This window comes from Pantoea sp. NPDC088449 (assembly GCF_044753225.1).
GTDB lineage: Bacteria > Pseudomonadota > Gammaproteobacteria > Enterobacterales > Enterobacteriaceae > Pantoea > Pantoea floridensis.
This window is the reverse complement of record NZ_JBIVMT010000003.1, coordinates 345233-402903: the sequence shown is the minus strand read 5'-3', so window position 1 is coordinate 402903 and position 57671 is coordinate 345233. Positions and strand designations below refer to the sequence as shown.

General features: G+C 54.7%; 52 protein-coding genes and 2 tRNA genes (2 of these 54 running past the window's edge). 28 read left to right on the top strand and 26 right to left on the bottom strand.

Features of this window, described 5'->3' with window-relative positions; genetic code table 11:
- A protein-coding gene (locus ACIP6T_RS16350; protein WP_400458117.1) for a glutamate synthase-related protein crosses the window boundary here: on the bottom strand, positions 1-5287 show its 5' portion. It extends 245 nt beyond the left edge of the window; only the first 5287 of its 5532 coding nucleotides appear in the window; its start codon is at positions 5285-5287; its stop codon lies beyond the left edge, outside the window.
- Between the two features lie 890 nt (positions 5288-6177).
- Between ACIP6T_RS16350 and arcB the strand changes: the two genes are divergently transcribed.
- Together arcB and mtgA are read left to right on the top strand one after the other, a co-directional pair.
- Positions 6178-8532: an aerobic respiration two-component sensor histidine kinase ArcB gene (gene arcB, locus ACIP6T_RS16345; RefSeq protein WP_345827375.1), complete on the top strand. Its 2355-nt coding sequence runs from the start codon at positions 6178-6180 to the stop codon at positions 8530-8532.
- Positions 8533-9410: 878 nt separating this feature from the next.
- Positions 9411-10133 carry a monofunctional biosynthetic peptidoglycan transglycosylase gene (gene mtgA, locus ACIP6T_RS16340; protein WP_097095119.1) on the top strand — a complete coding sequence of 241 codons (723 nt, stop codon included), beginning with the start codon at positions 9411-9413 and terminating at the stop codon, positions 10131-10133.
- A gap of 4 nt (positions 10134-10137) precedes the next feature.
- On the opposite strand, the gene npr is transcribed toward mtgA, so the two are convergent.
- The 11 genes from npr to ACIP6T_RS16285 form a co-directional block, all read right to left on the bottom strand.
- Positions 10138-10410, bottom strand: a complete 273-nt coding sequence (gene npr, locus ACIP6T_RS16335; RefSeq protein ID WP_008104379.1) for a PTS phosphocarrier protein NPr — start codon at positions 10408-10410, stop codon at positions 10138-10140.
- Positions 10407-11261: an RNase adapter RapZ gene (gene rapZ, locus ACIP6T_RS16330; RefSeq protein ID WP_097095118.1), complete on the bottom strand. Its 855-nt coding sequence runs from the start codon at positions 11259-11261 to the stop codon at positions 10407-10409. Before rapZ ends, npr begins: the two co-directional genes overlap by 4 nt.
- Positions 11262-11313: 52 nt before the next feature.
- Positions 11314-11796 carry a PTS IIA-like nitrogen regulatory protein PtsN gene (gene ptsN, locus ACIP6T_RS16325; RefSeq protein ID WP_175501705.1) on the bottom strand — a complete coding sequence of 161 codons (483 nt, stop codon included), beginning with the start codon at positions 11794-11796 and terminating at the stop codon, positions 11314-11316.
- Positions 11797-11955: 159 nt separating this feature from the next.
- Positions 11956-12243 carry a ribosome hibernation promoting factor gene (gene hpf / locus ACIP6T_RS16320; protein WP_097095117.1) on the bottom strand — a complete coding sequence of 96 codons (288 nt, stop codon included), beginning with the start codon at positions 12241-12243 and terminating at the stop codon, positions 11956-11958.
- Positions 12244-12264: 21 nt separating this feature from the next.
- Positions 12265-13704 carry an RNA polymerase factor sigma-54 gene (gene rpoN / locus ACIP6T_RS16315; RefSeq protein WP_097095116.1) on the bottom strand — a complete coding sequence of 480 codons (1440 nt, stop codon included), beginning with the start codon at positions 13702-13704 and terminating at the stop codon, positions 12265-12267.
- 48 nt (positions 13705-13752) lie between these two features.
- Positions 13753-14478, bottom strand: coding sequence for an LPS export ABC transporter ATP-binding protein (lptB, locus tag ACIP6T_RS16310; RefSeq protein WP_007886624.1), 726 nt, complete (start codon positions 14476-14478; stop codon positions 13753-13755).
- Between the two features lie 5 nt (positions 14479-14483).
- The gene (gene lptA / locus ACIP6T_RS16305) at positions 14484-15038 is read right to left on the bottom strand and encodes a lipopolysaccharide ABC transporter substrate-binding protein LptA (protein WP_097095115.1); all 555 of its coding nucleotides are present in this window, start codon (positions 15036-15038) and stop codon (positions 14484-14486) included.
- Complete coding sequence (gene lptC, locus ACIP6T_RS16300; RefSeq protein ID WP_400458116.1) at positions 15007-15585, bottom strand: LPS export ABC transporter periplasmic protein LptC; 579 nt, start codon at positions 15583-15585, stop codon at positions 15007-15009. Before lptC ends, lptA begins: the two co-directional genes overlap by 32 nt.
- Positions 15582-16148: a 3-deoxy-manno-octulosonate-8-phosphatase KdsC gene (kdsC, locus tag ACIP6T_RS16295; RefSeq protein ID WP_400458115.1), complete on the bottom strand. Its 567-nt coding sequence runs from the start codon at positions 16146-16148 to the stop codon at positions 15582-15584. Before kdsC ends, lptC begins: the two co-directional genes overlap by 4 nt.
- Before the next feature lie 13 nt (positions 16149-16161).
- Entirely contained in the window at positions 16162-17142 is a 981-nt protein-coding gene (kdsD, locus tag ACIP6T_RS16290; RefSeq protein ID WP_400458114.1) for an arabinose-5-phosphate isomerase KdsD, read from the bottom strand.
- Between the two features lie 13 nt (positions 17143-17155).
- Positions 17156-18139 carry a calcium/sodium antiporter gene (locus tag ACIP6T_RS16285; RefSeq protein ID WP_097095111.1) on the bottom strand — a complete coding sequence of 328 codons (984 nt, stop codon included), beginning with the start codon at positions 18137-18139 and terminating at the stop codon, positions 17156-17158.
- A 226-nt stretch (positions 18140-18365) separates the two neighbouring features.
- Between ACIP6T_RS16285 and mlaF the strand changes: the two genes are divergently transcribed.
- The 7 genes from mlaF to murA all read left to right on the top strand — a co-directional run bounded on the left by mlaF (position 18366) and on the right by murA (position 23142).
- Positions 18366-19181: a phospholipid ABC transporter ATP-binding protein MlaF gene (gene mlaF / locus ACIP6T_RS16280; protein WP_007886632.1), complete on the top strand. Its 816-nt coding sequence runs from the start codon at positions 18366-18368 to the stop codon at positions 19179-19181.
- Between the two features lie 4 nt (positions 19182-19185).
- Positions 19186-19968 carry a lipid asymmetry maintenance ABC transporter permease subunit MlaE gene (mlaE, locus tag ACIP6T_RS16275; RefSeq protein WP_007886633.1) on the top strand — a complete coding sequence of 261 codons (783 nt, stop codon included), beginning with the start codon at positions 19186-19188 and terminating at the stop codon, positions 19966-19968.
- A 4-nt stretch (positions 19969-19972) separates the two neighbouring features.
- Positions 19973-20509: an outer membrane lipid asymmetry maintenance protein MlaD gene (gene mlaD / locus ACIP6T_RS16270; RefSeq protein WP_097095110.1), complete on the top strand. Its 537-nt coding sequence runs from the start codon at positions 19973-19975 to the stop codon at positions 20507-20509.
- A gap of 17 nt (positions 20510-20526) precedes the next feature.
- Complete coding sequence (mlaC, locus tag ACIP6T_RS16265) at positions 20527-21159, top strand: phospholipid-binding protein MlaC (protein WP_097095109.1); 633 nt, start codon at positions 20527-20529, stop codon at positions 21157-21159.
- On the top strand, positions 21159-21464 hold the full coding sequence (gene mlaB, locus ACIP6T_RS16260) for a lipid asymmetry maintenance protein MlaB (RefSeq protein ID WP_097095108.1): 306 nt from the start codon (positions 21159-21161) through the stop codon (positions 21462-21464). The genes mlaC and mlaB overlap by 1 nt, the downstream gene beginning before the upstream one ends.
- Before the next feature lie 114 nt (positions 21465-21578).
- Complete coding sequence (gene ibaG / locus ACIP6T_RS16255; protein WP_008104351.1) at positions 21579-21836, top strand: BolA family iron metabolism protein IbaG; 258 nt, start codon at positions 21579-21581, stop codon at positions 21834-21836.
- 46 nt (positions 21837-21882) lie between these two features.
- Positions 21883-23142, top strand: a complete 1260-nt coding sequence (gene murA / locus ACIP6T_RS16250) for a UDP-N-acetylglucosamine 1-carboxyvinyltransferase (RefSeq protein WP_097095107.1) — start codon at positions 21883-21885, stop codon at positions 23140-23142.
- Between the two features lie 67 nt (positions 23143-23209).
- Here murA and ACIP6T_RS16245 read toward each other — a convergent pair whose 3' ends face one another.
- On the bottom strand, positions 23210-23491 hold the full coding sequence (locus ACIP6T_RS16245) for a helix-turn-helix transcriptional regulator (protein WP_097095106.1): 282 nt from the start codon (positions 23489-23491) through the stop codon (positions 23210-23212).
- Between the two features lie 230 nt (positions 23492-23721).
- The gene (ispB, locus tag ACIP6T_RS16240) at positions 23722-24693 is read right to left on the bottom strand and encodes an octaprenyl diphosphate synthase (RefSeq protein ID WP_097095105.1); all 972 of its coding nucleotides are present in this window, start codon (positions 24691-24693) and stop codon (positions 23722-23724) included.
- A 252-nt stretch (positions 24694-24945) separates the two neighbouring features.
- On the opposite strand from ispB, the gene rplU reads away from it, so the two are divergent.
- The 3 genes from rplU to cgtA all read left to right on the top strand — a co-directional run bounded on the left by rplU (position 24946) and on the right by cgtA (position 26953).
- Positions 24946-25257 (top strand): 50S ribosomal protein L21, encoded by a 312-nt coding sequence (rplU, locus tag ACIP6T_RS16235; protein ID WP_007886644.1) that lies wholly within the window; start codon positions 24946-24948, stop codon positions 25255-25257.
- Between the two features lie 15 nt (positions 25258-25272).
- A complete protein-coding gene (gene rpmA / locus ACIP6T_RS16230; protein ID WP_007886647.1) occupies positions 25273-25530 on the top strand; it encodes a 50S ribosomal protein L27 in 258 nt (85 codons plus the stop codon).
- 247 nt (positions 25531-25777) lie between these two features.
- The gene (gene cgtA, locus ACIP6T_RS16225) at positions 25778-26953 is read left to right on the top strand and encodes an Obg family GTPase CgtA (protein WP_007886648.1); all 1176 of its coding nucleotides are present in this window, start codon (positions 25778-25780) and stop codon (positions 26951-26953) included.
- A gap of 175 nt (positions 26954-27128) precedes the next feature.
- Here the strand turns inward: cgtA and ACIP6T_RS16220 are convergent, their stop codons facing one another.
- From ACIP6T_RS16220 to ACIP6T_RS16200, 5 genes are read right to left on the bottom strand one after another with little or no spacing between them, the layout of a single operon-like run.
- Complete coding sequence (locus ACIP6T_RS16220) at positions 27129-27545, bottom strand: hotdog fold thioesterase (protein ID WP_400458113.1); 417 nt, start codon at positions 27543-27545, stop codon at positions 27129-27131.
- A gap of 3 nt (positions 27546-27548) precedes the next feature.
- Positions 27549-28304: a 2,3-dihydro-2,3-dihydroxybenzoate dehydrogenase gene (gene dhbA, locus ACIP6T_RS16215; protein WP_400458112.1), complete on the bottom strand. Its 756-nt coding sequence runs from the start codon at positions 28302-28304 to the stop codon at positions 27549-27551.
- Positions 28301-29155, bottom strand: a complete 855-nt coding sequence (locus tag ACIP6T_RS16210; protein ID WP_400458111.1) for an isochorismatase family protein — start codon at positions 29153-29155, stop codon at positions 28301-28303. The genes dhbA and ACIP6T_RS16210 overlap by 4 nt, the downstream gene beginning before the upstream one ends.
- A gap of 18 nt (positions 29156-29173) precedes the next feature.
- Positions 29174-30790: a (2,3-dihydroxybenzoyl)adenylate synthase gene (locus tag ACIP6T_RS16205; RefSeq protein ID WP_400458110.1), complete on the bottom strand. Its 1617-nt coding sequence runs from the start codon at positions 30788-30790 to the stop codon at positions 29174-29176.
- Between the two features lie 10 nt (positions 30791-30800).
- Positions 30801-31982, bottom strand: coding sequence for an isochorismate synthase (locus tag ACIP6T_RS16200; RefSeq protein WP_400458109.1), 1182 nt, complete (start codon positions 31980-31982; stop codon positions 30801-30803).
- A 176-nt stretch (positions 31983-32158) separates the two neighbouring features.
- Between ACIP6T_RS16200 and fepB the strand changes: the two genes are divergently transcribed.
- Positions 32159-33124: a Fe2+-enterobactin ABC transporter substrate-binding protein gene (gene fepB, locus ACIP6T_RS16195; protein ID WP_400458108.1), complete on the top strand. Its 966-nt coding sequence runs from the start codon at positions 32159-32161 to the stop codon at positions 33122-33124.
- Here the strand turns inward: fepB and entS are convergent.
- Positions 33119-34369 carry an enterobactin transporter EntS gene (gene entS, locus ACIP6T_RS16190; RefSeq protein ID WP_400458107.1) on the bottom strand — a complete coding sequence of 417 codons (1251 nt, stop codon included), beginning with the start codon at positions 34367-34369 and terminating at the stop codon, positions 33119-33121. The two genes, fepB and entS, sit on opposite strands and share 6 nt — an antisense overlap.
- 141 nt (positions 34370-34510) lie before the next feature.
- Between entS and fepD the strand changes: the two genes are divergently transcribed.
- From fepD to ACIP6T_RS16175, 3 genes are read left to right on the top strand one after another with little or no spacing between them, the layout of a single operon-like run.
- Positions 34511-35500: a Fe(3+)-siderophore ABC transporter permease gene (gene fepD / locus ACIP6T_RS16185; protein WP_097095097.1), complete on the top strand. Its 990-nt coding sequence runs from the start codon at positions 34511-34513 to the stop codon at positions 35498-35500.
- The gene (gene fepG, locus ACIP6T_RS16180) at positions 35497-36480 is read left to right on the top strand and encodes an iron-enterobactin ABC transporter permease (RefSeq protein WP_400458106.1); all 984 of its coding nucleotides are present in this window, start codon (positions 35497-35499) and stop codon (positions 36478-36480) included. Before fepD ends, fepG begins: the two co-directional genes overlap by 4 nt.
- Positions 36477-37274 (top strand): ATP-binding cassette domain-containing protein, encoded by a 798-nt coding sequence (locus ACIP6T_RS16175; protein ID WP_400458105.1) that lies wholly within the window; start codon positions 36477-36479, stop codon positions 37272-37274. Before fepG ends, ACIP6T_RS16175 begins: the two co-directional genes overlap by 4 nt.
- A gap of 70 nt (positions 37275-37344) precedes the next feature.
- Here the strand turns inward: ACIP6T_RS16175 and ACIP6T_RS16170 are convergent, their stop codons facing one another.
- Positions 37345-41256, bottom strand: a complete 3912-nt coding sequence (locus ACIP6T_RS16170) for an enterobactin synthase subunit F (RefSeq protein ID WP_400458104.1) — start codon at positions 41254-41256, stop codon at positions 37345-37347.
- Positions 41241-42470, bottom strand: a complete 1230-nt coding sequence (gene fes / locus ACIP6T_RS16165; RefSeq protein WP_400458103.1) for an enterochelin esterase — start codon at positions 42468-42470, stop codon at positions 41241-41243. The genes ACIP6T_RS16170 and fes overlap by 16 nt, the downstream gene beginning before the upstream one ends.
- 256 nt (positions 42471-42726) lie before the next feature.
- Here fes and ACIP6T_RS16160 point away from each other — a divergent pair, with 256 nt between their 5' ends.
- Positions 42727-44997, top strand: coding sequence for a TonB-dependent siderophore receptor (locus ACIP6T_RS16160; RefSeq protein ID WP_097095092.1), 2271 nt, complete (start codon positions 42727-42729; stop codon positions 44995-44997).
- 6 nt (positions 44998-45003) lie between these two features.
- On the opposite strand, the gene pmrB is transcribed toward ACIP6T_RS16160, so the two are convergent.
- Genes pmrB through dacB form a run of 3 tightly spaced genes read right to left on the bottom strand, consistent with a single transcriptional unit; the run spans position 45004 to position 48157 of the window.
- Positions 45004-46065, bottom strand: coding sequence for a two-component system sensor histidine kinase PmrB (pmrB, locus tag ACIP6T_RS16155; protein WP_400458102.1), 1062 nt, complete (start codon positions 46063-46065; stop codon positions 45004-45006).
- Positions 46062-46724 (bottom strand): two-component system response regulator PmrA, encoded by a 663-nt coding sequence (pmrA, locus tag ACIP6T_RS16150; RefSeq protein ID WP_400458101.1) that lies wholly within the window; start codon positions 46722-46724, stop codon positions 46062-46064. The genes pmrB and pmrA overlap by 4 nt, the downstream gene beginning before the upstream one ends.
- Positions 46724-48157: a serine-type D-Ala-D-Ala carboxypeptidase gene (dacB, locus tag ACIP6T_RS16145; protein ID WP_097097602.1), complete on the bottom strand. Its 1434-nt coding sequence runs from the start codon at positions 48155-48157 to the stop codon at positions 46724-46726. The genes pmrA and dacB overlap by 1 nt, the downstream gene beginning before the upstream one ends.
- A 246-nt stretch (positions 48158-48403) precedes the next feature.
- Between dacB and greA the strand changes: the two genes are divergently transcribed.
- Complete coding sequence (greA, locus tag ACIP6T_RS16140) at positions 48404-48880, top strand: transcription elongation factor GreA (RefSeq protein WP_008104312.1); 477 nt, start codon at positions 48404-48406, stop codon at positions 48878-48880.
- Between the two features lie 126 nt (positions 48881-49006).
- On the opposite strand, the gene yhbY is transcribed toward greA, so the two are convergent.
- Positions 49007-49300, bottom strand: a complete 294-nt coding sequence (gene yhbY / locus ACIP6T_RS16135; RefSeq protein WP_007886683.1) for a ribosome assembly RNA-binding protein YhbY — start codon at positions 49298-49300, stop codon at positions 49007-49009.
- Between the two features lie 125 nt (positions 49301-49425).
- On the opposite strand from yhbY, the gene rlmE reads away from it, so the two are divergent.
- The 10 genes from rlmE to infB all read left to right on the top strand — a co-directional run.
- The gene (rlmE, locus tag ACIP6T_RS16130; RefSeq protein WP_007886684.1) at positions 49426-50055 is read left to right on the top strand and encodes a 23S rRNA (uridine(2552)-2'-O)-methyltransferase RlmE; all 630 of its coding nucleotides are present in this window, start codon (positions 49426-49428) and stop codon (positions 50053-50055) included.
- A 175-nt stretch (positions 50056-50230) separates the two neighbouring features.
- Entirely contained in the window at positions 50231-52138 is a 1908-nt protein-coding gene (ftsH, locus tag ACIP6T_RS16125; RefSeq protein WP_400458100.1) for an ATP-dependent zinc metalloprotease FtsH, read from the top strand.
- A 130-nt stretch (positions 52139-52268) separates the two neighbouring features.
- Positions 52269-53102 (top strand): dihydropteroate synthase, encoded by an 834-nt coding sequence (gene folP / locus ACIP6T_RS16120; RefSeq protein ID WP_345827360.1) that lies wholly within the window; start codon positions 52269-52271, stop codon positions 53100-53102.
- 4 nt (positions 53103-53106) lie between these two features.
- The gene (gene glmM / locus ACIP6T_RS16115) at positions 53107-54441 is read left to right on the top strand and encodes a phosphoglucosamine mutase (protein ID WP_400458099.1); all 1335 of its coding nucleotides are present in this window, start codon (positions 53107-53109) and stop codon (positions 54439-54441) included.
- A 217-nt stretch (positions 54442-54658) separates the two neighbouring features.
- Entirely contained in the window at positions 54659-54994 is a 336-nt protein-coding gene (secG, locus tag ACIP6T_RS16110; protein ID WP_007886689.1) for a preprotein translocase subunit SecG, read from the top strand.
- A gap of 49 nt (positions 54995-55043) precedes the next feature.
- Positions 55044-55130 (top strand) — tRNA-Leu (locus tag ACIP6T_RS16105).
- Between the two features lie 59 nt (positions 55131-55189).
- Positions 55190-55266 (top strand) — tRNA-Met (locus ACIP6T_RS16100).
- 212 nt (positions 55267-55478) lie between these two features.
- Positions 55479-55931: a ribosome maturation factor RimP gene (rimP, locus tag ACIP6T_RS16095; RefSeq protein ID WP_036620302.1), complete on the top strand. Its 453-nt coding sequence runs from the start codon at positions 55479-55481 to the stop codon at positions 55929-55931.
- A 24-nt stretch (positions 55932-55955) separates the two neighbouring features.
- A complete protein-coding gene (gene nusA / locus ACIP6T_RS16090) occupies positions 55956-57443 on the top strand; it encodes a transcription termination factor NusA (protein ID WP_345827359.1) in 1488 nt (495 codons plus the stop codon).
- Positions 57444-57460: 17 nt separating this feature from the next.
- On the top strand, positions 57461-57671 hold the start of the coding sequence (gene infB / locus ACIP6T_RS16085) for a translation initiation factor IF-2 (protein WP_097095084.1). It continues 2480 nt past the right edge of the window; only the first 211 of its 2691 coding nucleotides appear in the window; it begins with the start codon at positions 57461-57463; its stop codon lies beyond the right edge, outside the window.

The window sequence follows — 57671 nt, the reverse complement described above, 5'->3', positions numbered from 1 at the left end:
AGCGCGCATGACGTTGTAGCTTGCTTATCAGCGCGAAATCTTCGGTCATCAGCAGATTACGCACGGCTTTCTCAACGGCCGGATCTTCCACCGCCGTGCCTTTTGGCAGTTTGCCCAACGCCAGCTGCTGCGCGAGGCTCAGCACGGTGTAGTTATTCAGCAGCACAAACATCTCAAGCGTATCGGTCGCGCCGTAGGCCGGTACGGCACCGTTGGCGATGGTTTTACCGTCACGCCACGCCGATTTGAATTTAGCGACCTGATGCGCAGCCAGCGACGTCGACAGCTCTTCGAGCAGATCTTTACGCGATTTTGCTTTCAGGATTTCGGTGCCATCCTGATACAGCAGCAGCGAACGTGGCATCACGTAAACAAAGTGGTGGCACTCGGTTTCCCAGTTCTCCAGCAGCCAGGCAGCGCGCGGTGACTGGGTCGCTTCCAGATGCCAGTTCAGCATGGTTAGCACCGCTTGCTTATGCACCTGCGCCATTTCATCTTCATCGGCGATGGAGCCAAACAGGACTGAATCACCGGCTGCATGTGCCGCCAGCGATCCATAAGGATCGTACTGGTAGGCGAAACCGCCGCTCATGCCGTTGCCAAAGCCTTTACCGAAGGTGCCAAGGTTAAGGATGGCGCCGTTGGTCATGTATTCACAGCAGAAGTCGCCGACGCCTTCAACCACGGCGGTGGCACCAGAGTTACGCACCGCGAAGCGGTCACCCGCCTGGCCCTGTACGAACAGACGACCACCGGTGGCACCAAACAGGGCGAAGTTACCGATCAAGACGTTGCCATCGCTATCCTGTGCGCCGCCGCCCGGTGACATCACCACCAGCTCTCCGCCACACTGACCTTTGCCCACGCCATCGTTACAGGTGCCGTAATGTTTCAGCTGCATGCCGTCGTTGCAGAATGCGCCGAACGACTGGCCGGCAGAACCACTGGTGTTAATCAGCACGGTGGCTGGCGCCAGATAGTGACGACCGCGGTCATCTTTCAGCACCGCAGGCAGCGCTGCCAGCTGCTCTTTAGTGAGCTCGTGGTTCAGCATGCGCTCGATATCAATTGCCAGCTGTCCACCCACGCTCTTGTTACGGTTGTTCAGCGTGATGCCCGCGCCCAGCGCGATTTCACGGCTTGCCTCGCCAACCAGCTGGGTTTTCAGCTCATTGACCCAGCCATCATCCAGCTCAAAATCTTTTTCCAGATAGACCGGCTTAGCAATTTTTTGCTCTGGCACCACGGTTAACATGGCGCGCAGATCCAGTTTGCCGACTTCCAGCGGGTGATCCATCAAATGCAGCAGATCAGAACGGCCACGTGCTTCGCGCAGTGAACGCAGACCGAGGCGAGCAAGGAACTCACGCACTTCCTGCGCCACGTTGATGAAGTACTGCGCCAGCTGACGCGGATCGCCATCAAAAGCTTCGGCGTTGGTGGTTAAACCGGCCGGGCATTTAACGTTACAGTTTTTCGCCATCACGCATTTCAGCATCATCAGCGCGGTGGTACCGAACTCGAAGCTGTCGCCGCCGAGCAGGGCAGATTTGATCACATCACTGCCGGTCTGCTGTGCGCCGGAGCAGCGCAGCTGCACTTTGTCGCGCAGGCCATTGGCACACAGCGCCTGGTGTACTTCAGCGATGCCGATTTCCGCTACGCGACCGGTATATTTCAGGCTGGTAACCGATGCTGCACCGGTACCGCCGGTGTTACCCGCGACGTTAATCACATCGGCGCCGGCTTTTGCCACGCCGACGGCGATGGTGCCGATACCTTCCGATGAAACCAGTTTTACAATGACGCGCACGCGTGCGGCTTTGCAGTCGTGGATCAGCTGAGCCAAATCCTCGATAGAGTAAGTGTCGTGGTGCGGCGGTGGTGAAACCAGCTCAACGCCTGGTGTACCACCACGGGCTGCCGCGATCTCAACGGTCACTTTTGGTGCTGGCAGCTGGCCGCCTTCACCTGGCTTCGCGCCCTGGCCGATTTTGATCTCCAGCTCTTCCAGCATTGGGTCGGCCAGATAAGCTGCCCACACGCCGAAACGTCCAGACGCCAGCTGTTTAATGCGTGAGGCGCGGATGGTGCCGTGGCGTGAATAGTGTTCGCCACCTTCGCCGCAGTTACTCATGCCGCCCACCATGTTGGTACCGTGCGCCACCGCTTCGTGCGCAGGCGCTACCAACGCACCGTGGCTCATGGCACCGGAAGCAAAGGTACGGGTAATTTCGTGTGCCGGTTGAATCTCTTCCAGCGGCAGCGAGGGCAGCGCAGTGAAGATCAGCGACAGATAATCCGCAGCTTTGCCGTAAGCGGTGATGTGCAGAACGCCATCTGCCACATTGCTGCTTTCGATATCGTCGCTGAAGCGCGTTTTCAACGCACGCGACAGTGCTTCGAGGCGCTCATTCTCTGGCTTCAGGCCAGCAATCGCATCGATCAGGCGCAGCTCGAACTGATTCAGGCTGCCATTTACCGCTTCACACTTCAGGCCGCGCGTCGCGAAGCCGTTGTTAACCAGCGAGTAGCGGCCCAGCTTACGGCCGAATTCCGCTTCGCTATCCACGTGCGTCAAATCGCAAGGCAGCGCGAGGATGTCCCGCAGCGCCGCAGGACGACGTTTACGCTCGGCATGCATCAGGCTGGAGAACTGACGGTAATCGGGCGTGATGGCAAAGTTATCGATAACATCATTCGGGATGCGCTCGAAGCTGCTGTCTTTAAAGGCTTCCGCTTTGATATTGAAAGCGTTATCCAGTTTAGCCAGCGTCATCAGGCGAATAAAGTTGTCCTCTTCGCGCTCTTTGTTAGCAAAGCGAATCGGCTGCTCCGTCATATCAATGAAGGTGCGTACCGCAATGGTGCCGTAAGAATGGCCAGCACCTTCAGCACGCTCTTTGAACAGGCCGAGCAAGGGGACTTCCGCTTCGCCCTGAATTTTCAGCGCACTTTGATGCCAGTCGACCGCCATTTGGGCGATAGCCGGGAAGCCGGCGCCGCCAACGGGGGTTTTGATATTCGGGAAATACTTTTTCAATACCGGATCGTCGGTATTCAGGAAGTTAGGCTCGAAGAACTCGCCGCAGCTGTAGCTCTCAACGGTACACAGGCCCACTTTGCCCATGGTTTTCATTAGCGCTTTTTCTGCTGCTTTGGCATAGCGTTTAAAGGCTTTGTTACCTTCTTCGCCTTCACCGAATTTCTCTTCCGCACGCATCTGCACGCCGAGTGGGTAAACGGCAGAAGCGCCGAAGCCCAGCGTTGCCGCGATATGGTGCGAAGAGATGCTCTGGCCGCTTTCTACTACCAGCGATACATCCAGACGCAGACCTTCCTGCACCAAACGTTGGTTAATCGCCGATACCATCAGCAGCATCGGGATCGCCGCGTGGGTTGAGGAGATGTGGCGGTCGGTAATTACCGCGATGCCACCTTGCTGGCGTGCGAAATCAACAACCTGCTGCGCTAAGTCATCAATGGCTTTTTCCAGCGCGTTGGCGTTAGCTGCGCGGCTGACGATATCTTTGCCGACGACTGGCTCGTACAGCATCTCGAAGCGCGCATAAGGCGCGACGGTTTGTTCGCGCAGGCGCAGCATGTCGAGGTGCGTCAAAATTGGTGTTGGTACGATGATTTGCTGGCCCTTGCTGCGACCCAGGTGCGGTTTCGCACCCAGGGCAACGCGCAGCGTCATGCCGTCCGCTTCACGGATGGAGTCAAGCGGCGGGTTAGTGACCTGGGCAAAGCGTTGCGAGAAGTAGTGCGCCATGCCGCCTTCGTGGTCGGACAGGCCGTTGATGGCGTTGCCGTAACCCATCGCTGAGATCTTCTCAGCGCCGGTTTGCAGCATCGGGTCCATCATGAATTTGAAGCTTTCCTGGTTGTAGTAGTAGGCCACAAAACGCTGATAGGTTTGCAGGTCACCACGATAACGCAGCGGAGAGCCGAGCTGCTCAGCCTGAATTTCTGGCAGATCGGCGAGGTCGACACGCGCTTTACTCAGCAGCGACAGGTAATCCTTCTCCGCCGCCAGTTTTTCCAGCGCTTCCACGGTGGTGTAAGAGCGTTTCTCTTTGTGATCGTAATAGAGCATACCGCCCGCTTCGATACGGCCGCGACGCAGCACGCTTTCCGGTGGGAAGGCGATCTGGCCCGCTTCCGACATGGCTCCGATATATTCCGCCGTTTCAACGGAACGCAGCGGACGTAGACCGAGACGGTCAAGACGGGCACCAATCACTTCGCCATTACCAAAGATCAGCGCGGCTGGACCATCGTTTTTCTCTTCGTATAAAGAGAAGTACTCCAGCATGGCGCGCACTTCGTTAGAGAGCGAGGTATCGTTCTCCCAGGCCGGTGGCATCATGGAAACAACGGCGTTAATCAGGTCGAGGTTGTCTTCCATCAAACGGCTGTGAATGCTCTGGTCCAGACGTGAGCTGTCGGACTGACCTTTAGGGCGCACAATTTTCTTTCCGCGCGCCAACATCAGTGCCGCTTCGGCAATACGGTTTTTGCGATCGGTATTCAGTTCGCCGTTGTGCGCCATCAAGCGGAACGGTTGCGCCATGGTGGTATGCGGATCGGTGTTGGTGGAGAAGCGGGTATGGAAGAACAGCCCGCGCACCTGGTGGTCGGCATCGGTTAAATCTTTGAAGTAAGGAATCACTTCGTTGGAGTTCAGGCGGGCTTTAAATACCTGGGTGCGCGAGGAGAGCGACAGCGGATAAAGGCCGCCGAATTCGCTTTCGGTAAAGGCGCGCGCTTCGATATCCAGCAGCGCGCGATAAATCTGGCGCTCGAATTCCAGTTGGTCAGTCACTTCCTGCGGCGCAGCAAAAATCCATTGTACAATCGGCAGCTGGAATTGCAGGGCAGCCGGGCGCGTCACACTGCCGTCCAGCGGCATATCGCGTTTCACTAATACCGGGAAGTTGTGTGCCGCCAGCGTTTCTTCTACCAGACGTTCAGCGTTAGCGCGCAGTTCCGCGTCTTTGGGCACAAAGAAGTTACCCACGCCAAAACGGCCAGCTTCCAGCGCCAGACCTGTGACCTTGCGGAAGAAGTTCAGGGAGAGATCGACGTTAACGCCAGCGCCATCGCCCACGCCTTCGGCGGACATGCCGCCACGGTGCGGTACCGTGCACAGCGCGCTATGGGCCATCTGCAGGATCTCATGGGTCTGCTCGCCGTCCTTACGGGTAATGAAACCTACACCACAGCTATCACTTCCGGCTGATGGATCATACAAACCATAGGGATTCGGTTTTTGCGTGGACATTGAGAGTCTCCTTAAACTTCTTTTGACATTACCTGCATTTTTTCGCGTACCGCAGCGTGACTGAAGCTGCAAAGGCTGCGGTATCAATTCTTGTGCCGCTCCGTAAAGAGCGGGCGTCGCAACACCGAGCAAAGGCTCTTAAGACACTGTTGTCACGTCCTTAATGAGCTGCTCTTTAATCCGGTCTCTTTCGGGAGATAGCTTGCATCTAGAGGGAGTCTTCTTGCTGCATAGATATGCCGAGACACAGCCCCACCAGGAAAGCTCCCAGTGGAATTCCAACTTATCGGGAAAGCGAACTCAGGTCAAATAGCCAGCTTTGTTGAGGGTAATCTGCTTTTTTAATGATTAACATGATGATTTATAAGTTTTTTACTCGTAAATTTATGTCAATCTTCCCCTTCCCATTCCCCCAGTAACTGTGAGCCGTCTCACTGTGACCTGTGCCTCTAATATCTAAACAATGCTGGCATCGATGCTTATGGCAGCATTAAATTCTGTTGGGTGCGGCTGATGCACAGCATGTATCTGTTTTTCTTATGGCGTCATATTTGAATCAAAATCACGCTGGCATTAGTAAAATTAATCACGCTACACGTGATTAAAAAATCGTTTAAGTTGAATGGGTATGCAATAAAGGCATGCAGCCATGAGACGACATGACTGCCAGGGTGCTGATTAGCACAGGATGTAGAGAAAAGCGCGACAAAAGTGCGGCCTTTCAGATTATTCAGTTGGCAGAATTAGTCAAGCGCTTTACGCATATAGACGGGAACGTCGGCGAAATCCTGCGGTGGTGCACCATTACAGAGCAAAACTCCTGCGGTGAAGCGGCGCGGCGTAGCGATATTTACGCTATCATGGGCCAGATTTCGTTCAGGGAGCTTGTAATGAAGCAGATTCGCCTTTTAGCGCAGTACTACGTTGATTTGATGGTCAAACTGGGGCTGGTGCGCTTTTCACTGCTATTAGCGTCGGCGCTGGTGGTGCTGGCAATGGTGGTGCAGATGGCGGTCACCATGGTGCTGCGCGGCCACGTTGAGAGCATTGACGTAGTGCGATCGATATTCTTCGGCCTGTTAATTACGCCCTGGGCGGTTTATTTCCTCTCGGTGGTGGTCGATCAACTGGAAGAGTCGCGCCAGCGCCTGACGAAACTGGTGGATAAGCTGGAAGAGATGCGCACACGCGACCTTGAGCTTAACCAGCAGATGAAAGAAACCATCACGCAGCTGAATCAGGAAATTAACGACCGCATCAAAGCCGAACAGGCGCGTGAGCAGGTGATGGACAAGCTGCGCGAAGAGATGGCGCGGCGCGAGCAGGCGCAAATTGAGCTGGAACAGCAATCCTCCTTCCTGCGCTCTTTCCTTGATGCGTCGCCCGATCTGGTGTTCTACCGCAACATTGATAAGCAGTTCTCCGGCTGCAATCGCGCCATGGAACTGTTGACCGGCATGAGCGAAAAACAGCTGATTGGTATGACGCCGCGCGATATTTATGATGATGAGGCGGCGACTAAAGTGCTGGAAACCGATGAGAAGGTGTTCCGTCATAATGTATCGCTGACTTACGAACAGTGGCTGCAATATCCCGATGGGCGCAAAGCCTGCTTTGAGATCCGCAAAGTGCCATATTACGACCGCGTGGGGAAACGCAGTGGTTTGATGGGCTTTGGCCGCGATATTACCGAACGTAAGCGCTACCAAGACGCGCTGGAGAACGCCAGTCGTGAGAAGACGACCTTTATCTCAACTATCAGCCACGAGCTGCGTACGCCGCTTAACGGCATCGTCGGGCTGAGTCGCATTCTGCTCGATACCGATCTGAATCAGGAACAGCTGAAGTACCTTAAAACTATCCACGTTTCTGCCATCACGCTCGGCAACATCTTTAACGATGTTATTGAAGTGGACAAAATCGAACGCCGAAAAGTGCAGCTGGATAATCAGCCGCTGGATTTCACCGGCTTCCTCGCCGATCTGGAAAACCTCTCTGGACTGTTGGCGCAGCCGAAAGGGCTGAAGTTTGTTATGGCGCCAGAGCTGCCGCTGCCGCATAAAATCTCAGCAGATGGTACACGTCTACGTCAGATTCTGTGGAACCTGATTGGTAACGCGGTGAAATTTACTCAGCAGGGCGAAATCGTGGTGCGCGTTGCCTATCTTCAGGATGAAACACTGCGCTTTGAAGTGCAGGATTCAGGTATGGGCATTCCTCAGGAGGAGCAGGACAAGATTTTCGCTATGTATTATCAGGTGAAAGATCAGCACGGCGGAAAGCCAGCAACGGGCACTGGTATTGGCCTGGCGGTATCACGGCGTCTGGCACAAGCGATGGGTGGCGATATCCGCGTCAGCAGCGTCGCGGGGCAGGGTTCTTGCTTTACCGTTGAGATCAACGCGCCACGTGTTGCTGAAGAGGTTGAGGACGACAATCTGGATGACAGCATGCCGTTACCGGCGCTGCACGTCCTGCTGGTGGAAGATATCGAGCTAAACGTGATTGTCGCGCGTTCAGTGCTGGAGAAATTGGGCTGCAGCGTGGAAGTTGCCATGACTGGCACGGACGCGCTGGCGATGTTTGATCCACAGGAGTTCGATCTGGTCTTGCTCGATATTCAACTGCCCGATATGACGGGCCTTGATGTATCGCGCGCCATCCATCAGCGCCATGCTGGCACAACGTTGCCGCCGCTGGTGGCCCTGACAGCAAACGTGTTGAAGGACAAAAAAGAGTATCTCGATGCGGGCATGGATGATGTGCTGAGCAAACCGCTGGCCGTACCGGCGCTGACCGCCATGATCAAAAAGTTTTGGGATTACCAGCCGGAGCAGGAAGAGATCGTCAGCGAGTCGTCGGCCGAGCAATCACGCATGCTGTTGGATGTCCCAATGCTGGAACAATATATTGAATTGGTGGGTCCAGGATTGATTACGCAGAGCTTAACGATGTTTGAGCAGATGATGCCCGGATACCTTGATGTGCTGGATTCGAACATGATGGCGCGCGATCAGAAGGGCATTGCCGAAGAAGGCCACAAGATTAAAGGCGCGGCGGGTTCGGTTGGCTTACTGCATTTGCAACAGCTGGCGAAGCAGATTCAGTCGCCGGAATTGCCAGCGTGGTGGGACAATGTCCAGGAGTGGATCGACGAATTAAAACAGGAATGGTTGCAGGACGTGAACGTGTTACGTGAATGGGTTGCTGAGCGAGAGAAATTACAGGACGTCAGAAAAAAATGACCCCAGTCGAAACTGGGGTGCGCGAATACTGCGCCAACACCAGGGAAATGGGTACTGCTGCTATTATGAGAGATCGAATAAAAAAGCAACAGTGTGGTATTGGTTAACGCTTCCAAATCACCTTAACAAATTCGCTAACGCTTGCGATAAGATTCATTAAATTGTGTGATGTTGAGCAGCGATTAAATACAGAAAACATTAATTTGCTGACACAGTCAAGCAAGGAATTAATTTCTTTGCCAAATTGCACTCTTTTTGACCAATTGTTCTGCTTTTTGCCTGGTTTTGCTTCAGCGTTTCGTTAGAAAGCCCTGTAAGGAGCATGGAAAAACTCAAACTGACGATAAATTGCAGTTGAGTAAGGTTAACGCTCTGAAAATTATCAAAAAAAGCTTTTTTTCGGTCAGGTTATCCAAAACGTTTTGGAAACCCTCTGTTGAAAGTTCCAGTTTAAGGTTTAGCGTGCAATGTAAACCATTTGTGCGGTAAATCGCTTTACCTCTTCCACGTGCTAATCGATGGATGACAGGGCGAATTCCGCCATGATTTTAAGAATGGTCTTGGATATCAATGAGCATCTTCGAAGACTACTAAAAGTTATAGTTAAGCATTACGAAAGGTTTTGCGTGATCGACATCACATTCAGTTAAGTATCCAGTGAGACTGCATTGGATCGATTTCTGTTTATGGAACCGATTCCTTTTTTACTGGAAGTGCTTGATGTATTTGGCTCTAATACAGAAGCATTGTGCATGCTGAACGTTAATTAACCTCGTTACTCAACGGGTATAGGGTTAAAATTTAGCGTTGAGACATTGCTGTTTGATATCGTGACTTGAGTGATTAATTAATACAGGGAACAGGTAAGAGAAAATTGCATGAGCAAGAGTAAAGGGAAGCTGGGAAAACGTATTAAGGTACTGATTGCTAAAGTTCTGCTGGCCTGGTTGGGTATGTGGTTAGCGGGCATTCTGCTGTTTGCGTTCTTACCTGTGCCGTTTTCTGCAGTGATGGTAGAGCGACAAATCGGCGCCTGGTTTACCGGGCATTTTGATTATGTGGCGCACTCAGACTGGGTCAGCATGGACGAGATTTCTCCCTGGATGGCCCTGGCGGTGATCGCATCAGAAGATCAAAAATTTCCTGAGCATTGGGGTTTTGATGTTGATGCCATTCAGTCAGTACTGGATAACGAGGGTAATGAGCGCATGCGCGGTGCCTCAACCTTATCCCAGCAAACGGCAAAAAATCTCTTCTTATGGGATGGGCGGAGTTGGATGCGCAAAGGGCTGGAAGCAGGATTGACGGTGGGAATTGAAACCGTGTGGACGAAGCGCCGCATCCTGACGGTATATCTGAATATTGCAGAATTTGGTAACGGGGTATTCGGGGTGGAGGAAGCGTCGCAGCGCTACTTTAATAAGCCCGCTAGTCGCCTCACAATGTCAGAGGCGGCGCTGCTGGCGGCAGTGCTACCTAATCCGATTCGCTTCCGTGCCGATGCGCCTTCTGGCTACACGCGTCAGCGTCAGCAGTGGATTATGCGCCAGATGCGGCAGCTGGGCGGCGAAGGTTTCCTCAATCGCTACAAACTGCACTAAAAGCTTAGTCTTCGTCAAAGCCCGCTTCAAACAGTTCGATAACCGCCGCCAGCGCCTGTTCTTCCTGCGGGCCGCTGGCTTCAATTTCGATATGACCGCCTTTCGCCGAGTCGAGCATGAGCAGCGCAATGACGCTGCTAGCTTCGGCTTCGGTACCTGATTCATTGCGCAACAGCACTTCAGCATCAAAGCTTTGTACCAGCTCAAACAGCTTCATCGCTGGACGCGCATGCATGCCCAGCTTATTTCGAATCTCAACGGTTTGTTTCACGGTCATGATTTGCGTTTTTCCAAAGTGCGATGGCGAGACTGCACATTTTTACCGCGCGATCGGAAATAATCCGCCAGTTGTTCAGCAATATACACTGAACGGTGCTTGCCGCCGGTGCAGCCGATGGCAACAGTAAGATAGCTGCGGTTATTGGTTTCCAGCATCGGCAGCCACAATTCCAGATAGCTACGCGTTTGATAGATAAAGTTATGCACTTCAGTATGACGATCGAGGAATGCCGCTACTGGCCGATCGAGGCCCGTCATCGGACGCAACTTAGGATCCCAATGCGGGTTCGGCAGAAAACGCACATCGAACACATAATCTGCATCGATCGGAATACCGTGTTTGAAGCCAAATGACTCAAACACCATGGTTAATTCACGCTCGCGTTTACCCAGCAGACGGGTACGCAGCATCTCCGCCAGCTCATGAACCGACATCTCAGACGTATCGATAATCAGATCGGCACGTGAACGCAAGGGTTCCAGCAGATCGTTCTCTTCATCGATGGCGCTCTCCAGCGACAAATTTTTGCTGGAAAGCGGATGCAGGCGACGCGTATCGCTATAACGACGGATCAATGTGTTGCGATCGGCATCGAGAAACAGCAACTGCGGCGAGAAAGAGTCGGGCAGATTGTTGAGCGCGGCTTCAAACACTTCCGGCGATTCAGGCATATTACGCACGTCAATGCTGACCGCAGCAGAGATGTTGCGTTCGGTTAAGGTATTCGCCAGCTCCGGCAATAGCACAACCGGAAGGTTATCGACACAGTAAAAGCCCATGTCTTCAAGAGCACGGAGCGCAACCGATTTTCCTGAGCCTGACCGACCGCTAACGATCATCAGCACCATCACATTTCTCCCGTTTTAAACCGGCGAACTGGCCGGTAAAAGTGTTTTACGCTTAAGAGTGTGCTTCCTGAGCTTCTGTGATAATGGCGTAGAGCTCTTCATCGCTCTGTGCTGCACGTAAACGGCGGCAGACCGTTTTGTCCGCCAGGCGTTTAGCAACAAGCGAAAGCGTGTGCAAGTGGGTTTTACACTGGTCCGCGGGTACCAGAAGGGCAAACAGCAGGTCAACCGGCTGGTTATCAACCGCATCGAAAGCGATGGGCTGATCAAGGCTGATAAACACCCCTACGGCGCGCAATGTATCTTCTTCCAACTTGCCGTGTGGGATAGCAATGCCGTTGCCAATGCCGGTACTGCCCATGCGTTCGCGGGTCAGGATTGCTTCGAAAAGCGTCTGGTGCGGCAGATTGAGCTGCTTCGCTGCTAGCTCGCTGATAATTTCCAGCGCGCGTTTTTTACTCTGGCAGTGTACGCCGCTACGGGTACAGTCCAGTGAAAGGACCGAGCTCAATTCCAGTGTCAGATCGTTGTTCATCATCGTTTCACTTGCGAGTTCACATAGCCGCGGGGATCAGGCAATTAACTGCATTGCGGTTCGCCCGTTGGCGCTTGCGCAGATGACAAAACGGGGCGGTTAAACCCGCCCCATTTTGCTCTAAGTGCCGAATCAGTCAGCACTCTGCAAGCGTGAAGGTTAGTGTTTTTTCAGTTTGTCTTTATGTTTGGTCAGCTGACGGGAAAGCTTATCGATTAACCCGTCGATGGCCGCGTACATGTCTTCCGCTTCCGATGTGGCGTGCAGCTCTCCGCCGTTGACGTGCAGTGTTGCGTCCGCAACCTGCGTCACCTTCTCTACTTTTAGAACAATATAAACCTGATTGATATGATCAAAATAGTGTTCCAGTTTGGCAAATTTGGTATTTACAAATTCACGCAGAGGTTCGGTAATCTCAACGTTAAGTCCGGTCAGGTTTAGCTGCATAGGTCTTCCTTCTTCGTTCGGTCAAACCAATTGTTTGCGCTGGTTTGATGGCGGTATAGATAAAGACTCGCGATATTTAGCAACCGTACGTCGCGCTACCATGATGCCCTGTTCAGATAACATGGAGGTCAGTTTGCTGTCGCTCAAGGGTTTTGCGGGATTTTCCGCGGAGATCAATTTTTTCACCAGTGCGCGAATCGCCGTGGAGGAGGCTTCGCCGCCGCCCTCGGTGTTGACGTGGCTGGAGAAAAAATATTTCAACTCAAAGATGCCGCGCGGACTGTGCAAGTATTTCTGCGTGGTCACGCGTGAAATGGTGGACTCGTGCATATCAACGGCCTGGGCGATATCTGCCAGCACCATCGGGCGCATATACTCCTCGCCCTGCTCAAAAAATGCCTGCTGTTGCTCAACGATACAGCGTGTCACTTTGAGCAGCGTATCGTTGCGGCTCTCGAGGCTCTTAATCAGCCATTTGGCTTCCTGCAAATTACTGCGAATAAACTGATTATCGCTTTCGTTACGTCCGGCACCGCCCATCGCAGCATACTGCTGGTTGATTTTTAGGCGCGGCATGCTGTCTGAGTTGAGCTCAACTGTCCAGCGCTTGCTGATTTTGCGCACCAGAACATCAGGAATGACATATTCTGGTTCGCTGGTGTTGATCGATTGACCCGGACGCGGATCGAGCGACTGAATCAGCAGCATCGCGTCTTTCAGTATCTCTTCTTTGAGACGCGTCACGCGCATCAGACTGCGGAAATCATGGTTAGCCAACAGATCGAGATGCTCGCTGACAATCAAACGGGCTTCCGCCAGCATAGGTGTTTCGGACGAATATTGAGAGAGCTGTACTAACAGACAATCACGTAAGTCGCGCGCACCTACGCCAACGGGATCGAAACGTTGCACGCGCTTAAGCACGGCTTCGACTTCTTCCAGCGTCAACTCTTCATCACCAATACTGTCATAAATGTCTTGTATAGTGACGGTGAGATAACCGGTATCGTCAATGGCATCGACAATCGAGGTGGCAATCGCGCGGTCCGTATCGCTAAAAGGCGTTAACTCAACCTGCCACATCAGATAATCCTGCAGCGATTGGGTGGTTTCGCCCTGATAGATCGGCAGCTCATCGTCCTGGTAGTCGGTACCTGTGCCTGAAGGGGTTCCCGCGGTGTAGATTTCGTCCCAGGTGGCATCGAGCGGCAACTCTTCGGGCATATCTTTCTGTTCAAGTGCTTCACGCGTATCTAGTGAATCACTTTCCTGATCCTGAAATTCGCGCGCATCGACTTCTTCATGCAGATCGGTTTGTTCAAGCAGCGGATTGCTTTCCAGCGCCAGTTGGAGTTCTTGCTGGAGTTCAAGCGTAGAGAGTTGCAGCAAGCGGATAGCTTGCTGCAACTGTGGTGTCATCGCCAGCTGTTGGCTGAGCCTGAGTTGCAAACCTTGCTTCATAATTCGGTTAGAATTTCCTAAGCAAACGTAGGGTGTTACGACACCTTATCAGAGTCTGAACTCTTCGCCCAAATAAACACGCTTAACCTGCTCATCTACAAGAATTTCATCAGGTGTGCCATGGGCAATCAAATGCCCCTGGCTAACAATATAAGCGCGTTCACACACCGCGAGGGTTTCACGCACGTTGTGGTCGGTAATCAGCACGCCAAGGCCGCTGTCACGCAAATGCTCAATGATTTTCTTGATATCGATAACGGAGATGGGATCAACGCCGGCAAAAGGCTCATCCAGCAGGATAAACTTCGGATTAGCCGCCAGCGCGCGCGCAATCTCCACACGACGGCGCTCACCGCCCGATAACGCCTGGCCCATGCTGTCACGCAGATGCGCGATGTGGAACTCTTCCATCAGTTCGTTAGCACGATCCTGGCGCTGCTCTTCGGTCAGATCATCGCGAATCTGCAGCACCGCCATCAGATTGTCGTACACGCTCAAGCGGCGGAAAATCGAGGCTTCCTGAGGTAAATAGCCGATGCCGCGGCGTGCGCGTGCATGCAGCGGCAAAATGCTGATGTCTTCATCATCAATCACGATGCGGCCGGCATCGCGCGGCACAATGCCAACCACCATGTAAAACGTGGTGGTTTTACCGGCACCATTTGGGCCCAGCAGGCCGACAATCTCGCCGGATTTTACCTGCAGACTAACATCTTCCACCACGCGGCGGCCTTTGTAGGCTTTCGCCAGGTTTTCAGCGATCAGTGTGGCCATAGCAATCAATTACTCTTTTTAGGGCTCGCGGACGAGCCGTTTTTATCCTGCAGCTGCGACGGTACCAGAACGGTGGTCACACGCTTACTTTCACCCTGGCTAAATGCCTGCATTTTCTGCTCTTTCACCAGGTAAGTGATACGATCGCCTTTGATATTGCTGTCCTGCTGCTGAATAAAGGCATTGCCCGTCAGCTCAACAAAGTCGTTCGCCAATTCGTAGTGCAGTTTACTGGCATGGCCCTGAACCGGCTTGCCGCTGTCCTGCATTTGGTAAAAGGTGGCAGGATTACCATAGGCATCAACGATGGTTTTCTTGCTGTCGCCGCCAGGACGTGTGACCACGACTTTATCGGCGGTAATCTTGATCGAACCCTGGGTAACAATCACGTTGCCGGTGAAGGTCGCGACGTTGCCTTGCAGGTCCAGCGCCTGATTAACGGAGTCAATATTAACGGGCTTGTCTGAGTCGCCGGTCAGCGCCAGGGCGGGCAAACTCGTTGCCAGCAGGGCACTCACCAGCAATAACTTAAGGCTGTTTTGGTTCATTTTGGATTTCATAGGAAGTTTTGACCTTTTCAAGCAGCTCAGCATTTTTCGTCCGTAAATTGCCGCGCATTTTCATGCCAGTGGAATTAAAACTGCGGCCAAAAAGGGTGACTTTATCGTCAGACGTCACGTCCTGGGTGACCAAATTTACCTGAGCGTTATCGGTAAGAATGCGCTCAAGCTGTGAATCCTGGGTCAACGTATTGACGACGACATTGCCGTAAAGGTAAAGCATACGATCTTTAGTCAGCTTTGCCTTGTCAGCACGCGCTGACCACGTCGGCACTTTGTTTTCGTCATAGGTGGTCATCACCGGATTATCGAACCAACTTACCTCATCGGCTGAAAAGTAGGTCACTTTATCTGACACCAGCTTATAACCCAGTGCGCCCGTGGGGTTATACACCACAGTATTGGATTTTTCGCTGGTATACGTTGGCTCTTGATTGTTCGTCGCCACCGGCGTTTTGTTGTCATCCTGGCTGGTGAGATTCCAGCCGATCAGCACCAACGCGATCAGGGCCAGAATCAGCGTCATCCAACGCCTGCTCTTACTCATATTGATTGCCCTATGGCATCCTCAAATTTGTTCTGCGCAATCAAAATCAGATCGCACAACTCGCGTACTGCGCCGCGGCCACCGGCAACGCGGGTAACATAATGCGCGCGCGGCAGCAAAATCGGGTGGGCATCCGCCACGGCTACGCTCAAACCCGCCTGCGCCATTACTGGCCAGTCGATCAGATCGTCACCGATGTACGCCACCTGTTCGGCAGATAACGACAGTTTATCCAGGAGTTCACGCCAGGCCAAAAGCTTATCCGATTGTCCCTGGTAAAGATGCGTAATGCCGAGCGTTTTACAGCGATCTTCCAGCAGTTTTGCTTTGCGGCCGGTAATAATAGCCACTTCGACGCCGGAGGTCAGCAGGCAACGCACGCCATAGCCATCGCGTACGTTAAAAGCTTTTAGCTCTTCACCGCTGTTCCCCATATAAATCACGCCATCGGACATCACGCCGTCGACATCACAAATTAGCAGGCGAATCTGCGCGGCACGTGCCATCACCGCTGCGCTCACTGGACCGTAGCAAGTCTCGACCATCGCCGTTTCAGTACTCATGAGTATTTCCTGTTCAGACTACGCCAGCGCGCAGCATGTCATGCATATGTACCACACCAAGCAGGCGATCGTCATCGGCGACCAGCAGGGCGGTAATGTTTTTGTTTTGCATCAGATTAAGTGCGTCAACCGCCAGCATATTTGGACGCACGCGAATGCCGCCGCTGGTCATCACATCCTGGATGCGGGCCGTCTGGAAATTGATGCCCATATCAAAAACGCGACGTAAGTCCCCATCGGTGAAGATGCCTTCAATTTTCATCAGATCATCGACGATGACCGTCAAGCCGAGATTCTTACGCGTAATTTCCAGTAATGCATCACGCATTGACGCGTCACGACTGACGTGGGGGATTTCATCGCCGCTGTGCATGATATCGCTGACGTGCAACAGCAGTTTACGCCCCAACGCGCCGCCGGGATGCGACAGCGCAAAATCTTCCTGCGTAAATCCACGCGCTTCCAGCAGAGCGACGGCAAGCGCATCGCCCATGACTAAGGTTGCGGTGGTGCTGGTGGTCGGTGCCAAGCCCAGCGGACAGGCTTCCTGCGGCACTTTCACACACAGGTGCACATCAGCTGCGCGGCTCATCGCGCTTTCCGGGCGGCCCGTGATACAAATCAGCTGGACTTTTTGGCGCTTTAGCACCGGAATCAGCGCAAGGATTTCACCTGACTCGCCGCTATTGGAAATGGCGATGACCACGTCATTGGTGCTTACCATACCGAGATCGCCGTGGCTGGCTTCTCCGGGGTGCACAAAGAATGATGGCGTACCGGTACTGGCAAAGGTCGCGGCCATTTTTTTACCAATGTGTCCCGATTTGCCCATGCCCATCACGACCACTTTGCCGCGACAGGCAAATATCATTGCGCAGGCGCGACTGAAATCGTCATTGATGTATTGATCAAGCTGCTCCAGCCCTTCACGTTCGATGCGCAGCACCGCTTTACCTGCCTGCTGAAAATCGAAATCCGGTTGCTGTTGTGACATGGTCAGTCCGTCCTTAATAGCTTGTGATAACCATGGGGCTGAGCCATAGCCACAGAACCCACGCGATAAATCCACCTAATAATAGAGTGCCTGCAATACGGCCAATCCGCCGCTTACGCAGCAGACAGAGCAGGGCGAACAGCACGCTAACGGCCAGCATTACCCAATAATCACGCGCAAAGGCGTGTGTATCTATACTGCCGGGATGAATCAGTGCGGGCAGGCCGAGCACAATCGCCAGGTTAAAAATATTGGCTCCGATAAGATTACCAATGGCAATATCATCTTCACCTTTTAGTGCGCCTGCTACCACCGTTGCCAGTTCAGGTAAGCTGGTGCCGACGGCAATCAGCGTCAAACCCATCACCAGTTCGCTCACACCGAAGTAGTCGGCAAAAACCGTCGCGTTGTCGATCACCATACGCGTCGACATCGGTAAAATAATCAGCGCGACGGCCAGCCACAGAAAAGCCACGGTATTACCCGCTTCATCGCGCGGCAGCTCGGCCAGCTGTTCGCGGGTTAGGGTGTCATTATTGTCACGTTCGGCACGGCGGGCAATGCGGATCACCACCAGCAGATAACCCAGCGCGATGAGCAGCAACGCCACACCATCGAGCCTGCTCAAGTAATTATCAAACAGCATGATGCCGCTGAGCAGTGAGACAAGCAGCAGTAATGGCAGTTCGCGCCGAATGAGATTGGAGTGTACTGTCAGAGGGTGGAGTAGCGCTGCGCCGCCAAGAATTAATAGAATATTCGTAATGTTAGAACCGAGAGCGGTTCCCACGGCTAAATCCATCTGTCCATGCTGTGCTGCTGAGAACGAGACAATTAATTCCGGTAAGGATGTACCAATGCTCACCACCGTCATGCCAATGATTAGCGGTGGAATGCCAAAGGATCGACACAGGATCGCGGCGCTAAACACCAGACGGTCGGCACCGTAAACCAGTAAAATCAATCCGATAAACAGCAAGGCAGAGGCTACGAACATTAAAAATCCTTGATGGATGAGGGGCCGGCAAACCTTGTCCGACAGGTAAAAGCATGCTGCACGCGTAAGCAGGCGCTGATTTTGACTGTCTGAGAGGCAAAAGTAAATTTTAAGGCCGTTTTCGCCACACCAAGTGGGTAAGTTTCTGTAAAACTATCGTGCATTAGAGGCTACCAGGCTACCATCGACAGCTTTGATAACGCCCGATCCGCATAAAGAGGTAAAGATGATCCAGCAGCAAACGAATCTGGTTGAGGTTCGTGGCGTCAGTTTCACGCGCGGAGATCGTACGATCTTCGACGATATCTCGTTAACGGTGCCCGCCGGAAAAGTTACCGCAATCATGGGGCCGTCCGGTATTGGTAAAACCACGCTGTTGCGTCTGATTGGCGGGCAGTTACAGCCTGATAAAGGGGAGATTTGGTTCCGCGATCAGAACATCCCGACGCTCTCGCGCACGAAATTATACGAAGCGCGTAAAAAAATGAGCATGCTGTTTCAATCGGGGGCGCTTTTTACCGATCTTAACGTTTATGAAAACGTCGCATGGCCCCTGCGTGAACATACGCGATTACCTCCTGAATTACTGCACAGTACGGTTTTAATGAAGCTGGAAGCCGTTGGCTTACGTGGGGCAGCTAAACTGATGCCAGCCGAGTTGTCTGGTGGTATGGCGCGCCGCGCCGCCCTGGCTCGCGCCATCGCGCTGGAGCCGGAGCTGATCATGTTTGATGAGCCCTTCGTCGGGCAGGACCCCATTACCATGGGTGTGTTAGTGAAATTGATTGATGAGCTTAATCATGCGTTGGGTCTGACCTGCATTGTGGTTTCACACGACGTGCCAGAGGTCTTGAGCATTGCCGATCATGCCTATATTGTTGCCGGACAAAAAATTATTGCTCAGGGGAGTGCGCCGGAGCTGCGGGAAAATCCCGATCCGCGTGTGCGCCAGTTTATTGAGGGTCATGCGGATGGCCCAGTGCCTTTCCGCTTTGCCGCTGGAGATTACCTCAGCGACTTGACTCGCTCAGGGAGAACATAAACTGATGTTGTTACAGGCGCTGGCGTCATTTGGACGTCAGGGAATTAATACCTGTGCCGCTTTTGGCCGTGCAGGCTTAATGTTATTTCATGCGCTGGTGGGTAAACCCGCGTTTCGTCGACACGCGCCGCTGCTGGTTAAGCAGCTGTACAGCGTGGGCGTGTTATCTTTGCTGATCATCGTCGTATCAGGCCTGTTTATTGGCATGGTGTTGGGCCTGCAGGGTTATCTGGTGCTCACCACGTACAATGCAGAAACCAGCCTCGGTATGCTGGTGGCGCTTTCGCTACTGCGCGAGCTGGGGCCGGTGGTGACGGCGTTGCTGTTTGCCGGACGTGCAGGCTCGGCATTGACAGCAGAAATCGGATTGATGAAAGCGACGGAACAGCTCTCCAGTATGGAGATGATGGCCGTCGATCCGCTGCGTCGCGTGGTTTCCCCGCGTTTCTGGGCCGGTTTTATCAGTATGCCGCTGCTGGCGCTGATCTTCACTGCGGTGGGGATTGCTGGTGGTGCGTTGGTTGGCGTGAGCTGGAAAGGTATCGACCCTGGTTTCTTCTGGTCAGCGATGCAGAATGCGGTTGATTTTCGTACGGATGTCGTCAACTGCATGATTAAAAGCGCGGTCTTTGCCGTTACGGTAACCTGGATTGCGTTATTTAATGGCTATGATGCCATTCCGACTTCGGAAGGGATTAGTCGGGCGACGACGCGTACCGTGGTGCATGCTTCACTGGCGGTACTCGGTTTGGATTTTGTGCTGACAGCACTGATGTTTGGGAATTGATGCAATGCAAAGCAAGAAAAACGAAATCTGGGTAGGCGTCTTCATGCTGGCTGCGCTGCTAGCGCTATTATTTCTTGGCCTGCGCGTTGCCGATCTCAAAACAATCGGCTCGGAGCCCACGTGGAAGATGTACGCCACCTTCGATAATATCGGCGGACTAAAAGTCAGTTCACCGGTGAAAATTGGCGGCGTGCTAATAGGCCGCGTGGCCGACATCTCGCTGGATGAGAAAACGCTTTCGCCGCGCATCACCATGGATATCAGCGACAAATATGCGAATAAAATTCCGGATACCAGCTCATTAGCGATTCGCACCCAAGGCCTGCTCGGCGAGCAGTTCCTGGCACTCAATTTAGGCTTTGACGATCCTGAACTGGGCTCGTCAATGCTGAAAGATGGCGGCACCATCCGCGATACCAAGTCGGCACTGGTACTGGAAGATCTTATCGGGCAATTCCTCTATAAGAGTGGCGATAACAAACCTGACGATAAATCCCAGGGTGCCGAGAGCGCACCGGCAGCGCCGGCAACAACGGAATAACCAAGAGGTAAAACATGATGTTTAAACGTTTACTGATGATTGCCATGTTGGCAATCGTACCGCTGGCTGCTACTGCAGCGGACCAAAGCAATCCCTATAAGTTGATGAACGAAGCGGCAGCTAAGACCTTTACGCGCCTGAAGAACGAGCAGCCAAAGATTAAGCAAGATCCGAATTATCTGCGTGAAGTGGTTCGCCAGGAACTGATGCCATACGTTCAGGTGAAATATGCCGGTGCGTTAGTACTGGGACGCTACTACCGCGACGCGACACCTGCACAGCGCGAAGCTTACTTCGCTGCTTTTGGTGATTATCTGGCGCAGGCTTATGGCCAGGCACTGGCGCTGTATAACGGTCAAACTTACCAAATCCAACCAGAGCAGCCGATTGGCGATGCGAATATCGTCGCGATACGCGTCACGATTATCGATCCGAACGGCCGTCCGCCGGTACGCCTTGATTTCCAATGGCGCAAGAATAGCCAAACCGGTAACTGGCAGGCTTACGACATGATCGCTGAAGGTATCAGCATGATTACCACTAAACAGAATGAATGGGGCGATCTGCTGCGTACCAAAGGTATTGATGGCCTGACTGCTCAGCTGAAAACCTATGCAGCACAGCCTATCACCCTGGATAAAAAGCAATAATGAGTGAACCGTTACGCTGGCAGCGCACTGCCAGCACCTTGGCCTTAAGCGGCAAATTAGATCGTGATACGTTGCTGACGTTGTGGCAGGAGCGTGACACTGCGGTCGCGGATATCACCACCATTGATGTTGCTGGGCTGGAAAGGGTTGACTCAGCTGGCTTGGCGCTGCTGGTGCATCTGCGTGAAATTGTGCGGGCACAGGGCAACGTACCGCTTTTTACCGGGATCTCCGATAAACTCCATTCATTAATTACGCTGTATAACCTGCAGCAGATTATTGTTTCTGCGGAAAAAATCGCCTGATTGCCGGATGTCGATGCTAAGCCCCTGATTTTTTCAGGGGCTTTTGCGTATTTAAGAGTCAGGCGCTTTCCTCTAAGATGTCTGCCTTATTATTATTAAGTGAAGTAACGAGCGATGGAAAATAGTGAAGTTCAGGCCGTGCTGATGCAGGCGCTGGCGTTAGAAGAAGTACACGTACTTAGCAACGATGGCAGTCACTTTCAGGTCATCGCGGTGGGCGAAATGTTCGGCGAACTGAGTCGCGTGAAGAAGCAGCAGGCTGTGTACGCGCCGCTGATGGAATATATTGCGGATAACCGCATTCATGCGGTTTCCATCAAAACTTATACCCCCGCCGAGTGGGCGCGCGACCGTAAACTCAACGGTTTTTAAGCATCCCGCCGGTTGTTTTATTGATAGATAATTGAGAGCCGTGTTAATGGACAAATTTCGTGTGCAAGGCCCCACCCGTTTAAGTGGTGAAGTGACCATTTCCGGGGCGAAGAATGCTGCGTTGCCAATTCTGTTTGCTGCTCTGCTGGCGGAAGAGCCGGTAGAGATTCAGAACGTGCCGAAGCTGCGTGATATCGATACCACCATGAAGCTGCTGAATCTGCTGGGAGCGCGCGTTGAGCGTAATGGTTCGGTCCACGTTGATGCTCGCGAAGTTAATGTTTTCAGTGCGCCATACGATTTGGTGAAAACCATGCGTGCCTCTATCTGGGCGCTCGGCCCGCTGGTAGCGCGCTTTGGTCAGGGCCAGGTGTCCCTGCCAGGCGGTTGCGCTATCGGTGCGCGCCCAGTTGATTTGCACATTACTGGTCTTGAACAGCTGGGTGCGGAGATTAAGCTGGAAGAGGGCTACGTTAAAGCTTCTGTTAACGGTCGTCTGAAAGGCGCACATATCGTGATGGATAAAGTGAGCGTAGGCGCAACCGTCACCATTATGAGCGCTGCGACGCTGGCGACCGGCACCACCATCATTGAAAACGCAGCCCGTGAGCCGGAGATTGTCGATACGGCAAACTTCCTCAACACCTTGGGCGCGAAAATTAGCGGTGCGGGCTCCGATAAAATCACCATTGAAGGCGTTGAACGCCTGGGTGGCGGCGTTTATCGTGTGCTTCCCGACCGCATCGAAACCGGCACCTTCCTGGTGGCGGCTGCGATTTCACGCGGTAAGGTGATCTGCCACAATACCAAACCGGACACGCTGGATGCCGTCCTGGCCAAGCTGCGTGATGCCGGTGCCGATATTGAAGTGGGCGAAGATTGGATTAGCCTTGATATGCATGGCAAGCGTCCTAAAGCGGTTAACATCCGCACGGCGCCGCACCCAGGTTTCCCAACCGATATGCAGGCGCAGTTCACGCTGCTCAACCTGGTGGCGGAAGGAACCGGTGTGATTACCGAAACGATCTTCGAAAATCGCTTTATGCATATCCCTGAGCTGATTCGTATGGGTGCGCACGCGGAAATCGAGAGCAATACGGCGATTTGTCACGGCGTTGAAACGCTGTCGGGTGCACAGGTAATGGCCACCGATTTACGAGCCTCGGCCAGTTTAGTGCTGGCGGGTTGTATTGCTGAAGGCACCACTTTCGTTGATCGCATTTATCACATCGATCGTGGTTATGAGCATATCGAAGATAAACTGAAAGCAATGGGTGCCAATATCGAGCGCGTAAGCGGCGAATAATTTTTGCTCATGGCGTTTAAAAAACCAGTCACGATCGCGCGACTGGTTTTTTTCATCTGCGCCACGGTCAGATCTTTTTACGATCCTTTGGCGATCGGATGCGTTTCTTGCGATCAAGCAGCCGGCAGGTGACAGGATCAAAATAGCGGCTCGGCCAGATCTCTGAGGGATGAACTTTGATCGCGTTGGCAATTAGCCACTCCCCTTTGGGCCAGGGACGCGACAGTGCATTAGCCAGGGTTGATGAGCTTAAACCTGATTCACGTGATAATGCCGCCAGTGACGTGCCTTTCTTGCGCAGTGCAGCGATGATGTCTGCCGGATGCCAATCCTCTTTCCTTGCATACATAACTTTTCTCTCCTTGTCCGTGTTGTGACTTCCTCTCTCTGCTGTCCAATGATTCCCCTCATCGCAGAGTTATCTGGAAAAACCAGCGTTTTATAGCAAATGTTTCCTATAAATTTCCAGTAATTGTTTGTCCGACGCGCAGAAACTGCGTTGCTTTACGCAAAAGCAATGCAAAGGATGTAACAGAGGGGGGAGAAAAGAAGCAGGGCCAGAGCTGGCCCTGTTGAAAATCAGAAGTCGCGCTGCACTGACATGTGCGCCAACGCTTCAAGCGCACTGCGCCACGGGCTTTCTGGTAACACCTGTAGCGCGGCGATAGCTTTATCCGCCTCGTCCTCGGCACGTTTACGCGTCCATTCCAGCGAACCGGTTTGTTGCATTGCCGCCAGTACAGGCTCCAGCAGGTGACGACCGTTGCCCTCTTCAATGGCTTTACGAATCATCTGAGCCTGCTCAGGCGTGCCGTTGTGCATCGCGTGCAGCAATGGCAGCGTTGGCTTACCTTCGCTGAGATCGTCACCGGTATTTTTACCCAGCGTTTCGCCATCTGCGCTGTAATCCAGCAAATCATCAATTAACTGGAAAGCGGTTCCCAGATAGCGGCCATAATCCTGCAACGCTTTTTCCTGCGCAGGCGTGGCGTCGGCCAAAATGGCAGAGGCCTGCGAAGCCGCTTCAAACAGACGTGCGGTTTTACTGTAAATCACCCGCATGTAGCTCTCTTCTGTGATATCCGGGTCGTTGCAGTTCATTAGCTGCAGCACTTCACCTTCGGCGATCACATTCACCGCTTCTGACATCAGCGCGAGGATCTTTAACGATCCCATGCTGGTCATCATCTGGAATGAACGCGTATAGATAAAATCACCCACTAACACGCTGGCCGCATTACCAAACGCAGCGTTGGCGGTGGCTTTGCCACGGCGCATATCGGATTCATCCACCACATCATCGTGCAGCAGCGTCGCCGTATGGATAAATTCGATCAGCGCCGCATTGGTGATGTGCAACGATCCTTGATAATTCAGCGCGCGTGCTGAAAGCACGGCGATCATCGGACGGATGCGTTTTCCCCCGCCGCTGATGATGTAATAGCCTAACTGGTTAATCAGTGAGACTTCTGAATTCAGCTGCTCGAGGATGGTCTGGTTGACGGCCGCCATGTCCTGCGCGGTTAATTCATTAATCTGTTCTAAGTTCATTCGTCTTTTCAGCTTTACTCGTTTTTTGCATGGTAAGCGCTTTACACAGCGTGAGTTCAGGTAATCTGTTACTGATTGTACTTGAAAAATCGGGTTGCGAAACGTTTGCATTCGCCTTGCGCTTTTTTTCTGCAAGAGAGTGCAAAGTGCTCTTGTCTTCTGCTGGAGTATTGCGTAGAATTCGCGCCCTATTGTGAATATTTATCGCGCCGCCTGATGAATAGAAAGGCACGCGCAGAAGCGGAGTTTTATATGTACGCGGTTTTCCAAAGTGGTGGTAAACAACACCGAGTAAGCGAAGGTCAGACCGTTCGCCTGGAAAAGCTGGACATCGCAACCGGTGAAACCATTGAGTTTGACCAGGTTCTGATGATCGCAAATGGCGAAGACGTGAAAATCGGCGCGCCACTGGTTTCAGGCGGTGTGATCAAGGCAGAAGTTGTTGCTCACGGTCGTGGCGAGAAAATTAAAATCGTTAAGTTTCGTCGTCGTAAACACTACCGTAAGCAGGCTGGTCACCGTCAGTGGTTCACAGATGTGAAAATCACTGTGATCGGCGCGTAAGAGGAGATCTGACAAATGGCACATAAGAAGGCTGGTGGCTCGACCCGTAACGGTCGCGACTCCAACGCAAAACGTCTGGGTGTTAAGCGTTTCGGTGGTGAATCTGTTCTGGCAGGTAGCATCATCGTTCGTCAGCGTGGCACCAAATTCCACGCAGGTAGCAACGTAGGTTGTGGTCGTGACCACACCCTGTTTGCCACCGCAGACGGCAAAGTTAAATTCGAGATTAAAGGCCCGAACAACCGTAAATATATCAGCATCGTTGCTGAGTAAGGTTGTCGTGCTGCAGACGTCTACCGTCTGAATACACGAATGAAAGGCCCCGCAGCTTTGCGGGGCTTTTTACATTCTGCTGAAGCTTGCTGGATAACAGTTACGCTTTAGCACAGTTGTTGTACAATTTATGTACTCTTGGCTTTGCCAATCTTGTATTATCCGCCGTCGGTCAGCGCAGAAGACCCTGGCGGACCCGTTTGCGGCCTGCAAGCTGCCGTAAACGACAGCGTGACGGAGAAATAAAATGAAGTTTGTAGATGAAGCGACGATCCTTGCGGTCGCGGGTGATGGCGGCAACGGTTGCGTAAGCTTCCGCCGTGAAAAATATATTCCAAGAGGCGGCCCGGATGGCGGCGACGGCGGCGACGGCGGCGACGTGTATCTGTTGGCGGATGAAAACCTCAACACCCTGATCGATTATCGCTTTGAAAAGTCTTTCCGTGCCGAACGTGGCCAGAATGGCCAGAGCCGTGATTGCACCGGTAAGCGTGGTAAAGACATCATCGTCAAAGTGCCCGTTGGTACTCGCGTGATTGACCAGGGTACGGGCGAAACGCTGGGCGACATGACGCGCCATGAGCAGAAGCTGATGGTCGCGAAGGGCGGCTGGCATGGTTTGGGCAATACCCGCTTTAAATCATCGGTTAACCGTTCTCCACGTCAGAAAACGATGGGTACGCCGGGCGAGAAGCGTGACCTGCAGCTGGAGCTGATGCTGCTGGCTGATGTCGGTATGCTGGGTCTGCCAAATGCCGGTAAATCGACCTTTATTCGCTCTGTCTCCGCAGCAAAACCCAAAGTGGCGGATTATCCGTTTACCACTCTGGTACCAAGCCTTGGTGTGGTCCGTATGGACAGCGAAAAGAGCTTTGTCGTGGCAGATATTCCTGGCCTGATTGAAGGGGCAGCGGATGGCGCGGGTCTGGGTATTCGCTTCCTGAAACACCTTGAGCGCTGTCGAGTTCTGTTACACCTCATCGACATTGCACCAATCGACGAATCTGATCCGGTCGAAAACGCCCGTATCATTCTTGGCGAACTGGAAAAATACAGCGATAAGCTGTTCCAGAAACCACGCTGGTTAGTGTTCAACAAAACTGACCTGCTGAGCCGCGAAGAAGCGGAAAGCCGTGCTAAGGCGATTGCAGAAGCGTTGGGTTGGGAAGATAAATACTACCTGATCTCTGCCGCAAGCCGCGATGGCGTAACTGATCTGTGCTGGGATGTGATGAGCTTTATCATCGACAATCCTAAAGAAGCCGAGCTGGAAGAGAAGCAGCCGGAGAAAGTGGCCTTCATGTGGGATGATTATCACCGCGAAGCTATGGAGACCGCGCAGGAAGTTGAAGAAGATGATGATTGGGATGACGACTGGGACGAAGAGGACGACGAAGGCGTCGAAATCATTTACCAGCGTTAATCGCACAAGAGAAAGCGGCCAGATGGCCGCTTTTTTTTTTGCCCTCACCCTAACCCTCTCCCGCAAGCGGGCGAGGGAATCGATAGAGCAAACTTTGAATCATTACTTACATGACGCAGCGTCTCCCTCTCCCAGTGGGAGAGGGCCGGGGTGAGGGCATCGGGCCGCAGAGGACCTAACCCAGCACCGCTACCGTTAAACGCGACGTGCAGCACAGCTGATCGCGAGCATTGCGGATCTCAATCTGCCAGCTCTGATTGCGCGCACCAAGGTGCAGCGGGCGGCAGATCCCGCGCACTTCACCGCTGCTCACCGCGCGATGGTGGCTGGCACTCACCTCAATCCCCACCACGCTTTTACCTTCTTCGATGCTGAGATAACCGGCGATCGATCCCATCGACTCCGCCAGCACCACCGAGGCGCCGCCGTGCAGCAGGCCAAATGGCTGCTGCGTGCGGACATCCACCGGCATGGTGGCTTCCAGATAATCTTCACCAATGACGGTAAACACAATACCGACATGTGCCACCAGCGAGTTTTCACCCAGCTTATTCAGCGTCTCAAGATCAATCGATCGTTTCCACATTGCCATCTGTTAGGATCCCAGCGTTGCGCCACCGTCGACCACAATATCCTGCAGTACCACGTGGCTGGCAAGATCCGAAGCGAGGAACATCACGTTTGCCACGATCTCCTGCGGCTTGGCGATCTTACGCAGCGGGATCCCCAGCTTATATTGATCCGGGAAACCATTGATCATCTCCTGTTCTGCTTCAGGCGTATGCCACAGGCTGCGTTGCATATCGGTATCGGTCGATCCCGGCGAGACGATATTACAGCGCACGCCGAACGGCGCCATCTCTAAACCAACGGTCAGGCACAGGCTGCGTAGCGCCGCCTTGGATGCACCATAAGCGGACATGCCGAGGCGCGGAGCGTGTGCGGCATTGGACGCGATGGTGACAATCGCGCCCGTGCGCTGCTGGCGAAACACCGGCAGGGTTTGCTGGAACATATTGAAAGCGCCACCGGCGTTAACCGCCAAACAAGCCTGCCAGTCCTCGAACGAAAGTTCATCGGTTGCGCCAATGCGCAAAATTCCGGCACCGTTAACCAACACATCTAAGCGCGGCTGATCCGCCAGTAAACGCTGGCAAACCGTTTTCACCTCGGCGGCGTTGGCCACGTCCAATACTTGGGTTGTAAACGGATAGTCGGCCTGATCGAAACGCAGATCGAAGCCGATCACCTGCGCGCCTGCCTGATGGAAGCTGAGCGCCGTGTGATAACCAATCCCTTTTCCCGCGCCGGTGACCCAGACGATTTTTCCATTGAAATCAAAAGTATTCATTTGGCTGGCACCCGTGATAACAGCGCCCACCAGCCATCAATGGTCGGATTTTTTGCCAGGCTGACAAAATCAATATCGCTATGCACCTGACGCCAGCGCGCCGCTAGCGCCATCACGCGCACCGAATCCAGACCGTAATCGATCAGGCTCTCGTCATCTGCCGGCACATCGTCATCTTCCAGCAGCGGCAAAATCAGCGCCCGCAGATCATCTTTACTCAGCGGTAGCGGCATCAGATCGGCGGTCATCACCACTTTCCCGCTGCGACCAGCGGTGTAAGTCAGCGCCATCATGTGCTCTTCACGTGTGAAGTCAGCCAGCGCATCGGCCACCATAAACGGCTGGATGTTGCGCATAAAGGCGTCTGTCGCGGTTGTCAGGCAGCCAATATGTGCGTAAACGCCGGTGATGATCAGCTGATCGCGGCCCATTTCCTTCAAGGTTGATTCGAGCGGTGAGCGCACAAACGCGCTATAGCGCCATTTGGTCAAAACCTGATCGTCCTGATCCGGCGCCAGTGCAGCAACGATCTTTTGCTGATCCGGATGCTTGTTCAGGCCCGGTCCCCACATGTCGTTAAGCAGCGCGCGATCGGCGTCGCTCTGCGCATTCGGCTGCGCGGTATAGAACACCGGAATGCCCTGCGCCTTGCAGTAGGCGCGCAGGCGCGCGATGTTTTCCACCACCTGATTCACCAGCGGGCTGTCTTCACCCCAGAAATTGAGGAAATACGCCTGCATATCATGAATCAGCAGCGCGGCACGCTGCGGTTCCACGGCCCATTTCACCTTGTTGGTTGGCAGCTCAGTTGCCGCTGGTAATGCGTAAGAATTCAGTTTTGGAATAGCCATTACAATCTCCGGAACAGGTCAGGCTTGCGCTTGTTGATCGGCAAGCTGTTGGCGTAAACGTTTTTTATCTACCTTGCCAACAGGCGTCAGCGGCAGGGCATCTACGCAGGTAATACGGTCAGGTAATTTGAACTCGGCCACGCCCAGCTCACGCAGATGACGGCGCAGCGCCACCGCTTTAATCGGCTGGCTGGCGACGATAAAGGCGCAGCTCTTTTCACCCATCAATTCATCGTTCATCGACACCAGCGCGGCGTGGATCACGTCTGGATGGCGCTGCAGCAGATTTTCGATCTCCTCCGCTGCGATCTTCTCGCCACCGCGGTTAATCTGATCTTTTTCACGTCCTTGTACAGTGATGTAACCCTGCGCGTTAATCTCAATCAGATCGCCAGAGCAGTAAAACCCATGGGCGTCGAAGCTGGCGGCGTTATGCTCTGGGCTCTTGTAGTAGCCGCGAAAGGTGTAAGGACCGCGCGTCATCAGGCGACCAATGGTGCCAGTTGGCAGCGCATTGCCGTGCTCATCTGCAACCCACACTTCGTCGTCCTCAGAGATTGGGCGGCCTTGCGTGGTGAGAATGGTGTTCTCATCGTCGCCAAAGCGGGTGTAGTTCACCAAACCTTCGGCCATACCGAACACCTGCTGCAGCTGACAGCCCATTTCGTTCTGAATGCGTGCGGCCAGGGTTTCACCCAATTTGGCGCCGCCCACCTGAATGCGCTTCAGCGAGGCCAGCTGCTTGTTGCTGCCCCATTCCTGAATCGCCTGTAGCCACAAACTCACCGCCGGTGGCACCAAACCAGTATCCGTAACCTGATGCTTTTCAATCAGCGGGAAACACAGCGTCGCGCTGGGATCGGCGGCCAATATCACCTGTCCACCCGCGTAAAATACGCCGAGTGAACCGGGTGAACTCATGGCGAAGTTATGCGGGGCGGGCAGGGCGATGAGATAGCGCGTATCGGCGGTTACCTCACAGATCTCATCACTGGCGCGAATGCTGTAGTAGTAATCGTTGTGGGTGCGCGGAATCAGCTTTGGCGTGCCGGTGCTGCCGCCTGAGAGTTGGAAAAATGCCACTTCATCGGCGGCAGTTGGCGTGGCGACGAAATTACCCGCCGCTTCCGCCATCAGCGCTTCCAGCGTGTTTTCCGGCTGATTGTCATTGCGTAAAATCACCTGCTGCAGCGAAGGCTGCGCGTCGCACAGTGCGCTGATAAAGGTGTCGTCAGCAAACAGCGCATGGGTGCGATCGGCAATCAGCAGCTTGGGCTCAATCTGCGCCGCATAGGCGCTGAGTTCGGTACGCTGATGGCTGAATAGGGCGAAAACTGACGCCACGCCGAGCTTAAACAGTGCGAATACCGTGACATAAAAATCAGCCACGTTGCCGAGCTGCACCAGCGCGGTATCGCCACTCTGCAGGCCGCGACGCTGCAGCGCAGCGGCCAGATTGCTGCTTAGCACATCCATTTCGCGATAGCTGATGTGACGATCGCCATCAATCACCGCAATGGCATCGTTGTGCTGATGACGCGCCAAAATATCGGTCATCGGTACATCCAGCCAGTAGCCTTTTTCGCGGTAGCGCGCGGCCAGATCGTCCGGCCAGCGAGTATAGGGAATGCTCATGCTCTTTCCTTTATTGCAGTCCAAAGGCGCGCAACATGGTATCCAGCTTCACGCCGGTTTCGCGCCATTCTGATTCAGGTTGGGAGTCGGCGACGATGCCCGCGCCGGCAAACAGCCGCACACGCGTGCCGTGCACGGTGCCGCAGCGGATAGTCACTACCCATTCGCCATTGCCTTCGCTATCGCACCAGCCGACGATGCCGCCAAACAGCTGGCGATCAAAGGGTTCCAGCTGCTGGATGAGCTTCTGCGCGCGCTGATGCGGGAAGCCGCTCAGCGCTGGCGTTGGATGCAGCAGGCAGGCCAGCGACAGGGCATTTTCCTGCTCATTCTGGACTTCGCCGTCAATTTGCGTCGCCAGATGCCACAGCGTAGCGGTGGTGATCAGCGAAGGCGTGCTCGGTACTGACAGCAAACGGCTGCGCGGCTGCAGCGTATCGCGCATCGCGTCGGTCACCAGTTTGTGTTCATGGCGATCTTTGCTGGAATTCATCAGCGTGTTACCCGCCGCGCGATCCTGCTGCGCATCGCCATGATTGCGCCGTGCAGATCCGGCGAGCGGACAAGAACTGAAATCGCGACCTTGTTTACGCAGCATCAGTTCCGGGCTGGCACCGATCAGCGCACCGCCTTGCGGCAGCGGCAGATGGAAATGGTAGCTATTCGGATTCTGCGCAATCACGCGCTGCATCAACGTTGCCGTATCCACCGGCTGCTCCGTGACGATATCCATCAGGCGCGACAGCACCACTTTATCCAGCTCGCCGCGCTGCGTGGCTGCTACCGCATCTGCCACCATATTGAGGAAGACATCGTGGTCTGGTACCGGCGTGCGACGGCGCACCTCTGGCAGATCGCTGATGCCTTGCGGCAGTGCGTTTTGCAGGTCGTCTCGATTGAAGGTCTGATGGGCTTCGGGAATAAACAACGCCGAAGGCTGGCTGACATCGAATGGGATCGCCCCGACCAGAATCGGATTGGCGATGCCCTGTTTTTTCGCGGCAGCAAAGTGCTGACGCAGCTGTTGTTGGAAATCACCCTGCAGCGACGCGGCATCATGTACCGGCGCGCTAATGGTGGTATAGCATCCTTGCGTTGCCAAACTGCGCCACGGCGAGGTAAAGAGAAAACCACGGCAAAGCGCGGAATAATCCTTCAGCCAGGCATTTTCAAACGTGGTCGTTTCCACCATAATTTTCACCTATAAATGATAAGATTATTAAGAATGATTATCATTTTTATTATGGGCCTGTAACCTACGTCGATTGGGCAAAAGTGTCAATCCATTCGCGGGATTTCAGCGACCTTTTGACGTAATCAGGCGCTGACGCTGAACAGGGCAATATGCTAAAAAGTGGGCTAAAACTTATGAATAAATGCGGTTTTTGGGCTATTGCAGCCCTAATGAGTGTTTTCCAGATTTTCACCAGCGTCGCGCATGCCGAACAAGGTTGGCCGCGCACCCTTCAAGGGGCTAACGGATCGCTCACCTTAAACAAAGCGCCACAGCGTATTGTTTCCACCAGCGTCACGCTGACCGGTTCGCTGCTGGCGATTGATGCGCCGGTCATCGCCTCGGGTGCGACTGCACCCAATAGCCGTCTGGCCGACGAGCAGGGTTTCTTCCGCCAATGGAGCGAGGTCGCCAAACAGCACCAGCTCAAACGTCTGTACATTGGTGAACCGAGTGCCGAAGCGGTAGCAGCCGAAGCGCCGGACCTGATCATCGTCAGCGCCACCGGCAATGACTCCGCCATCAAACTCGTCGATCAGTTCTCTGCCATCGCACCGACGTTAGTGGTCAACTACGACGACAAAAGCTGGCAGGATGTGGTCACACTATTAGGCCAGGCCACCGGCCACGAGGCTCAGGCGGCACAGCGTGTTAACGCCTTCAACGATCGCGAAGCCGCGCTGAAGAAAGCCATCACGCTGCCGCCGCAGCCGGTTTCCGCCATGGTGTGGAACGGCGGTGGGCGCGCGGTCAACCTGTGGACCGCCGCCTCGGCGCAGGGCAAGCTGCTGGAACAACTCGGTTTCACCCTGGCGGTACCGCCGGCCAGCGTGGAGCAGAGCCACAGCATGGGACAGCGTAAAGACATCATTCAGCTGTCAGGCGAAAACCTCGCCAGCGGCCTGACGGGTAAAACCTTCCTGCTGTTTGCCGCCGACGATAAAACCACGCAGTCGGTGCTGAGCAATCCGTTCCTGGCGCAGAATGCTGCGGTGCAAAACAAGCAGGTGTACGAATTGGGTGTCGATTCGTTCCGTCTCGATTACTACAGCGCCAGCAATCTGCTCGCGCGTCTGGAAAAACTGTTCGTTAAATCATGATGCCTGTTCCGCCAGCTCTGGCGCTGGCGGGTGGTAACGACGTAAACGCCCCATCACTAACCACATCACCATGCCCAGCAGCGCCGCGGCGAAGCCAAACACCGCAGCGGCCTGCGGTGGCAGCAGCCAGGAACCCATCGCGCCAATCACCGCTGCACCAATCGCATCGCCAGTGACGTTCTGCGCGGTCCACAACCCATTGATGCGACCAAGCAAATGATCGGGCGTGAGCGCTTGAATCATCGCGTATTGCACCAAACTATTGATGGCGCTGAAGTAACCGAAGGCGACCAGACACGCTAACGCCAGCGGCAGGTTCGGCATCAGGCTAAACAAACCAAGGGCGATAAACGCCGCAATCGCGCTGCCGAGTATTAACTGCCCTGGACGCGCGGCGTGTTTCAGTTTGCCGCTGGTCAACGCGCCCACCGCGGCACCGAGCGGCACCGCGGCGTAAAGCAAACCCAGCTGGTCAGCACTCACTGACCAATGGGGCGCGAGTGCGGGATAGAGCACGCGCACTGCGCTGGCTAAGGTCACCAGCGCACCAATCAGCGCCACCATGCCGACAATCGGGCTGGCAAAAAGAAACTGCACGCCAGCAGCCAGGGATTTCAGCGGATGTTCACGCGGCTGCGGCGGAGGCGGCAAGTGCGGTAATTTTAACAGCGTCAACACCGTGAGCAGCGTGCCGAACGCGGCGAGGCCATAGTTCCAGGTTACGCCGCCGTGGGCAATCACCAGACCGGCAATCGCAGGTGACAAAATCGAGCCGAAGCGCACCGTTAACATGGTGATGGCTCCGGCCTGCATAATATTTTCACGCCCCACCAGCGCGGGCGTGGCGGCCAACAGCGCGGTGACGCCAATCGCCCCGAAGAAGCCATCCCAGAAGCCCAGCAGATAAACGGCGATTAACGAGGGTTCCGGCAGCGCGGCGTTGATCGCCAACGCGATAAAGCCTAAGCCGCAGGTGGATCGGGCCAGCAGAATCAGCTTTTTGCGCTCATGGCGATCTGCCAATACGCCGCCGGTCAGCAGACCAATAAACATGCCCGCAGCGGCCAGTGTCACCGCCAATCCCACCAGCAGCGGTGAATTTGTCATGTGCTGGATCTGCACCGGCACCGCGACGGCAAGCATGCCGAGCGCGACAATCGAGATAAAGCGCGCAATAAATACCGCGCGAAAAGCCGGATGGGTTTTCAGCAGTGAAAGATCGATAAAGTGGGAAGATTTGTTCATAGGTTCGCCTTTTTGCACCAATTTTCCTCATCGTCCGCGAGGCGAGTCATGGTAACATAGCTAAACGCGAGTAATAACGATAACCATTATCAAGTTGCATCGCGCATGCGACGACGTTGAACAGTGAAGGTTTAGAACGCTATGCGCCAGATCCGTGCATTGGCAGGCTCAGGGATTCTGCTCTTGCTCCTCATCGCTCTTAGCTTGATGCTAGGGGCCAAATCGATACCGCTTCCCGATGTTTATCATTCGCTTACCTCCAGCTGTAACAGCGCGGAGTGTGTGATTGTGCGTGACGCGCGCCTGCCGCGCACCCTGGCTGGTCTGCTGGCGGGTGTGGCGCTCGGGCTGGCCGGTGCCTTAATGCAGAGCCTGACGCGCAACCCGCTGGCCGATCCCGGTATTCTCGGCGTCAATGCTGGAGCCGGTTTCGCGGTGGTGATTGGCATAGCGCTGTTCGGCGCAGATTCGCCGGTAGATTGGCTCGGCTTCGCTTTTGCCGGTGCACTGCTCTCTTCGTTGCTGGTGGCATTGACCGGTGCGATTGGCGGCGGGCGCGTCAATCCGGTGCGTCTTACGCTGGCGGGCGTCGCGCTTGGCGCGGTGCTGGATGGGCTGACATCCGGCCTGTCGCTGCTCAATCCTGACATCTACGATCACCTGCGCTTCTGGCACAGCGGCTCGCTGGATATCCGCAATTTTACCGTGCTGCGCACGCTGTTTCCGGCGGTGCTGGTGGGCGGCGTGGTAGCGATTCTTCTGTCGCAGGCGCTTAACAGCCTGAGCATGGGCGGCGATATGGCCACCGCGCTCGGTACGCGCGTGGCGCGCACGCAGTTGCTTGGCCTGCTGGCGATTGCGCTGCTGTGCGGTGCAGCGACGGCGGCGGTGGGGCCAATTGCGTTTGTGGGCCTGATGACGCCGCACTTTGCCCGCTGGCTGGTAGGCAACGATCACCGCTGGATGCTGCCTGCAACCGCGCTGATTACACCGATTTTATTACTCGCCGCCGATATTCTTGGCCGCCTGCTGGTGGCGGGGGAGCTGCGGGTTTCCATCGTCACGGCAATGCTTGGTGCACCGATGCTGATTGTGCTGGTACGCCGCAAACTGGGCCGGGGTGGGCTATGACGTATCGTGCCTGGTTACACGCGCTTTGGCTGCTGCTTTGCTGCGGGCTGCTGGCGTATCTGGCGATGACGCGCGGCGCGTTACAGATTAGCGGCGAACAAATCGGGCAGCTGCTGCTCGGGCAGGGGGCCGGCAACGTCAAGCTGATCGTGCTGGAGTGGCGTTTGCCGCGCGTGCTGATGGCGTTGCTGATTGGTGCTGCGTTAGGGATTAGCGGGGCGATTTTCCAGTCGCTGCTGCGCAATCCACTCGGCAGTCCGGACATTCTCGGCTTTAACACCGGCGCTTACAGCGGCGTACTGGTGGCGTTAGTGCTGTTCAATCAAAGCGTCACGGCGATGACCGGCGCGGCGCTGATTGGCGGCATCGCCACGGCGGCGTTGGTGTATCTGTTCGCCTGGCGCAACGGCGTGGAAACCTTCCGCCTGATCATTGTTGGCATCAGCGTGCGCGCGCTGCTGATGGCGCTGAACTCGTGGCTGATTATCAGCGCGTCGCTGGAGTCGGCGCTGAGTGCCGGCTTATGGAGCGCCGGATCGCTCAACGGAATTACCTGGGCGAAAACGCCGCCGGTGATTGTGGTGCTGCTGCTGGCGTTACTGCTGATGGCGTTATTGGCGCGGCGCATGCGCCTGCTGGAGATGGGCGACGATACCGCCTGTGCGCTCGGCGTGCCGGTGGAGCGCAGCCGTATGTGGCTGATGCTGATTGGCGTGGTGTTAACGGCAGCATCAACGGCGCTGGTGGGACCGATTTCGTTTGTCGCGCTGCTGGCACCGCAAATTGCGCGTCGTCTTGGCGGCGGCATTAAAGGTGCATTGCTGCTCTCGGCGCTGTGTGGCGCACTGTTGCTACTTGCCGCTGACTATGCCGCACAGCATCTGTTTCTGCCTTATCAATTACCGGTTGGCGTGATTACCGTCATCCTCGGTGGACTTTATCTGATTGCTTTACTGGTGCGGGAGGCGCGACGCCAATGATCGATATCCCTTCACGTCTGCGCGGCGAAGGTTTGACGCTGGGCTACGATAAAAAAGTGGTGGCAGAGAATTTGTCGGTGGCGATTCCCGAGGGTGAACTGACGGTGATTATCGGCCCCAACGCCTGTGGAAAATCGACGTTACTGCGCACGCTCAGCCGCCTGCATACGCCGCTGAAAGGGGAAGTGCTACTGGATGGCGAAGCGATTGCGCGCTATCCCACGAAAGAAGTGGCGCGCCGTCTTGGCCTGCTGCCGCAAAGTTCGAACGCACCTGCGGGCATCAGCGTAACAGAGTTGGTGGCGCGCGGACGTTATCCGCATCAGGCGCTGTTTGGTCGCTGGCGTGCGGAAGATGAAGCGGCGGTGCAGCAGGCGATGCAGGCCACCGGCGTGGCCGACCTGGCGCAGCAATCGGTGGATACGCTATCGGGCGGTCAGCGCCAGCGCGTGTGGATTGCGATGGTGCTGGCGCAGGAAACGCCGCTGCTGCTGCTGGATGAGCCGACCACCTGGCTGGATATCACGCATCAAATTGAGTTGCTGGAGCTGATGCAGGAGTTGAATCAGCAGCATGGCCGCACGCTGGTGGTGGTGCTGCACGATCTCAACCACGCGTGTCGTTACGCCACGCACTTGATTGCCATGCGTTATGGCAAGATTGTCGCCGAGGGCAAACCGGCGGAGATCGTGACGCCGGCGTTGATCGAGCAGGTTTATGGTTTGCGCTGCGTGATTGTGGACGATCCGGTGGCGCATACGCCGATGATTGTGCCGCTGGGGCGCGGGGGATGATCAAGATTGCGCGATAAATCGCGCCGCTACGAATGTGTGCATTATTCCGTAGCGGCGCAATTTATTGCGCTTATTGCAATATATCCCTGAGCAGCGGTCCGATCTGCTCAAACATCTGCGGTGAAATGATCTCGACATGGGCACAATCCATGGGCCATACGTCCAGCTCACCCACATACGGTGCCCAGGCGCGGCGCGCATCCTGCCCTGGCTGCTGGGTTTGTTCGGCGAGGAACAGCGTGGCGCGGCCGTTAAACCGTGCACTGCGCGCGGTGGCCAGCAGGCGCACTGAACTGGCGTAATTGGCTTCGATGGTATCGAACATCGCGCGCATCTCTTCACCGGCCTGATGGCGCTGCGCAGCGATAAACTGCTCGCGCTCGCGATTCACCTCTTCCAATACCGCCGGATCCAGCACGTTCTCGCCGCGCCTCTCATCCCAGTTCTGGGTTTCCGGCGGCCAGGTATCCAGCAAGCCGAGGAAGGCCACTTCTTCGCCCGCCGCTTCCAGCCGTGCGGCAATGCCTTGCGCCAGCGTACCGCCGAGCGAATAGCCGAGGAAATAGTAAGGCCCGTGCGGCTGTACTTCGCGCAGGGTTTGCAGATGTGCGTCGCACACGTCGTCCAAATGCGCGCTTTGGTTCAGCGGGCTATCGATATCCGGCGACTGGATGCCGATCAACGACCAGCGCGGGTCGAGATAGCGTTGCAGGATGCTGAACTGCCAGGCAAAACCGGAGGCAGGATGGAAACAGAACAGCGTAGGTCCGTGACTCTTACGCAGCGGCAGCACCGCTTCGAAACCGGCCTGCTGATGGGATTGCGCATCGCTAAGCAGCGTAGCCAGCTTCTCCACCGTCGAGGCCACCATAATTTGCCCCACCGAGACCGGCAGTTGCAGCTCGCGACGCAGCCTGGCGGCTAAGCGCATTGCCAACAGCGAATGACCGCCAAGGGCGAAGAAATCATCCTGCGCGCTGATGGCATCGCGTGCCAGCAGCTGGCAGAAGGCATCTGCCAGAGTAGTTTCCAGACCCGCGTGTGGGGCACGTCCCGCGCGGGCCGTGGCGGATTCAGGCAGCGGCAGCGCTTTGCGATCCAGTTTACCGTTGCTGCTGAGCGGGAAGGCATCAAGCTGCACAATGGCAACGGGCACCATATGCGCCGGCAAGCGCTGCGCCAGCGCCTGACGCAGTGCTTCGCCATCCACCGGCTGCGCGGCAATCACGTAACCCACCAGCTGACGTGCATCACCCTGCGCCGCCGCGTCGCCCAGCACCACGGCATGCGTTACCGCTTGCTCAATGCCTGGCTGCGCGCTCATCACATGATCAATTTCGTTCAGTTCGATACGTTGACCGCGAATCTTCAGCTGATCGTCGCTGCGGCCAAGATATTCCACCGCGCCGTTATCCAGCCAGCGCGCCACGTCGCCGGTGAGGTACATGCGCTCACCGGGGCTGAAGGGATCGGCAATAAAACGGCTGGCGGTGAGATCGGGACGGCCCAAATAGCCGTGCGCCAGCTGCACGCCGGTTAAATAGAGATCGCCCGCCACGCCCGGCGGCACCGGTTGCATGCGGGCATCAAGAATGCGCAGGCCGGTATTCCACACCGGGAAACCAATCGGCACGCTGGCCCCTTCGACGGCGGCCAATGCATCACCAAACGCCGGATACCAGCTGACATCCACCGCAGCTTCGGTTGGACCATACAGATTGTGCAGCGGCACCCGCGTCAGCTTTTCCCATTCGCGTGATAAATCAGTCGGCAGCGCCTCACCGCTGCAGAACACGTTGCGCAGGCTGGCGCAGCAGGTAATTGCCTGTTGATCATCAAGGGCCGCGACAAAGGCCGCCAGCATCGAGGGTACGAAATGCGTAGTGGTGACTTTGTAGCGGGCAAACAGTTGCTGCAGCGCTTCAGGATCGCGATGCGCCTCGGGCGGCGCCATCACCAGCTGCGCGCCGACCAGCAGCGGCCAGAAGAATTCCCACACGGAAACGTCAAAGCTGCTCGGGGTTTTTTGTAAAACTACATCATCTGCTTGCAGCGGATAGCGATCCTGCATCCACAGCAGGCGATTGACGATGGCTTCATGGCCCACCAGCACGCCTTTAGGACGGCCGGTAGAACCCGAGGTGTAAATGATGTAGGCGCCATCCTGCGGCGTCGGTGCGCTGGCCGGTTGCGGCGCAGTTGGCGTGCGATACAGCGCATCAAAATGCAGCTGGTTTACCTGGGCGATAGTGCTAAAGCGCGCACTGAGCGCCGCGCAGGTGATCAGGGTTTTCGGCGCGGCGTCTTCCAGCATCAGCTGCAGGCGCTCGTCCGGATAGCCGGTATCGAGCGGTAAATACGCGGCGCCAAGCGCAACAATCGCCTGCAACGCCAGCGACAGCTGCACCGAGCGCGGCAGCGCTACCGCGACAATATCGCCACGCTGTACGCCTGCGGCGGTCAAATCCGCGGCCAGCGCAAACACCTGCTGCTGCATTTGGCGATAGCTCAGCTGATGCTGCGCATCGGCGAGCGCCGGGGCATCCGGCGTGCGTGCTGCCTGCTGCGCCAACAGCGAGGCCAGCGTTTCTGCCGGCAGCGGATGGGCGGTTTGGTTAATCGCGGCAATCTGCGCGTGCTCTTCGGCGGTGAGTAGATCGAGTTCACCACACGGTCGCTGCGGCTGCTTAGCCAGCTGATCCAGCAGCAGGGCGAAGCGGCTGGCATGGCGCTGCAAGGTCTGCTCGCTGTAGCGCTCGGCGTTAGCCAGCAGTTCAAGGGTTAATTCACCCTGCTCGCTGATATAGATGGCGATCTCCAGATCGCGTACCGGCCCGGATGCCAGCTGATGGGTGATGCCTTCTACGCCAGCGAAATCGAGCTGGTAATCAAACATCTTCAGGTTGATCACCGGACCGTACAGTGGATCGCCATCGCCGAGACGACCCAGATCGCGCTGCACCTGTTCGGCGTCATAGCGCTGATGACGACGCATCTTTTTCACTTCGCCCGCCAGCTGCGCGGCGAGGGTGCTCAGTGGCTGGGTGGGATCGTAATGTACCGCCATCGGCAACACGTTGATCACCGGCCCGGTGGCACACAAGGCGGCAGAACCGATACGACGCATAAAGATGAAGCCGGCGGCAAAGTCGTTTTGGCCGCTGAGACGTGCCAGCCACAGCGCAACGAGGGCAAAAGCCAGATCGGCGGCGCTGGAGTGCGGGCGCTGCTGCACCAGCGTCTGAAAGGTGCTGCGCTCCAGCGTCACGCTGTGGCGCAGTAGATCGGTGCTGGCGGTTTGTCCGGCGAGCGGCAGCGGTGAGAGCGAAGCCGGTGACGGCAGCGCCGCGCCTTTTTCACGCCAGAACTGGCCGTCACGCGCAAAGGAGGAGGATTCGCGGTAACGCTGATACTCGTCGACCACTTCACTAAACGGGATAAACGGCGTGGGCTCAGCAGGCTGCTGACACACTGCTGCGCTGTAAAGATTGGCGATGCGGCGGGTCAGCGCGGTGAAGCTGAAGCCATCCACCACCAAATGGTGATAGCGCTGATACCAGAACCAGTGGCGATCGCCAAGTTGGAAAAGAGTGTGATGCCACAGTTTTGCGCCGCTTAACACGCGCAGATCGCCATTCATATCGTCGCGCATCAGCCTGCGTGCTGTGGCGACGGCATCGGCCTCGCCGCGCAGATCGATAATCTGCGGCGGACTAAATTGTTGTGGCTGCAGCCACTGCAACGCTTCGCCTTCCACTTCGCCAAATGCCATGTTTAGCGTATCGGCTTCCTGCATGCCCGCGACAATTGACTGGGCCAGTAAGGCGCTATCAATGTCACCGCGCAGCTCAACAAAGTGCGCTACTGCATAAGCGTTGTGGTGCGGTGACAGCTGATCGGCAATCCAGATACCGGGCTGTGCCGCGACTAACGGCAAGGTTTGGTGGTCAATCATAGATTTATTCATCAGAGATTCGGACATGGATGCTCCGGTTGGTTCAACAGGGCTTGTAAGCCACTTAGCAGGCCACCGCGCCAGCAGAGCGCATCGTGGCCGCCTTCCACCGGCAGGTAATTCACCTGATAACCGGCGGCGTGAAGTTGCTGTTGTAGCTGTTGATTAGCTTGCAGAATTAAGCCTTCGCGCTTGCCTGCTTCCAGCCAGAAGCGCAGCGGTTGGCGCGGTGCAAGGCCGCGATCGAGTTCTTGCAGCAACCAGCCGTGGGGGTTGCCGCGCTCTGGCCACCAGAAGGAGCCGGAAAGGCTGAGCGCATTGCCAAAGGTTTCCGGCCAGTGCAGCGCGGCGAATACCGACGCGAGGCCGCCAAAACTTTGTCCGGCCACAATGGTGCTTGCCGCCTGTTGGCGATAAGGCACTGAGTGTGCCACCTGCGGCAACAGTTCTTGCTGGATGGCTTGCCAGAATTGCGGGTTGCACGGCAACTCCCGGCTGCGGTGATCGCGATCGATGATGTCGATAAACAGATACACCGCGGGCGGCAACGCGCCGTTATCGGTGAGCTGCTGTAGCGGCCCGGCAATCGGCATGTTGTGCGCCCAGAACTGGCCATCAAGCAAGATCGCCAGTGGACGCTGCTCAGGGGTCGCATCGCCGGTGGTGTAAATCCACACGGGGCGGCTATTGCCTAATAGCGCGCTATCCCATTGCAGCTGCTGCAGTTTTAGGGTGGGCGCCGTGCCGTTATCCAGCGCCTGCCACACCTGTTGATCCGGTGCCTGCGGGAGATGCAGCGGTGATACGTCCATGCCGCGTCCGCCCGACCAGCCACGCAAGTTGTTGAGTGGATCGGCCTGCGCCGTGGGAAATTTATCGCGCCACCAGCTGCGCAACGCATGCATGTCGGCCACGCCCGTGAAGTCGGTGGCCTGCTCATCGGGCATCAAACAATAACTACCGCGCCAGTTGGCGGGAAGCTCGGTTTGCCAGTACCACACGTTGGTTCCTGCCACACGCATCAACGATTGCGGTGGGCGACGCTGGTGGTGATCGGTGACACCCGTAATGTTGATCCACACGCGCTGGATGGAGGATTGAGTCTCGTCACCTTGCGGGTCGCGCCAGAAGAAAGTGACCCGACAGTGGCCATCATCGGCTAACTCAATACGGGGAATGCCTTGGGATTGTTGCGCCTGCCACCAGGCTGCGCTGCCGGTTACATCATTTCGCCAGGTCATAGGGCTGCCAGTCGGTGTTTACGCGGAGAGGGAGATAAGTTTGATGAATAATACTATTGATAATAATTTGCATTTGCAATAGGGTGGCTGCGCTCAAAAAAGAGCACGCTCGTTCCGCCTGACTCTTTCCATTTGGCAAGGTGATGCAAAGGAAGGGTTGGAGGGGCTGGATCCGGGCGCGTTAGGAACAGGGATCTTCTCACCGGCTCGCCACGCAAGCCTCAGGGTTTTTGCTGGCAATCCAGGAACGCATAAAATGAAAAATTACTCACGGTTATCATTAGCCATTCTGATTGAACTGGGGCTCAGCGCCTCACTGCTCTCCAGCGGTGCCTGGGCAGCGGACACTTCTTCCAGCAATACCTCTGTAAGCAGTACCGACGCCCAATCCATGGACGGCGGCACCTTAATGGTTACCGCGCAGCAGCAAAACCTGCAGGCGCCGGGGGTTTCAACTATCACCGCCGACGAAATTAAAAAACACCCGCCTGCGCGCGATGTCTCCGAGATCATCCGTACCATGCCGGGCGTGAATCTCACCGGTAACTCCACCAGCGGCCAGCGCGGTAACAATCGCCAGATCGATATTCGCGGCATGGGTCCGGAAAACACCCTGATCATGGTGGATGGCATGCCGATTACCAGCCGTAACTCGGTGCGCCTTGGCTGGCGTGGCGAGCGTGATACGCGCGGTGATACCAATTGGGTGCCACCGGAGATGATCGATCATATCGATGTGATTCGCGGGCCGGCAGCAGTGCGTTACGGCAACGGCGCGGCGGGCGGGGTGGTGAATATCATCACCAAAAAACAGACCGATCAGCAGTGGCACGGTTCCTGGAACACCTATTACAACGTGCCAGAACACAAAGCGGAAGGCGCTACCAAACGCACTAACTTCAGTCTGGAAGGGCCGCTGGGTGATGATTTCAACTTCCGCTTGTACGGCGGTTTAGCCAAAACTCAGGCCGATGCCTATGACATCAACGAGGGGCATGCGGCGGCGCGCACCGGTTCATACGCGGGCAGTTATCCAGCCGGGCGTGAAGGCTCGGTGAATAAAGATATCAATGCGTTACTGAGCTGGGCATTTGCGCCAATGCAAACGCTGGAGTGGCAGGCTGGCTACAGCCGCCAGGGCAACCTGTATGCTGGCGACACGCAGAACACCAACACCAGTGCGCTGGTGAAAAGCCTGTACGGTGATGAAACTAACCGCCTGTATCGGCAAAATGTCTCGCTGAAGTGGACGGGCGCATGGGATAACGGCGTCAGCACCAATACCTATGCGCGTTATGAGAAGACCCGCAACTCGCGCATCAATGAAGGTTTAGCGGGCGGCACTGAGGGCATCTTCTCGAATAGCGGTTTTAACACTATTCAGCTGGACGATGTGCTGCTGCATAGCGAAGTGAGCATTCCGTTTGAACTGCTGTTCAATCAAACTGCGACGCTGGGTACTGAATGGAACCAGCAGCGCATGAAAGATGGCTCCTCTAACACCCAGGCAGCGAGCTACGGTGCGGTGCCTGGCATCGATAACACTGGCCGCAGCCCGTATTCACAGGCAGAGATTTTTTCACTGTTTGCTGAAGACAACATGGAGTTGACCGACAGCACCATGCTGACGCCGAGTCTGCGTTTCGACCATCACTCGATAGTTGGCAACAACTGGAGCCCGTCGCTTAACCTGTCGCAAGGTTTAGGTGATGACTTCACCCTGAAGATGGGGATAGGGCGTGCGTATAAAGCGCCGAGCCTGTATCAGACCAACCCAAACTATCTGCTGTACAGCAATGGCCAAGGTTGCGCGGCCAGCACCGGCGCTTGTTATCTGCAGGGGAATAACGACCTGAAAGCGGAAAACAGCATCAACAAAGAGATTGGTCTTGAGTGGAAACATGAAGGATATCAGGCCGGTTTAACCTGGTTCCGCAACGATTACCGCAACAAGATCGAAGCCGGTTACTCGCCAGTGGGCAAAGCCTCTAATGGCACCACCGATATCTATAAGTGGGAAAATGTACCGAAAGCGGTGGTGGAAGGGCTGGAAGGTACCGTCAACGTGCCGTTTTCGGACAGCGTAACGTGGAACAACAACTTCACTTATATGCTGCAAAGTAAGAACAAAGAGACCGGCGATCGCTTATCGGTGATTCCGGAGTACACGCTAAACTCGACGCTGAGCTGGCAGGCAATGCAGGATCTGTCGCTGCAGACCACGCTGACCTGGTACGGTACCCAGACGCCGAAGAAATATGACTACAAAGGCAATACCTCAACCGGTAGCGCCACTGATACGGTGAGCCCTTATTCGATTATCGGCATGAGCGGCACCTACGATATCAATAAGTACGCCAGCGTCACGCTGGGTATCGATAACCTGTTCGATAAGCGTCACTACCGTGAAGGGAATGCGCAAACCACCGGCAATGCCACGACGAACTCGTATCTGTATGGCGCGGGGGCGAATACCTACAATGAATCAGGTCGTACTTATTATGTGAGTCTGAATACCCACTTCTGATGGCGTTCAGCCAATCAGTTGCAATGGCAAATAGCAGCGGGCAATCAGTCCGCTGCTATCCTCACGATTAATCAGTTCCAATCTGCCGCGGTGCATCTGCACGATACGCAGCACAATATTAAGACCAAGCCCGCTACCGCCGTAACGCTGATCGCGACGACGAAACGCCTGCGTCAGCTCTTCTGCGGCCGTCGCATCAATACCCGGCCCCTGATCCCACACTTCGATAATCACCTGCTGTTTGTCCTGCCGCATTTTTACCGTCACTTCGCTACCTTCCGGGCTGTAACGTGAGGCGTTTTCCAGCAAATTACGTAGCATCAGGCGCAGCAGCATCGGTTCCCCTTGCTGCAGTAGATCATCGCTCTGTGGCCAGTGCAGGATTTGCTGCCGCTGGTGGTAAAGTTCGGCCATTTCCGGCCGCAGCGGGTGCATGATCTCTTTTTGCCACAGTACCTGCTGATAGTGACCCCCTGCCAATGCCTGTCCGGCGCGTGACAGCATGAGCAGCTGTTCTACGGTGTGCATCAGCTGATCGATACGTTCAATCAGCATCTCGCTTTGCGGCACGTTCTGCTGATGCAGGAGCTCAAGGTGCAGCCGCAATCCCGCCAGCGGCGTACGCAGCTCGTGCGCCGCATCGGCGGTGAATAATCGTTCCTGCTGCAGCGTGTGATCCAGGCGCGAAAAGAGTTGGTTAATCGACGACGTTACCGCCACAATCTCATCCATTTCTGAATAGATCGGTAAAGGAGAGAGATTATCCGCCGAGCGATGCGCGAGACTATCTTGTAGCGACTTGAGCGGGCGAATGATCCAGTTAATCGCCCAAAATGACAGCAGCAGAGTAAGGCCTACCATCACTAAAGAGGGCAGCAGCAGCGACGCAATGGCTTCGCGAATCTCATTTTCCACGCGATCGTTACGCGCTTGGGCGGAAAGGGTTTCGTTAACTAAAAAGCTGATTTGTTCGCGGCTTTCATGCCACAGCCAGATGGCGCTCATCACCTGACAGGTGAGGAGGATCAGCGCCAGCATGATTAATAACCGCTGACGCATGCTGTTCATTCGCGGATTTCCAGGCGGTAACCTACGCCGCGCACGGTTTTGATGCGATCTTTCCCGAGCTTGCGACGCAGATTGTGAATGTGAACTTCGAGGGTGTTGGAGCCGGGATCGTCATTCCAGCTGTAGAGATCTTGCTGCAGCGTTTCGCGGTGGACGTTTTGTCCCACTCGCATCAGTAAGCGCGTCAGCAGTGCGAACTCTTTGGGCGTGATCTCCAGCGGAAGATTTTCCAGCAGAACCTGCTGCGAACTGAGATTCAGCGTCAGATCGCCCTGTTGCAGCAGGTTATCGCTGTGGCCCTGATAGCGGCGAATTAATGCCCTTACGCGGGCTTGTAACTCAACCAGCGCAAACGGCTTCACCAGATAATCATCGGCGCCGGCATCCAGGCCATCCACGCGATCCTCCAGCGCATCGCGCGCCGTGAGGATCAGCACGGGTACCGCGATGCCGTCGCGGCGCCACTGGCGTAGCAAGGAAGCGCCATCGCGATCCGGTAAGCCAAGATCGAGCACGATCAGGCTGTACTGACCGCTGCGCAGCAGTGCATTACTTTCGGCAGCTGTACTGGCGCAGTCGATGGCGTAACCTTGCGCGCTGAGCGCTTGCGCCAGGCCCGACTGCAGCAGCGTATCATCTTCGACAATGAGCAGTTTCATCAGTTATTTTTGTTGATATCCGAGTAGAGGCGACTCTCAAAACGTACCAATGGAATACGGCGCGTTTTCTGATCTTCCGGCGGAACCGCATAGCCGGAGAGGTATTGGACAAACGCCACGCGCGCACCGCTTGAGGTGGTAATGAATCCAGCCAGATTATAGACGCCCTGCAGTGAACCGGTTTTTGCCGACACTTTACCATCCAGTCCTGCTTCATGCAGACCGCCGCGATATTGCAGGGTGCCGTCATAACCCGCCAGCGGCAGCATCGAAATATAATTCAGCGTCGAATCGTTCTTCGCAATGTATTGCAGCACTTGCATCATGGTATCTGGCGCGATCAGGTCATGACGCGACAGTCCGGAACCATCAACCTGAATGCTGTTGCCGAGATCAACGCCGGCTTTTTCCCGCAGGATTCGGCGTACGGCATCCGAGCCCGCGCGGAATGTACCCGGCACGTTGAAATAGTGATGGCCGATGGTGCGGAATACGGTATCGGCAATCATGTTGTCCGACTTTTTCAGCATGGTGTGCAGCAGTGTATGCAGCGGCGCCGATTGCGTTGACGCCAGCACGCTGCCCGGTGAGGTCACTTGTGATTGACGCACTAAATGGCCGCTGTAATCGATATCGGCAGCGCGCAGCTCGGCTTTGAGGATCTCACCGGCCCACGCGGCGCCATCCTGCACGGCAAACGCCAGCGGCAGCGGTTCAGCACGTTGACGCATGCAGCCGGTTAGGGTGTAGCGATTAAGTTCGCCGGGCACCACATCCAGCTCGCAATATTGTCCGTCACCGCTGTTACGGCCGATGGTGCGCACCTGACTGAACATGTGCGCTGGGTAATACGAAGCGATGCGCACAAAGGCATTCTCGCCCGGCGTAGTGGCGCTATAGAGCGAAACTGAGAAACAGTTTTTATCGACAATGGCAGCACCCGGCGGTGCACTAAAGCACTGCGTCAGATCGTTCCACGGCCAGCCTGGGGCCATATCGTGGCTGGCGAACACCGAGGTGTCGATCACCAGATTGCCCTTGATATGGGTGATGCCCTGCTTTTTTAGCGCAGCAACCATATTGCGCAGATCCTGGCGACTTAACGTCGGATCGCCGCCAAAACGTGCGACTAAATCGCCATTGAGCGTGCCATCGTTAACCGCGCCTTTGGTTTCCATGGTGGTTTGGAAACGGAAGTCGGGACCGAGTTCCAGCAGGGCCGCCAGCGCCGTCACCACCTTCATGGTGCTGGCCGGTAATGCCATCTGTTTGCCGTGATAATCGATTATCGGGGTTGATGCGCCCACTTTTTGTACCATCAGCGCCAGGTTTGCGCCGTCTGGCAAATACTGCATGTATTCTTCAACGGGAGCTGCTTGTGCCTGCAGCATAAACGCACAGGTTAATCCGGTAACAAGTCGTGAAAATCGCATAATCTCGCGGTAACTGACGGGTGAAGGCGTCAATACTACGTCCCCAGACGGTGCAAAGTAAACGATGACCCACAGGGAACTCTGGGGTAAAATACGTATCAAAATGCAAAACCGAACCTGACCCGGAAAGCTTTCCGGGTCAGGCTTCTTTTGCTTGTGAAAAGAGGTAACGCGCCGCAGAAGCTGTTTTCTGCTGTCACCGGTCAGGATGACGCCGTTAACCAGGATAGATGACGAGGAGCCAAAATGAATCAGATTCCGATGACGTTGAAAGGCGCTGAGAAGCTGCGCGAAGAGCTGAACGAACTGAAATCCGTGAAGCGTCCGCGCATTATCGCCTCCATCGCCACAGCCCGTGAGCACGGCGATTTGAAAGAGAATGCCGAATACCATGCGGCTCGCGAAGAACAGGGTTTCTGCGAGGGGCGTATTCAAGAGATTGAAGCCAAACTCTCTAATGCGCAGGTCATTGATGTGACCGCCATGCCAAAAACCGGTCGCGTGATTTTTGGCGCTACCGTAACCATCCTGAATGTGGATACGGATGAAGAGTTCACCTACCGCATTGTGGGTGACGATGAAGCTGATTTTAAACAGAACCTGATTTCAGTGAATTCACCGATGGCGCGTGGGTTGGTGGGTAAATCAGCGGACGACGTAGCGATTGTGAAAACCCCCGGCGGGGATGTGGAATATGAAGTGCTAAAGGTGGAATACCTTTAAGCTATTGCTACGCTTTGCAATATGTCGCTGCATTTTGTAAAGAAAGGAAAAAGGCCGCATTGCGGCCTTTTATCACATGCAGGAGCGTGGCACTTTCTTTGCCCGTCGCCGCCTTTAAGGGCATGATTAACGCGGAAGAGTAATTTTGCGCTCTTTTGCAGGGCGATACAGCACCAGCGTGTTGCCGATGACCTGTACGTTGCCTGCTTTTGTTTCACGCACGATAGCGTCAACGATCAGCTGCTTAGTTTCACGATCTTCCGAGGCAATTTTTACCTTGATCAATTCGTGATGCTCGAGCGCCAGTTCGATTTCGGCGAGCACGCCTTCAGTAAGGCCATTACCGCCCAGCATGACAACCGGCTTAAGCGGATGGGCAAGGCCTTTCAGGTGCTGTTTTTGTTTGGTACTCAGATTCATCGTATTTTTTGCTTACTCAGGGATTGAAAACGGTTCATTCTACCGCCATCTCGAGTATATCGCCAAATCAACGCGACCATTGCGTGCTGATTTATCGCTACGATGACGATTTAATTGGAAAAATTATGACGGGTAAAAAGCGTTCGGCCAGTTCCAGTCGCTGGCTTCAGGAACACTTTAGCGATAAATATGTGCTGCAGGCACAGAAAAAAGGGTTACGTTCGCGTGCCTGGTTTAAACTTGAGGAAATACAGCAGGGTGACAAGATTTTCAAACCCGGCATGACGGTGGTTGATCTGGGTGCAGCACCCGGCGGTTGGTCGCAATATGTGGTTCAGCTTATCGGATCAAGTGGTCGTATCATCGCCTGCGATCTGTTACCAATGGACCCGATAGTTGGCGTTGATTTTTTGCAGGGCGATTTTCGCGATGAAGCGGTGCTTAACGCTTTGCTGGAGCGCGTAGGCGACCAAAAGGTGCAAGTGGTCATGTCAGACATGGCACCCAATATGAGCGGTACACCTGCGGTTGATATTCCACGTTCGATGTATTTGGTAGAATTGGCGCTGGAAATGTGTCGGGATATTCTGGCGCCGGGCGGCAGTTTTGTAGTGAAAGTGTTTCAGGGAGATGGCTTCGATGAATACCTGCGGGAAATTCGCTCCCTGTTTACGAAAGTGAAAATTCGTAAGCCGGACGCTTCGCGACTTCGTTCGCGCGAAGTGTACATTGTGGCGACGGGGCGCAAACTTTAGCCTGAATTGCCGGAATCAAAGTAAGACGACCAATGCGTTTATTCTGATGTCTAATTCTGAGTTTCAGGGTAAACAAGTAAAATCATCCGCACTGCGATTCCAGGTATGAAGGATCTATAGTACCCTACGCTGTCTGTTAACATCGTTGTAATATGAGGTTAATCCCTTGAGTGACATGGCGAAAAACCTGATTCTCTGGTTAGTCATCGCGGTTGTGCTGATGTCTGTATTCCAGAGCTTTGGGCCCAGCGAGTCGAATGGCCGTAGGGTTGATTATTCAACTTTCCTATCGGAAGTGAACCAAGATCAGGTCCGCGAGGCACGAATTAACGGGCGTGAGATTAACGTTGTCAAAAAAGACAGCAATAAATACACCACCTATATCCCCGTCAACGATCCTAAGTTACTCGATAATCTGTTGACCAAAAACGTTAAAGTGGTTGGTGAGCCGCCAGAAGAACCAAGCCTGCTGGCTTCAATCTTCATTTCCTGGTTCCCAATGCTGCTGTTGATTGGCGTGTGGATCTTCTTTATGCGGCAGATGCAGGGCGGCGGCGGCAAGGGCGCGATGTCCTTCGGCAAGAGCAAAGCCCGCATGTTGACCGAAGATCAGATCAAAACCACGTTCGCTGACGTGGCCGGTTGTGATGAGGCCAAAGAAGAAGTTGGTGAGCTGGTTGAGTATTTGCGTGAGCCGAGCCGTTTCCAGAAACTGGGCGGTAAAATCCCGAAAGGCGTTTTGATGGTCGGTCCTCCGGGTACCGGTAAAACGCTGCTGGCGAAAGCGATTGCTGGCGAAGCGAAAGTCCCATTCTTCACTATCTCCGGTTCTGACTTCGTTGAAATGTTTGTCGGTGTTGGTGCATCTCGTGTGCGTGACATGTTCGAGCAAGCGAAGAAAGCGGCACCGTGCATCATCTTTATCGATGAAATCGATGCGGTTGGCCGTCAACGTGGCGCCGGTTTAGGCGGTGGTCACGATGAACGTGAGCAAACGCTGAACCAGATGCTGGTTGAGATGGATGGCTTTGAAGGTAATGAAGGCATCATTGTGATCGCGGCAACTAACCGTCCAGACGTTCTTGACCCAGCGCTGCTGCGTCCAGGTCGCTTTGACCGTCAGGTTGTGGTTGGTCTGCCAGACGTTCGGGGTCGTGAGCAGATTCTGAAAGTGCATATGCGTCGTGTGCCACTGGCTACCGATATGGATGCATCCGTTATTGCACGTGGTACGCCGGGCTTCTCCGGTGCGGATTTGGCTAACCTGGTCAACGAAGCGGCGCTGTTTGCTGCTCGCGGTAATAAGCGTGTTGTTTCGATGGTTGAGTTTGAAAAAGCCAAAGACAAAATCATGATGGGTGCGGAACGTCGTTCCATGGTGATGACCGAAGAGCAGAAAGAATCGACGGCTTACCATGAAGCGGGTCACGCGATTGTGGGTACTCTGGTTCCGGGTTACGATCCGGTGCACAAAGTGACAATTATTCCGCGTGGTCGTGCGCTTGGCGTTGCCTTCTTCTTACCTGTGGGCGATGAGATCAGCGCTAACCGTCAAAAGCTGGAAAGCCGTATTTCTGTGGCTTACGGTGGACGTCTGGCGGAAGAGATCATTTATGGTCCGGACTATGTTTCGACGGGTGCTTCCTCTGACATTAAAATGGCGACCAGCGTAGCACGCAACATGGTTACGCAGTGGGGCTTCTCCGAGAAGCTGGGTCCGTTGCTCTATGCTGAAGAAGAGGGCGAAGTGTTCCTCGGCCGTTCAGTGGCAAAAGCAAAACACATGTCAGATGAAACGGCGCGCATTATCGATCAGGAAGTTAAACACCTTATCGATACGAACTATCAGCGTGCTCGCCGCATCCTGAACGAAAACATGGACATCCTTCACGCGATGAAAGACGCGCTGATGAAGTATGAGACCATTGATGCACCACAAATCAGCGATCTGATGGCACGCCGTGAAGTGCGTCCACCTGCAGGTTGGGAAGAGGCTAAAGTCGCCGTTGGTAACGGCGACTCAACCCATGCTCCTCGCCCCGTAGATGACCCGAAAACGCCGGGTTCAGACAAGATTATGTGATAGCAATCTGGCGGGATGTTAACTCTACCGCTGGATTTGCAGCCCGCACTGCTTGTTATAATGCAAACCCCGGCATGTCCGGGGTTTTTTCATTGTGGGATTCAGTGATTTCCCAAAGGAGATTTTCACCATGAAGTTGTTCGCTCGTGATTCCCATCTCGATCTCTCTTTTCCCCATGTGATGGGTATTTTAAATGTCACGCCGGACTCTTTCTCAGATGGTGGCACTCACAACACTTTGGTGGATGCGTTAACGCATACCAATGAGATGGTGAATGCCGGTGCCACCATTATTGACGTTGGTGGTGAATCGACGCGTCCCGGGGCTGATGAAGTTAGCGTGGAAGAAGAGCTGGAACGTGTGATTCCCGTAGTGGAAGCCATCGCTCAGCGCTTTGAGGTGTGGATTTCCGTGGATACTTCAAAGGCTGAAGTCATCCGTGAGGCAGCGCGAGTAGGTGCTCACATCATCAATGATATTCGTTCCTTATCTGAACCGGGCGCATTGGCTGCGGCTGCCGAATCGGCGTTGCCGGTATGTCTGATGCACATGCAAGGTGAGCCACGCACCATGCAGCAAGCACCGGAGTATCAAGATATTGTCAGCGAAGTGGACGCTTACTTCGCTGCGCAGATTGCGCGCTGTGAAGCGGCTGGAATAAAAAAAGAGAATCTGCTGCTCGATCCAGGCTTCGGATTCGGTAAGAATCTCAGCCACAACTATGAACTGCTGGCGCATCTGAGCCATTTCCACCATTACGGTTTACCGCTGTTGGTAGGAATGTCGCGTAAATCGATGGTTGGACAGCTATTAAATGTTGGCCCGGCGCAGCGCCTGACCGGCAGCCTAAGCTGTGCGGTGATCGCCGCTATGCAAGGGGCACAAATTATTCGCGTACATGATGTGAAAGAGACGGTCGAAGCGATGCGCGTCGTCGAAGCGACACGAAGAGCAAAAGGATAAAGGCATGAGTAATCGTAAATATTTCGGTACAGATGGTATTCGCGGCAAAGTCGGTGAAGCGCCGATTACCCCTGATTTTGTCCTCAAGCTGGGCTGGGCGGCGGGCAAAGTGCTGGCGCGCCAGGGATCTCGCAAAGTATTGATTGGTAAAGATACGCGTATTTCAGGCTATATGCTGGAATCGGCGCTGGAAGCGGGTCTAGCCGCCGCCGGATTATCTGCGGCCTTTACCGGGCCAATGCCAACGCCGGCCATCGCTTACCTGACGCGTACTTTCCGTGCCGAAGCGGGCATTGTGATTTCAGCGTCGCATAATCCGTTTGATGATAACGGCATTAAATTCTTCTCGGCTGAAGGCACCAAGCTGCCGGATGAAGTTGAAGAAGCCATTGAGCTGGAGATGGAAAAACCCATCACCTGCGTTGAGTCTGCTGAGCTGGGCCGCGCTAGCCGCATTGTGGATGCTGCAGGCCGTTACATCGAGTTCTGTAAAGGTACCTTCCCGAGCGAATTGAGCCTCAACGGACTCAAGATTGTGGTTGATTGCGCGAATGGCGCGACATACCACATCGCTCCAAACGTGCTGCGCGAACTCGGCGCTACCGTGATTGCTATCGGTACGCAGCCGGATGGTATGAACATCAATAAAGATTGCGGCGCCACCGATTTGCGTCTGCTGCAGCATCGCGTATTGGAAGAAAAAGCCGACCTCGGGCTGGCCTACGATGGCGACGGCGATCGCATCATGATGGTTGACCATTTGGGCCATAAGGTCGACGGTGACCAAATTCTTTACATCATCGCGCGTGAAGGATTGCGCCAGGGCCAGCTGCGTGGCGGTGTGATCGGAACGTTGATGAGTAATATGGGACTGGAACTGGCGCTGAAACAGCTGGGCATTCCTTTCACCCGTGCGAAAGTCGGTGACCGCTATGTGCTGGAAAAAATGCAGGAGAAAGGCTGGCGTTTAGGCGCTGAAAATTCTGGTCACGTTATTCTGCTGGATAAAACCACCACCGGTGACGGCATTGTAGCAAGTTTGCAAGTACTTACTGCTGTTGTGCGCAACCATATGACTCTGCACGATCTATGCAGTGGCATGAAAATGTTACCGCAGATCCTCGTCAACGTGCGTTTTGCAGGTGAAAACGATCCGTTGGAAAGCGACAGTGTGAAAGCCGTAACCGCTGAAGTTGAAAAAACGCTGGCGGGACGTGGTCGGGTGTTGCTGCGTAAGTCCGGCACTGAACCGTTGATTCGCGTGATGGTGGAGGGCGAAGACGAGGCGCAGGTTAGTGCGCTGGCACACAAAATTGCGGATGCAGTAAAAGCCGTATAAGGCTATTCAGGCGGAAAGATTTTACCTTTTCCGCCTGTAAAATCACCGGGATGGTGCTTTTTTCCGCAATCGAGAGCATTGGTGAAAATTGCACTTGCAGAGGTATGTCCCTTTGGTTAGTATTCACACCCGCTTCTGATGGGTGATGACGAGACGCCCCATCAATATTGGTTGAAGCTTTAACTGTGCAGAAAATGCGCAAGGAAACAGGTTGATTATGTACGAAGCTCTGTTAGTTGTTTTCCTTATTGTAGCGATTGGCCTCGTAGGTTTGATCATGCTGCAGCAAGGCAAAGGCGCTGATATGGGAGCATCATTCGGTGCAGGCGCTTCTGGTACGCTGTTCGGTTCAAACGGGTCTGGCAACTTTATGACTCGCATGACTGCGGTACTGGCTACGCTGTTCTTCATTATCAGTCTGGTTCTTGGCAATCTGAACTCGAATAAAACAGCCAAAGGAAGTGAGTGGGATAACCTCACTGCGCCAGCTCAGTCTGAACAGCAGACTCAGCCAGCTAAACCGGCTACGCCGGGCAATGATATCCCGCAGTAAGATCGTCAACGCTGTAGTGCAACAATGTAACGTTGCAGTCTAGTGATGTACCGAGGTGGTGAAATTGGTAGACACGCTACCTTGAGGTGGTAGTGCTCGAAAGGGCTTACGGGTTCAAGTCCCGTCCTCGGTACCAAATCTCAGTATAACTTGCGTTTTTTGCAAGGTCGGCGTATTATTCGCCACGTTTTCGGACGCGGGGTGGAGCAGCCTGGTAGCTCGTCGGGCTCATAACCCGAAGGTCGTCGGTTCAAATCCGGCCCCCGCAACCACTTTCCCTTAGAGTTCTTTTTCAAATATACTGTATGCATCGACGGACGCACTCATCAGTGATTTTGAAAAAAATTCTTTTGGATTGTGCTCCGAAGCCGCTATGCGGCGTACAGGGTCCAGTCACAAAAAGCCCCGAATATTCGGGGTTTTTTGTTATCAGGAAATCGACACACTGGGCTATAGGCCCTTTTTTTATGTCTTGGGGGTGGGCTTGTCCACATTAGAGCAAAAATTGACAGAGTTGATCTCTGCTCCAGTAGAAGCGCTTGGCTACGAATTAGTCGGTATCGAGTTTATTCGTGGTCGCACATCAACCTTGCGCATCTATATTGATAGTGAAGAGGGTATCAATGTTGATGATTGCGCCGATGTTAGCCACCAGGTCAGCGCAGTAATGGATGTGGAAGATCCTATTACCGTGGCTTACAACCTTGAAGTTTCCTCGCCGGGTCTCGAACGTCCTCTTTTCACTGCTGAACACTATGCACGTTTTGCCGGTGACGAGGTGAGCCTGGTACTACGCATGGCCGTACAAAACCGTCGTAAATGGCAGGGAATCATCAAGTCTGTTGAAGGCGAGATGATTACGGTAACCGTTGAGGGTAACGATGAAGTGTTCGCGCTGAGCAACATTCAGAAAGCGAACCTGGTCCCCCACTTTTAAAAGTCCGGATTGAGGCTAACCAGGATGAACAAAGAGATCTTAGCTGTAGTAGAAGCCGTTTCTAACGAAAAAGCCCTGCCGCGTGAGAAAATCTTCGAAGCGCTGGAGAGCGCTTTGGCCACTGCGACCAAAAAGAAGTATGAGCAAGAGATCGAAGTGCGTGTCAGCATTGACCGTCGTAGCGGCGATTTCGACACCTTCCGTCGCTGGCAGATTGTTGAAGAAGTTACGCAGCCGACTCGCGAGATCACGCTGGATGCAGCCCGCTATGAAGACGAAGCGTTCAATCTGGGCGAATATGTTGAAGATCAGATTGAGTCTGTCACCTTCGACCGTATCACTACCCAAACCGCTAAGCAGGTTATCGTACAAAAAGTACGTGAAGCTGAGCGCGCGATGGTGGTTGATCAGTTCCGTCAACACGAAGGCGAAATCATCACTGGCGTGGTGAAGAAGGTGAACCGCGACAATATTTCACTGGATCTTGGCAGCAATGCTGAAGCGGTGATTGTGCGCGAAGACATGCTGCCACGTGAGAACTTCCGTCCAGGCGACCGCATCCGCGGTGTGCTGTACGCCGTTCGCCCTGAAGCGCGTGGTGCTCAGCTGTTCGTGACCCGTTCTAAACCCGAAATGTTGATTGAGTTGTTCCGCATTGAGGTGCCAGAAATTGGCGAAGAAGTTATCGAGATCAAAGCGGCAGCGCGCGATCCGGGTTCACGCGCCAAAATCGCAGTGAAAACCAACGATAAACGTATTGATCCAGTGGGCGCTTGCGTCGGTATGCGCGGTGCGCGCGTGCAGGCGGTTTCGAGCGAGCTGGGTGGCGAGCGTATCGATATTGTACTGTGGGACGACAACCCAGCGCAGTTCGTTATCAACGCTATGGCGCCTGCAGATGTGGCGTCAATTGTGGTGGATGAAGATAATCACACCATGGATATCGCTGTTGAAGCTGGCAATCTGGCTCAGGCGATCGGCCGTAACGGCCAAAACGTGCGTCTGGCTTCCCAGCTGAGCGGTTGGGAACTGAACGTGATGACCGTCGATGATCTGCAGGCGAAGCACCAAGCTGAAGCCCATGCAGCGATCGATATGTTCACCAAACATCTCGACATCGACGAAGAGTTCGCCACCATTCTGGTGGAAGAGGGCTTCTCTTCGCTGGAAGAATTGGCTTATGTGCCAATCAACGAGCTGCTGGAAATCGACGGCCTCGATGAAGAGACCATTGAAGCCCTGCGTGAACGAGCAAAAAATGCGTTAACTACCCTGGCATTAGCGAAAGAAGAGAGCCTTGGTAATCAGGAGCCCGCTGAGGACCTTCTGAATCTTGAGGGCTTGGATCGTGCGCTGGCGTATCGCCTGGCGTCGAAAGGCGTTTGCACGCTGGAAGATCTCGCTGAGCAAGGTGTTGACGATCTGACAGATATTGAAGGGCTGGATGACGAGAAAGCCGGTGCGCTGATTATGGCTGCACGTAATATCTGCTGGTTCGGCGATGACGCGTAATAACAGGAAGGAACAGCATGACAGATGTAACCGTAAAATCGCTGGCCGCCGAAATTCAGACCCCGGTCGATCGCCTGGTACAGCAATTTGCTGATGCAGGGATCCGTAAGTCTGAGAACGATGCGGTGTCACAGCAAGAGAAAGAAACCTTACTGTCTCACCTGAATCGTGAGCACGGTCAGACCGGTTCAAGTAAGCTGACTTTGCAGCGCAAGACGCGCAGCACCT

Bases quoted from the DNA above. Each gene is read 5' to 3' on its own strand.
- arcB (WP_345827375.1), top strand. From the start codon at position 6,178: ATGAAGCAGATTCGCCTTTTAGCGCAGTACTACGTTGATTTGATGGTC.
- mtgA (WP_097095119.1), top strand. From the start codon at position 9,411: ATGAGCAAGAGTAAAGGGAAGCTGGGAAAACGTATTAAGGTACTGATT.
- npr (WP_008104379.1), bottom strand. From the start codon at position 10,410: ATGACCGTGAAACAAACCGTTGAGATTCGAAATAAGCTGGGCATGCAT.
- rapZ (WP_097095118.1), bottom strand. From the start codon at position 11,261: ATGGTGCTGATGATCGTTAGCGGTCGGTCAGGCTCAGGAAAATCGGTT.
- ptsN (WP_175501705.1), bottom strand. From the start codon at position 11,796: ATGAACAACGATCTGACACTGGAATTGAGCTCGGTCCTTTCACTGGAC.
- hpf (WP_097095117.1), bottom strand. From the start codon at position 12,243: ATGCAGCTAAACCTGACCGGACTTAACGTTGAGATTACCGAACCTCTG.
- rpoN (WP_097095116.1), bottom strand. From the start codon at position 13,704: ATGAAGCAAGGTTTGCAACTCAGGCTCAGCCAACAGCTGGCGATGACA.
- lptB (WP_007886624.1), bottom strand. From the start codon at position 14,478: ATGGCCACACTGATCGCTGAAAACCTGGCGAAAGCCTACAAAGGCCGC.
- lptA (WP_097095115.1), bottom strand. From the start codon at position 15,038: ATGAAATCCAAAATGAACCAAAACAGCCTTAAGTTATTGCTGGTGAGT.
- lptC (WP_400458116.1), bottom strand. From the start codon at position 15,585: ATGAGTAAGAGCAGGCGTTGGATGACGCTGATTCTGGCCCTGATCGCG.
- kdsC (WP_400458115.1), bottom strand. From the start codon at position 16,148: ATGAGTACTGAAACGGCGATGGTCGAGACTTGCTACGGTCCAGTGAGC.
- kdsD (WP_400458114.1), bottom strand. From the start codon at position 17,142: ATGTCACAACAGCAACCGGATTTCGATTTTCAGCAGGCAGGTAAAGCG.
- ACIP6T_RS16285 (WP_097095111.1), bottom strand. From the start codon at position 18,139: ATGTTCGTAGCCTCTGCCTTGCTGTTTATCGGATTGATTTTACTGGTT.
- mlaF (WP_007886632.1), top strand. From the start codon at position 18,366: ATGATCCAGCAGCAAACGAATCTGGTTGAGGTTCGTGGCGTCAGTTTC.
- mlaE (WP_007886633.1), top strand. From the start codon at position 19,186: ATGTTGTTACAGGCGCTGGCGTCATTTGGACGTCAGGGAATTAATACC.
- mlaD (WP_097095110.1), top strand. From the start codon at position 19,973: ATGCAAAGCAAGAAAAACGAAATCTGGGTAGGCGTCTTCATGCTGGCT.
- mlaC (WP_097095109.1), top strand. From the start codon at position 20,527: ATGTTTAAACGTTTACTGATGATTGCCATGTTGGCAATCGTACCGCTG.
- mlaB (WP_097095108.1), top strand. From the start codon at position 21,159: ATGAGTGAACCGTTACGCTGGCAGCGCACTGCCAGCACCTTGGCCTTA.
- ibaG (WP_008104351.1), top strand. From the start codon at position 21,579: ATGGAAAATAGTGAAGTTCAGGCCGTGCTGATGCAGGCGCTGGCGTTA.
- murA (WP_097095107.1), top strand. From the start codon at position 21,883: ATGGACAAATTTCGTGTGCAAGGCCCCACCCGTTTAAGTGGTGAAGTG.
- ACIP6T_RS16245 (WP_097095106.1), bottom strand. From the start codon at position 23,491: ATGTATGCAAGGAAAGAGGATTGGCATCCGGCAGACATCATCGCTGCA.
- ispB (WP_097095105.1), bottom strand. From the start codon at position 24,693: ATGAACTTAGAACAGATTAATGAATTAACCGCGCAGGACATGGCGGCC.
- rplU (WP_007886644.1), top strand. From the start codon at position 24,946: ATGTACGCGGTTTTCCAAAGTGGTGGTAAACAACACCGAGTAAGCGAA.
- rpmA (WP_007886647.1), top strand. From the start codon at position 25,273: ATGGCACATAAGAAGGCTGGTGGCTCGACCCGTAACGGTCGCGACTCC.
- cgtA (WP_007886648.1), top strand. From the start codon at position 25,778: ATGAAGTTTGTAGATGAAGCGACGATCCTTGCGGTCGCGGGTGATGGC.
- ACIP6T_RS16220 (WP_400458113.1), bottom strand. From the start codon at position 27,545: ATGGCAATGTGGAAACGATCGATTGATCTTGAGACGCTGAATAAGCTG.
- dhbA (WP_400458112.1), bottom strand. From the start codon at position 28,304: ATGAATACTTTTGATTTCAATGGAAAAATCGTCTGGGTCACCGGCGCG.
- ACIP6T_RS16210 (WP_400458111.1), bottom strand. From the start codon at position 29,155: ATGGCTATTCCAAAACTGAATTCTTACGCATTACCAGCGGCAACTGAG.
- ACIP6T_RS16205 (WP_400458110.1), bottom strand. From the start codon at position 30,790: ATGAGCATTCCCTATACTCGCTGGCCGGACGATCTGGCCGCGCGCTAC.
- ACIP6T_RS16200 (WP_400458109.1), bottom strand. From the start codon at position 31,982: ATGGTGGAAACGACCACGTTTGAAAATGCCTGGCTGAAGGATTATTCC.
- fepB (WP_400458108.1), top strand. From the start codon at position 32,159: ATGAATAAATGCGGTTTTTGGGCTATTGCAGCCCTAATGAGTGTTTTC.
- entS (WP_400458107.1), bottom strand. From the start codon at position 34,369: ATGAACAAATCTTCCCACTTTATCGATCTTTCACTGCTGAAAACCCAT.
- fepD (WP_097095097.1), top strand. From the start codon at position 34,511: ATGCGCCAGATCCGTGCATTGGCAGGCTCAGGGATTCTGCTCTTGCTC.
- fepG (WP_400458106.1), top strand. From the start codon at position 35,497: ATGACGTATCGTGCCTGGTTACACGCGCTTTGGCTGCTGCTTTGCTGC.
- ACIP6T_RS16175 (WP_400458105.1), top strand. From the start codon at position 36,477: ATGATCGATATCCCTTCACGTCTGCGCGGCGAAGGTTTGACGCTGGGC.
- ACIP6T_RS16170 (WP_400458104.1), bottom strand. From the start codon at position 41,256: ATGTCCGAATCTCTGATGAATAAATCTATGATTGACCACCAAACCTTG.
- fes (WP_400458103.1), bottom strand. From the start codon at position 42,470: ATGACCTGGCGAAATGATGTAACCGGCAGCGCAGCCTGGTGGCAGGCG.
- ACIP6T_RS16160 (WP_097095092.1), top strand. From the start codon at position 42,727: ATGAAAAATTACTCACGGTTATCATTAGCCATTCTGATTGAACTGGGG.
- pmrB (WP_400458102.1), bottom strand. From the start codon at position 46,065: ATGAACAGCATGCGTCAGCGGTTATTAATCATGCTGGCGCTGATCCTC.
- pmrA (WP_400458101.1), bottom strand. From the start codon at position 46,724: ATGAAACTGCTCATTGTCGAAGATGATACGCTGCTGCAGTCGGGCCTG.
- dacB (WP_097097602.1), bottom strand. From the start codon at position 48,157: ATGCGATTTTCACGACTTGTTACCGGATTAACCTGTGCGTTTATGCTG.
- greA (WP_008104312.1), top strand. From the start codon at position 48,404: ATGAATCAGATTCCGATGACGTTGAAAGGCGCTGAGAAGCTGCGCGAA.
- yhbY (WP_007886683.1), bottom strand. From the start codon at position 49,300: ATGAATCTGAGTACCAAACAAAAACAGCACCTGAAAGGCCTTGCCCAT.
- rlmE (WP_007886684.1), top strand. From the start codon at position 49,426: ATGACGGGTAAAAAGCGTTCGGCCAGTTCCAGTCGCTGGCTTCAGGAA.
- ftsH (WP_400458100.1), top strand. From the start codon at position 50,231: ATGGCGAAAAACCTGATTCTCTGGTTAGTCATCGCGGTTGTGCTGATG.
- folP (WP_345827360.1), top strand. From the start codon at position 52,269: ATGAAGTTGTTCGCTCGTGATTCCCATCTCGATCTCTCTTTTCCCCAT.
- glmM (WP_400458099.1), top strand. From the start codon at position 53,107: ATGAGTAATCGTAAATATTTCGGTACAGATGGTATTCGCGGCAAAGTC.
- secG (WP_007886689.1), top strand. From the start codon at position 54,659: ATGTACGAAGCTCTGTTAGTTGTTTTCCTTATTGTAGCGATTGGCCTC.
- nusA (WP_345827359.1), top strand. From the start codon at position 55,956: ATGAACAAAGAGATCTTAGCTGTAGTAGAAGCCGTTTCTAACGAAAAA.